Here is a 57,671-nt window from a genome sequence, read left to right on the forward strand (position 1 = left end):
ATCTGTGTCTGAGGTATCGGGCGCACATTGTGTCTGTCAGCAATATTTACTGCTGCTTGTGGGTTATGCATTTTCACTCTTTCTACCAGTAATCCCCAACGTTTCAAATCTACCCAACGCATTTGTTCGCCAGCCAGCTCTCTCGCTCTTTCTTCAATAATCATTTCGAAGTTCATCTGAGCTTCAGTAATCAGCATCGCATCTTTTTTGCCCGGCCAACCTGCTCGGTAACGTACCATATTAAATGCCTTTGTTGCATCTGCTATGTTTCCTGCTTTTAATTGTGCTTCTGCCAACATCAGATAAATATCTGCTAAACGGAACACGAAGAAATCACGGCTACCAGCTTCATAAGTCAGGTCAGGACGTTTAGTATCAAAAAACTTAGTCAAGGTCGGGAATAATGCCTCGTCATATCTGCTTGGTACTAATACCTGATATTTTTTCTTGGCACGCTCTTCCAAAGACATTTCATAACCCGGAATAAAAATAGCTGTATCTCCGGCTGCGAAAGTAAGTTTGGTTTTAGAGTTATCAAAAGAAGCATTCAGGTTTGCTCCAGGGTTATTGCTCAACCAGGTATCTCTGAAAGTCTTTTTGTAACGAGAGTCGTTGGTTCTGTCAGCAAATACGGTATTCAATAAATAAGAAGTAGGGCGTAAACGTTTGAATGGGCGGCCATAGAATACATCACGTTTCATACCCGGTTGAACGTCATACTGCATACCAAAGAACAAGTGCAGGTTATTCCCACCATTCACAGCACCTGTATTATTGGTAAGGTTGGTTAATGGGTCAGAAGTATATTGTACGGCAAAAACAACTTCACTATTCTGCTGATTGTTTTCGTCATGTACCTGAGCAAAATCATCTAACAATTTAAAGCCATAGTTATTGATAACATTATTGCAAAGGGCTGCTGCTTTGGTAAAGTCATCGGCAGCTTTTTGAGCAGAATAGGCTTTTGTCAAATAAACTTTAGCTAAAAGTGCTTCTGCAGATGCTTTGGTAGCACGGCCATAGTCAGACGAATGACCTTTTGCTTCCAGATTAGCTACTGCCTCATTCAAATCTGCAATAATAGCATTGTACATTTCGGCATCAGAGGCTCTTTTGGTGTCTTTGGTTGGTGACAAAGTTTCGGTTAGTCTCAAGTCTACCCCACCCCATTGCATAAACAGGATATAATAGTAGTGCGCTCTCAGGAATTTGGCCTCTGCGACTCTCAGTTTTTTGATAGCATCTGATACGGCTGCTTTCGGTGCCCTTTCAATAACTGCATTACAAGTATTTATACCACGATAGAGTTCATCCCAGGTATTAATCAGATAGTCAACTGTTGGTTGCATCTGCGTATCGTAGAAATGGAAGCCTTTATAACCACCATCTGCTCCTGTTGCATAAATATCGGTACCATACTCGGTCAGGGTTAAACCTTGCTGACTTCCATAGAAATATCTGAGTGAAGAATAAGCTGATTTAACTGCATCTTCAAACCCTTTGGCAGTATTCATGTAATCGTTGCCGATACCCGATACTACTTTTTCGTCCAATAAATCTTTGCAGGATTGAGTTGTCAAAAGAATTGACATTACCCCTAAGACTTTGATTGGTTTTAATATATTTTTTAGTTTCATTTTCTTAAATAATTAAATAATTTTTCAACTTAGAATCTTACGTTCAAACCAAAGGTTGTAACCGAAGTAGCAGGTACAACGTTTTCACTCACGGCAGTTGTTCCGTTACCTGAAGAAGTAATCGTTGCCTCAGGGTCAATACCATTATATTTATCACGATATACCGACCAGATTTTAGGTTGTTGGATACTTGTGTACAAACGTAGCGACTCCATACCCAATTTCTTAGCAATTTTTGGAGAGAAAGTATAGCCAAAATTGATATTTCTTAATTTAACAAAAGTACCGTCGTAGTAAATCAACGTAGTATTGTAAACCGGGAACTCCTGTGTACTTTTCGGACGAGGGAATTCGTTAGTCGGATTATTTGGTGTCCAGTAATCAACTTTGATTTGTTGGTAGCGACCTGCCAACTGGTTTCTGTTCTGATGGAAACCACTCACAATCATGTTTCCGAAACGACCAAACAAGAAAGCTGATAAATCGAAACCTTTGTACTCAAATCTGGTGGTAAAACCAGCGCTAAAATCAGGAATATCTGAACCCAATAATACGCGGTCTGCGGCTGTAATTTTACCATCACCATTCGTATCCTGTACTCTAATCTGACCTACTTCACTACCAAACGATTTTGCCAGATCAGCTTCGTTTGTTTGCCAGATACCTACTTTTTTGAAGTCGTAGTATGAGTTTAACGGTTGACCGATAAACCAACGGTTTCCTAAGTCGTCAACTTTACCATTATATAAAGAAATGATAGCTTCGGTATTTTTGGTAAAAGTAAAGTCAGTTGTCCATTTGAAACCACTCGGCGAATTTACGTTTACAGTTGTAAAACCTAATTCTATACCTTTGTTACGAGTCTGACCTACGTTTCTTGTTACAGACAAGAATCCGGTTGAACCTGGTAACTGGTCAGATAATAGAAGGTCGGTAGTATTGGTTTCATACAATTCTAATGAACCCTGGATTCTGCCTCTCAGGAAGCTAAAATCTAACCCGATATTAGCTGTTGCAGAAGATTCCCATTTCAAATCAGGATTTCCGATAGTATTTGGTCTGTAACCAAAAGCTGCTGCTGAACCCCAGGCATAAGCTGTTCTGGTTAATAAACCTTGTGTCTGGTAAGGAGCTACCCCCTGATTACCTACTACACCCCAGCCTGCTCTCAGTTTCAATAAATCTAACCAGGTAACTTGTTTCATGAAAGGCTCATTGCTGATATTCCAGCCTAAAGCAATACCTGGGAAATTACCATATTTGGTATTGGCACCGAAACGGCTTGAACCATCACGGCGTAGCGTAGCTGTCAGGAGATACTTATCATTGAAATCATAGTTCACACGAGCCATGTAAGAGTTAATGGTCCATTGAGTTAAACCACTACCTACCAACAATACCGAACTTGCATTACCTAAGTTATAGAACTGTTGCGTTTCTGCCGGCACACCTTGTACCTCAGTTCTGAAAACTTCAAAATTATCTCTCTGAATAGAGTGTAGTAAAGTAACCCCTAAGTTATGTTTACCACTAAATGTTTTGTTGTAGTTAACGATATTCTCCAATGTCCAGTTAAAGCCGTTGTTATTCTGAACAGAAGCCTGCGGGTCACCGAATTTACGGGCATTAGTAGCTGCCCCAATAAAGCGTCCCCATCTCTGAATAGTAAAGTCAGGCCCAAAATTTACACGGTATTTTAAACCTTCGATAATTTTAACCTCTGCATACAGGCTATTAAACAAACGGTATTTTTTGGTTTCATCTACTTGTGCACCCGGTACAATCTCTGCCAACGGGTTAGTTAATAACGCATCATTGGTTGGAGAGAAAATAAGGTTTCCATTATCGTCATATGGTCTTGCTAACGGGTTCTGCTGAATGGTCATACCATAAGGGTTCAGGTTTTCTCCGTTTCTGATGCTGTACATGGTATAAGAAGATAAACCCACTTTCAGACGATTATTGATATTATGGTCAATATTTACCCTTAAAGACATACGGGTATAATCTAATCCGGCTGTAATACCTTTATCCTGAAAATATCCGCCTGAAATATAAAACTGTGTTTTATCATTTCCACCTTGTACGCCTAATGAGTGGTTCTGCATCACACCATTGCGTAAAAGCAAATCCTGCCAGTCGGTGTTAGTACCGTTAGCAATACCTCTTGCTACAGCTGGGTCACCCCCTAATACAGCAATTTTTGCATCAGCAGCAGGATCGCCCACACCTGTTGGTACAGGATTGCCATTGGCATCTTTATAAAGGTTAGTAGCACGATAAGCCTCTCTTACATACTCAAGAAATTCAGGTCCACTAAACAAGTTGATTTTATCAAGTGGTGTTGAAACCCCGCCGTAAGTATCAAAACTTACGGTTGTTTTGCCTTTTACCGCTCCTCTTTTAGTAGTTACTAATACAACCCCGTTAGCACCTCTGGCACCATAGATGGCTGTAGCCGTAGCATCTTTCAAAACTTCCATAGATTGAACATCGCTTGGGTTCAGGTCTTCGTAGCCTGCTGATAACGGAATACCATCTACTACATATAGCGGGTCGTTACCTGCGTTGAACGAACGACGACCACGAATCAGAATCTTTGGTACTGACCCCGGTCTTGAACCTGATTGAGAAACGTCAACCCCGGCTACACGGCCTTGCATAGCTTGCCCTAAACTGGTAATAGGCATTTCCTGAATCTGTTTCGCACTTACCGACGAAATAGCACCAGTGGTCTGGCTTTTCTTCTGTGAACCATAACCTACTACAACTACTTCACTTAAAGCAGCTGCATCTTCTTCCAACGATACATTAATGGTAGTTCTTCCACCGGTGGCAACTTCCTGCGCTTTAAACCCGATGTAGCTGAATACTAAAACCGAATTGGCTGAGGCCTGAACCGAAAATTTACCACCTGCATCTGTGATGGCACCCTGAGTAGTTCCTTTTACTGTAACACTAACGCCCGGAAGGCCAGTGCCTCCAACGTCAGAAACTGTTCCCGAAACAGTACGGGTTTGAGCTTGTGCAAACTGCCCGCTAAGAAGTACGGCAAACACAAGCAACATTTTTTGTAGTAGTTGTTTCATACAAATTATTAAGGTTAATATAAAATTAGGCTTCCGCTAAAAAAATGTAAATTTTATATTGGAATAATTACAAAATTAGGTATATATATAGGGTTTTACCACTAAAATTTAGTCATTTTCTAATATTTTTTTGACAAGTTATTTGTATATTTAAGCAAGAAAACATAGTGCTATTGAATTTTGCCATTATATTTACATGATTTTTCTATTAGCTATCAAAAGAAATAGAGTATAGACTGAACTGGTATTAATAGCGACAAAAGAAATGAAACCCCAATTACTCAAAATATCAAACCCTGCTGATTATTCGTTTAATCTTTATGTGCAGGAATGCCCTTTCTTCCCGACCCCCTGGCATTATCACCCCGAATACGAAATTGTACTTATTTTAGAAAGTACCGGAAAGAAATTTATTGGGAGCAGCATTACAGACTATAGCCCGGGCGACTTGTGTATGATTGGTTCTTACTTACCTCATTATTACCGCAATGACGAAGAATTTTATGTAAAAGATTCAGGTCTGAAAGCCCGTTCGTTGGTAATTCATTTTTTAGAAGATTTTTTAGGAGACAAATTTTTAGAGATTCCCGAGAGTCAGGCAATCAAGGCTTTGCTCGAACGCTCGAAAAGAGGTTTGTCATTTGGTGAGAAAACAGTGCAGAAAGTAGAGCCTAAATTTAAAAATCTGCCGAATCTGAAAGGCATGAGCCGATTGCTCGAAATGATTTCTATTCTGACGATTCTGGCCGAAAGTGAAGACAAGCAGGATTTAACTACTAACCCTATCTCGCTACGTAATGAAGTCGATTCAGCCCGTATGAATAAGGTATTTGAATATGTGATGCAGAAATATCAGGAAGAAATACAGTTGAGCGATGTGGCCGAACTGGCCAATATGAGTGAGTCGGCTTTTAGTCGTTATTTTAAAAAGCGCACACGCCGTACTTTCTCACAATTTCTTGCCGAAATACGGATTGAACACGCCTGTAAATTACTGATGGCTGATAAAATGAGTGTGGCAGAGATTTCTTTCGAAAGTGGCTTTAATAACCTTTCTAATTTCAACAGGCAGTTTAAGGCTATTAAAAAGATAACACCGCTTACTTACCGCACCAAATTCCTGGAGTAGATTAATGCTTAGGGCAATCGCACTGGTTTTTGCCTTTAAACAAGCCCCACATAAAGCCTTTTTTCTTTTTGTAAGCGCCGCTTTTTTTTCTTCGGCCTTTGCCCAATTCTTTTTTAACACCAACAGAAGTCTTAGTGTCGATACTCGCTGCCTGAGAGAACTCAGGCGTAATGGCTAATAAGCCTATAATACCCAGAATGGCTACTTTTTTCATTTGGTTAGTCTATTTTCAATTGAAACGAAAAAACTTTGACAAAAATTACACCATTAATCTATTTTTCGACTGAAAAAGCCATCTGTTTATTGGTAAATGGTACTTTGGCTTTAGCCAGTGAACTTTATAAACAGCATAGTTTCTGTAAATATACTCATAAAAAAACAAAAACCTCCTGCGGCAAAGCCACAGGAGGTTTCCAAACCCCTAACCTAAACAAAATATGAGAATGTACGCTTTATAGTCTGAATTTAAGGCTGTTAATCCGTTCTACAGAGAAACATGTATTACTATAGCATTGATGGCAAAAGATTTTTGTAAATAGTTTTCATGGCTTTTAAAAAATATTTACTATACTTGATTGTTAATTGTTTTTGTTTGATGGTTCAAAATTAATGAGTAACCCTGACCTGAAAAAGGCAGAATTGATTGCCGGATAGGAAGAATATACGTGTGGCAGGTTTTGACTCATATATGGCTCGACAGTTAACGCTCCCTCTTATTAACCTGATTTCTATTGATAACCTATGAAAAAAGCTACTCATGCCCTGGGCTTTGTCCTCCTGTTTGTATTTTTCTGCTACCAAAGTTATAGTCAGGGACCTAAAGTCTTGATTATAACCGCCCATCCTGACGATGAAACGATGTTTCCGGTAACTGTTTTCAAGGTTACGCATGAAATGAAAGGCACTGCCGACGTTGCCCTGATAACAGATGGTTCGGGTGGATACAATGGCTTGGTGGCCTCGAGCTATTATGGAAAAAACATGACCGATTCGGCTACTGGAAGAACATATCTGCCTTTAATCCGGAAAAAAGAGTTGCTTTGCTCCGGCGAAGTAATGGGTATCAGAAATTTTTATTTCTTCGACCAGATTGATGATTTCTATCAGATGAATCCGGAGCCTTTTCTATCGGGCGAGCGTTGGGATATGAATTATTGTGAAAAAAAATTAGATAAAATCTTAGAGCAGGGTAAATACGATTTTATTTTTTGTTTGGTGCCCGATGCAGGTCAGCATGCACATCACAAAACAGCCAGTATTATGGCCTTGCGGGCAGCGCAAAGATTCAAAGGTGCCGATAAACCCATTGTATTAGGTGGCAGGTCGGCCAGTAAAGATTATTCATTCAGATTTACTGAATTAGAGAATTATCCCGAAACCAGAATTTCAAGCAAAGCCCCGGTCTTTTACTTCGACCGCTCTTATGGCTTTGGCGAAAACAATAAACATAGCTATATGATTGTAGCAGACTGGGTAAAAGCCTGCCATAAATCACAAAGCGGAGATATGAATGCGGCCATGCACAAAGGCGATTTGGAGACATTCTGGTATTTTGAGATAAATGGCGACCTAAACATTGAAAGAACCAGAGCTTTTTTTGAACAACTGAAAAGCAGTGGTTTTCCTACAAAATAGATAGATTGTTATAGCCGCTAAACCATTTTATCGGCTAAGTGTCTGTTTTACATTTTTAAAAAAATTTAAAAATTAAATTTCTGAACATCAAAAAAAATGTTTTGTTAATAAGAAAAGCCTTAAATTTGTCAAAATTTCCTGCGATTATTGCTCTAAAACAAAACTACAATCATAATGGAACAGCAGATTATCACAAATGAACCTATTGCTTACGAGAAGATTCCAACCAAAATTTTTAAAGATTCAAAAGAGGCATCGAAGGCGGTTGCACAAGAAATTGCTGATTTGATTCGGGAAAAACAAAAACAAGGAAAACAATGTATTCTTGGTCTGGCCACAGGCTCTTCTCCTAAATCGGTATATGCCGAGTTAGTAAGAATGCACAGAGAAGAAGGACTAAGCTTTAAAAATGTAGTTTCTTTTAACCTTGACGAATACTTTCCGATGGAACCTGACTCTCTGCAAAGTTATGTTCGTTTTATGAAAGAGCAACTTTTTGATAAGGTTGATATTCCGAAAGAAAACTATTTCATTCCTGATGGAACTGTTCCTGCCAGTAAGGTAAAAGATTTTAGTGATGAATATGAGCGAAAAATAGATGCCATGGGTGGGCTCGATTTTCAGTTGTTAGGTATCGGGGCAAATGGTCATATTGGTTTCAATGAGCCTGGTTCATTAATTAATTCAAGAACCCGTCTGATGATGCTCGACCACTCAACCCGTGTAGCAGCCGCCTCAGATTTTGGTGGTAGTCTGGTAAAAGTTCCGAAAAAAGCCATTACCCTTGGTGTTTCTAAAATTCTGAATGCCAAAAGAGTAGTACTACTGGCATGGGGTGAGAGAAAAGCACCTGTAATTGCAGAAGCCGTTGAGGGCAGAGTAACCGAATCGGTACCTGCTTCGTACTTACAGACCCATGCAAATTCGTTGTTTGTGATAGACGAAAGAGCGGCATCAGAATTAACCCGCATGAAAACCCCTTGGTTGGTTGAAGATGTTGACTGGACAAGCAAAATGGTGAAAAAGGCAGTTACTAATCTATCGCTTTCTTTAAGTATCCCTATCCTGAAACTGACTAATAAAGATTATAACGATAATGGTTTAAGTGATTTACTGGCGCAACACGGACAAGCCTACGAAATCAATATTGAAGTATTTAATCAACTACAACATACCATTACAGGCTGGCCGGGTGGTAAACCCAATGCCGATGATACCAATCGCCCTGAAAGAGCTTTACCTGCTAAAAAACGTGTGATTATTTTCAGCCCTCACCCGGATGATGATATTATCTCAATGGGTGGTACATTCCAGCGTCTGGTTGACCAGGGGCACGATGTACATATCGGTTACCAAACCTCAGGTAATATTGCCGTGGCCGACGATGAAGCTATCCGTTTTATTGATTTTGTGGTTGACTTTAACCATAAATTCGGCATTGAAAATAAAGAAACGCAAACTTTGTTTACCGAGGCAAAAGAGTTCTTGAAAAACAAGAAAGATAGCGATATTGACCCTGCTGCCGTTAGATACGTAAAAGGCTTGATACGTAGAGGTGAAGCTAAAGCTACTTGCCGCTTTGTAGGTATTCCGGAAGAAAACGTACATTTCCTGGATATGCCTTTTTACGAAACAGGCCGTATTGAGAAAAAACCTCTTGGCTCCGAAGATGTAAAAGTGGTAGCTGATTTGATAGAAGAAGTAAAACCGCATCAGGTATATGCTGCCGGAGACTTAGCTGACCCACATGGTACCCATAAGGTTTGTTTAGATGCTATTTTTGCTGCTATTGAGGGCTTGAAACACAAAAACTTCATGAAAGACTGCTGGGTATGGCTATACCGTGGTGCATGGGCTGAGTGGGATATTCATGAAATTGAAATGGCTGTGCCTATGTCGCCTGACCAGGTGTTACAAAAACGTATGGGTATCTTTAAACACCAATCGCAAAAAGATGGTGTGGTGTTCCAGGGTACCGATGCCCGTGAGTTTTGGCAGCGTGCCGAAGAGCGCAACAGAGCTACAGCAGGTCTTTATAACAAATTAGGGCTGGCAGAGTACGAAGCAATGGAAGCCTTTGTGAGATGGAAGTTTTAAAAGTTAATTTTGATTATATAGATATGAAAAAGGCGTTTGAAGAATCAAACGCCTTTTTCATATCTATATAGCAAAGTTTAAATCGTCTTCACTTCAAACTTAAACTTATCTTTGTTAGGCACACATTTGCCATCTTTGGTTGTACAAGTCTGACATTCTATTTTACCCTCAATCACCGGATTTGCCTTTTTTATTTTTACTTTCTGAATAAACTTGGCTTCGTGTTCAAAGTATTGTACTTTGCCTCCCCATATATCATCAAACTTTTCTTTTGGTTTCACGGGTACCAATTTACCTACCAAAGCATACGTATCGTTTTTAGTAAAGTTGGCTGTTGTTGGCAATGGGCCGTCTACTTTCAGTTCCGACGAGTACATATACCAGCTATCATCAATTTTTGCTGTAAAAACCAAATCAATGGTTTCGCCTACTTTAGCAGAAGTTTTTGAGGGTGTAAATGTCCACTTGGCAGGTTTAAGAATCTGTGCTGAAGCTGCCAGCGAAAAAGCAAACAAAAATATAAAAAGGATTTTTTTCATGCGTTTAAAAAATAGATGCTATAATATTACTTCTATGTTATTTTCATTGATTAACGACCAATTATTCATTTTCATATATAGTTGGGTCAAAACTATAATGTAATCGGCGCAGTACTGTTCAATTTTGGCTTTATCTTTTTCTTTGTAATAAATATCATTGATGAGTTCTCCACTCACTTCAGTTTCACCACCCGGAATATCAAACAAAGCTGCCAGCAAATCTAAAGAGGTATAATTCTTATAGTCGCCAAACTTCCACATATCTAAAGTATCAATATGGTTGATTTCCCAGGGCTTTTTGCCTGATACCTGTAAAACACGGGGCAAGGCAATTCCGTTCACTAACATGCGGCGGCAAATATAGGGAAAGTCAAATTCTTTGCCATTATGTGCACACAACATCAGGTTTGAACCTGCCTTGTGTTTTTCAAGAATGTTTTTAAACTCCTCTAAAATCTCTGCTTCCGTTTCACCCCGAATCATTTTTACACGCAGTGACATCTCATCATTATCATCAAAAAAAATGCCACCAATACCAATACAAATAATTTTGCCAAACTCGGCATAGACAGAGGAGCGTTTCAGATATAAATCTTCATCTGAAAGATTATCGTTATTCTGAAAGTAGCTTGCTTTTTTAAGCCACAACTGTTTTAATCTGGGGTCGAGTGCCTCTAAATGTGCTTCCTGTGAGACTGTCTCAATATCTATAAAGAGAATATTCCTGAGAAACTTTGCTGTATTTTCTGCCATGATAATTGTGTGTATTTAACTAACAAATATACACAATTTATATCAGAAAATAAAGCAATAATGCCAGTAAAATCCAGTAAAGAGGCAAAATAAACATCACGATTCCGCCTGCTATAGAATCAAAGAAAACTGACCCCCGGGTAACCCTTTTTGAGAGACTTGTGGCTAACAAATTAACCGGAAAATTCACTATTAGACCTATGTAATAAAAAGGATTTTTCCAGAATGATGGCTTAGGTAAAGGCGCTTCTAAAAGTCTGGTCAGTTTCTCACTTAATATCCGGTTAAACTCTTTCAGAAACAGACCTTCGCCGGCTTCTTTTGGCAATTCTTCTTGCTGCAATGCCTCACCAATATTTACTTTAACTATTTTACCAAATTTATTAAAGTTATTATAAGTAATCGTAACAGGTACTACGGTTACATCTATCTGCTCATCCCAGGCTTTCTGAGCCAGCCTGCCTGTACCCTTTTTTAAGGGTAATAGTTTGGTCTGGTGTATGCAAAGCCCCTCCGAAAATATCAATACTATTTCGCCTTGTCTGAAAAGCTCAATACATTTTCTGAAAGTTTCATCATTATCGCCCAGGTACTCTTTTCCTTCTGACAACCTGTACATAGGCATCATATATAGGCTCGATAATATTTTTTTTGCCAGGGGTTTCTTAAATACATCTCCACGAGCCAGAGACCAGATTCTGCGTTCATAATGACCACACAGCACTACCGCATCAAAAAACGAATTGGAGTGATTGGAAGCTAACAGAACTGCTCCCGATTTGGGTATGTTTTCTAAACCAGTAAATTCAATACGTTTGATAAAAAACTTTAAAAGAAAAGGAGAGAACACTCTAATAGTATCGTAAAGCAAGGCTTATATGTGTTTAAATAATACAATAAATCTGTTTAAATTTCAAAATTCATAAGAAATAAGGTCTTCTGCAAGCATTAGGTCCGATTAGTATTTGTTTAACATATATTAGTAGTTTTTTGTCCAATATTTCATAAAAATTAAATTCTCTTTGGTTTTCTTACAAGGGGCTGTAATTTCGTCGCTGTTTTACAACAAAACTTCACCAGAGGATGTTTAAATAGTGCTTTTCTGACTGAAGATTTACTGACAGCCGTCAGATGCTATTATTTAGAATTACTCGCAAGCCAAAGAAACAACATGAATAACCTACAAGAGAAAATCACGGCTATTTTTCCTACTGCCGACCAGATTCCAGATGCTTATCAGATTCAACCCGTTCACCAGAAAGAATATCTGGTAGGGGGTGAAATGCGCCAATGGACAGGTAAAACACAAGATGTATATTCGCCTGTGTATATTAAAGGAGCCGATGGAAAGTTTGAAAGTAAGTATATCGGTAGTTTTCCGATTACAGATACAGCCGAAGCAATGGAAGCCTTAGATGCAGCCGTTAAAGCCTTTGACAGTGGCCGTGGCGAATGGCCTACCATGAGCGTAACTGAGCGCATTACCTGTATGGAAAACTTCGTGAAGAAGATGCTGGCGAAGAAAACAGAAATCGTAAACCTACTCATGTTTGAGATAGGTAAATCTCTGGCTGACTCAATCAAAGAATTTGACCGTACTGTTGAATATATTTATGATACCATTGATTGTCTGAAAGACATAGACCGTGCTTCTTCAAGATTTAAGATAGAGCAGGGTATTATCGGGCAAATCCGCCGCTCACCGTTTGGGGTAGTACTTTGTATGGGGCCGTTTAATTATCCATTAAACGAAACCTATACCACGCTTATTCCGGCTATTCTGATGGGTAATACTATACTTTTCAAGCCACCTAAACACGGTACGCTTTTGCACTACCCAATGTTACAGGCATTTAAAGAGTGTTTCCCTAAAGGGGTTGTCAATACCATCTACGGGCGTGGTGCCAATGTAGTACCACCTATAATGCAAAGCGGTAAAATAAATATCCTGACCTTGATTGGCTCAAGCAAAGTAGCCAACGATTTGAAGAAAATGCACCCTAAACTCAACCGCCTGAGAGCAGTATTAGGTTTAGATGCTAAAAACGCAGGGATTGTTTTGAAAAATGCCGATGTAGAATTAGCCGTTAAAGAATGTATTTTAGGTTCGTTGTCGTTCAATGGTCAGCGTTGTACTGCCATCAAAATTATATGGGTGCACCGTTCGATTGCGAAGAAATTCCTGAACAGATTTACTGAAGAACTGGAAAAACTGAAATTCGGCATGCCTTGGGAGGCTGGTGTTAATCTAACCCCACTACCTGAACCAAACAAACCTGCATACCTGACCGAGTGTATTGAAGATGCCAAAGCCAACGGTGCAGAAGTAATAAACGAAGGGGGCGGAACTGTTGTCAATTCATTTTTCTATCCAGCCGTATTATACCCTGTGAATAATAAAATGAAGGTTTATGAAGAAGAGCAATTCGGGCCTTTGATTCCGGTAGTGCCTTTTGATGATGTAGAAGAACCTATTCAATACCTCATTGATTCTTCTCATGGCCAGCAGGTAAGTATTTTTGGCACCAATTCTCACCAGATTGCCAATTTGATTGACCCTTTGGTCAATCAGGTAAGTCGTGTAAATATTAATGCCCAATGCCAGAGAGGTCCTGATACTTTCCCTTTCACCGGAAGAAAAGACTCAGCAGAAGGTACACTTTCTGTTGAAGATGCCCTGAGAGCGTTTTCTATCAGAACGGTAGTGGCTACTAAAGAAACGGCTGATAATAAGCAGATTTTCAACGAAATTGTAGAAGACCATAGTTCTCATTTTCTTTCTACAAAATATATTTTCTAAAACAAACCCCGCAGTTGCGGGGTTTTTATTTACATACGAAATATAATGTGTTACTATCCGTTTGTTTCGTTAAGAGAAATAAGTTTAGACAGGTTTTACCCTGAAGAGAGAATATTTTTATAATTTTGACAAATTTTTTTAAAGAAAACCCCAATTAAAAACAAAAACCTATGAAGATTTTCCCGAAAATAGTATTTTGTCTTTTTCTGACGGGCGCTTTTTATTCTTGTAAAAAATCCGTTACACCAACTAAAGGCACTATGGTTGGCGACTATGAGGAGGATTTATCAGCAGTTCGCTTGACTTATGATAAAAAACCCGACATTGAAAACCGGGAGGGTAAGGCTACTAAAGACAACGTATATACTGCTGTAAAAGACGAAATTCCTCTGAATGTTAACAGACAAGTAGACAAAGCGTTGGATTCTATTTCGGTACACAACAAAAATATCCGCTATGCTGCAGGATACAGAATTCAGGTATATGTAGGTAACGAACGTAGAGAACTGGATGAGGCCAGGTCTTATATTTATCAGAACTTCCCTGATATGAATACCTATGTAACATTCAGCCAGCCTACTTATCGACTCAAAGCAGGCGATTTCACAAGCAAAATGGACGCTGAAAGATTCTACAATTCCATTCGTCAACGCTATTCTATGGCTATGATTGTGCCTGAACGAATTGATATTCGTAAAAGCATGCAGACACGATAACAAAACCAACAGATAATTTATAAATCAGTTACTATGACAGCTTACGTTTTTCCGGGGCAAGGAGCTCAATTCAGTGGAATGGGCAAAGATTTATACGAAAATTCTCCCCAGGCTAAATCACTTTTTGATAAAGCCAACGAAATATTAGGTTTTGATATTACCAAAATTATGTTTGAAGGCTCTGACGAAGACCTTAAACAAACAAACGTTACACAACCTGCTGTTTTTCTTCATTCGGTTATATTAGCCTTGAATCTCCCTGATTTCAAGCCTGATATGGTAGCCGGGCACTCATTGGGTGAGTTTTCTGCACTGGTAGCTGCTGGTGCTTTGTCTTTCGAAGATGGCTTAAAATTAGTCGCTCAAAGAGCCGATGCCATGCAACGTGCCTGTGAGTTGAACCCTTCAACGATGGCGGCTATTCTGAATTTAGACGATAAAGTTGTAGAAGATATTTGCGCCGCTATTACCGAAAAATCAGCAGATAATGTAGTAGTAGCTGCTAATTATAACTGTCCCGGACAATTGGTTATTTCTGGAAGCATAGAAGGCATCAACATTGCCTGCGAAGAACTGAAAGCCGCCGGAGCTAAAAGAGCACTGGTTTTACAGGTTGGTGGAGCATTCCATTCTCCTTTAATGGAACCTGCCCGTGAAGAACTGGCCAAAGCCATTGAAAATACTAATTTCTCAACGCCTACCTGCCCAATCTATCAGAATGTCAATGCTATGCCATCAACAGATATTGGTACAATAAAGGCTAACTTAATTGCTCAGTTAACCGCACCTGTACGCTGGACACAATCGGTTCGCAACATGGTAGAAGATGGTGCTATCAGGTTTGTAGAATGTGGCCCGGGTAAGGTTTTACAGGGATTAGTAAAGAAAATTGCACCGGAAGTAGAGACTGCGGGGGCAGCATTGTGAATTGCATCATAGCTTCGGCCAAGGTTCACGGTCATGGGCATTCGAGGTGAGAAATGATCTATAAACACCAAAAAGACGTAGGCAATCCATGTCTTTTGGTCTATATTAAAAGGCACCTACCCCTTCTTCTCATCCAAAACTTCCTGTATCGCCGCTCTGGCCTCATCAGCTACTTCTTTGGTAGTTTTGCCTTTAGGCTCTATTCCTTTCAGCGCAGTCCATGATAATTTTGAAAAAGAAGTCAGCGGAAACATTCCACTGGTTGGGTTAAAGCTGCGTGTGCCCTGTATAGCAATTGGTACTACCAAGGCATTAGGTGCTCTTTTTAATAGAGCCGAAATACCCCCCTCGGCAAACGGTTTCATTTCATCTGTTTTTGAGCGTGTGCCTTCCGGGAAGATAACTGCTGAAAAATTATTCTCATGAATATATTTACTTAATCTTAGAATTTCTGATACTGCTTGTTTACCATCTTTACGGTCAATGAGGGCAGCCCCGCTTATGCGTAGATTATAAGAGATAGCCGGAATGCCATGTGCCAATTCTTGTTTAGATACAAAAATGGGTTGGTGTTTTCTGAGGTACCAGATAATACCGGGAATATCAAAAGTGCTTTGATGATTAGCTATAAAGATAATAGGTCTGTCTGTTGGGTATTCTTCTACCTGCTTAAATTGAACGCTTGTACCTGTTAGGTAATAGCTTGTATTAAGAGCGAGATTAAAGATATCGACTGATTTTTTATGGGCTTTTTTACCGAAAACATTGAAGGCAATTACCTGAACCACATGAAAAACAACTAATAATAGTCCAAAATAGAGTAAATAAATAACACTAAGTATATAATCCAGGATTTTTTTCATGAATTTTTTTTGAACAAAAGTAGGCAGAAAAAGGTCTTTAATACAAATTAAGTCAATATTTTACTTTTTTTAGCCAAATAAGATTTAACTTGTATCGATTTTCTAAATAAACGAGCTTTAAAAGACATTATCATGGAATTATCCAATTTAAGATTAGAGGTGATGAAATTTGTCGGACAAAAAATTGATTATTTTTTTGACGAATTTCTGAAACCCATCGAGACTAATTGGCAACCTTCAGACTTTCTTCCTGACGCAACAAACGAAAACTTTTTTCAAGAAGTAAAGCTAATACAAGAGAATGCCAGAGAACTGCCATATGACTATATAGCTGTATTAATTGGTGATACTATCACAGAAGAAGCCTTACCTACCTACGAATCCTGGTTAGTAGATGTAGTGGGGATTGACCAGGTTGATGAACCAAACGGTTGGGCCAAATGGGTACGAGGATGGACCGCCGAAGAAAACCGTCATGGAGACTTATTGAATAAGTTCTTATATCTGTCGGGTCGGGTAAATATGCGGGCGATGGAAACATCAACCCAATACCTGATTGCTGATGGTTTTGATATTGGTACAGGCCGGGACCCTTACCGGAATTTTGTATATACGTCTTTTCAGGAGTTAGCTACCAATATTTCGCACCGTCGTACGGCAACTTTAGCAAAAAAGTACAATAATAATTTATTGTCTAAGATGTGCGGGGTAATTGCTTCTGATGAGATGCGCCATGCTAAAGCCTACAAAACTTTTATCAGTAATATCTTTGAAGTTGACCCCTCAGAAATGATGCTGGCCTTTGAAGATATGATGAAAAAGAAAATCGTGATGCCTGCACACTTTCTGCGGGAATCAGGAGTAAAAATAGGCCAGACTTTCTCACACTTTTCTGATGCTGCACAACGATTAGGTGTTTATACCACTATCGACTATATTGAAATTATGGAGTCGTTATTAGACGAATGGAAGATATCAGGTATAACCAATCTGAATGATGCAGGCGAACGTGCCAGAGATTACCTGATGGCTTTGCCAAACCGATTAAGAAGGGTAGCTGAACGTACAAAAGTACCTACGTTAGAATATGAGTTCAGTTGGATAGCCTCGTAAAAACAATTGAGTGATTGTTGTCTTGAACTGTGATTGAACTGATTGATTTGATTTTAATGATTATGTCCAAAAATCATCAAAGTACTTATCATCAGTGAAATCCTTAAATCAGTTCAATCACAGTTCAAGACATATATACTCACTCACTTATTACAAAACTTATTCCACAACTCTGTGCCTTTGGCTTGTTGCAGGTTTTTGAGTTGTAGTAAATCTTCGCACATTTTTTTGGTGTCTTTTTTCATGGCATAGGCACTGGCTCTGCCATAATACGCATCAATATTCAGCGGATTTTTATCCAGACTCCACGTATAATTCCTGATAGCTTCGTTGTAGTTTTTCAGCGTAAGGTTATATTTTCCCTCTGCCAGAAATTCATTCGATTCCTGTATTTTTTCTTCATCTGATTGTTCTGTGGTAGAAGAGGTTCTTTCAGCCTGTTTCTCTGTCCACCCTAAATCAAAGCCCATCATTACCTCCACATTTACAGGTTGCCCTTCCCACATGGCAGGTCTCCATTTTCCTTCCGATTTCTTGATAGCAGCAATCAGTTTATTATTATAGCGGTCGCTGGTAGTTCTCAGAATCTCAATGCCTTTTACTTCTCCGTTTTTTGTAATAATAAACCGTGTATAGAAATCACCTGTCCTATATTCAGGAAAATCAAAATTCTCTGAAATATACTGGCTGGCATTCATTTCTGCATCCATAAAGAAAGGTTCCAGGTAATTGGGTTTATAGACATAGATAGTATCGCCGCCTTTGGTACGGTATTTCTCCGGCATGAAACCTATGTGATACAAATGCGCAGGAGTAAGAATAATTTTCAGCGCATTTGCCGACGAGTCAGCTGTAATTTGTTGTAAAACCAGTTTAATATCGCTTGCCTGTTCTATCTTATAAAAAGTATCTGTCCCTACAATAAGCGTATCATGTTTAACCCTATAAGGTCTGTCTCCGGTTCTACCATCATAAACCACCCGTGATGTGCCGTCTTTCTGAAAAATATAGCGCAATTGAATATCTCTGACAGCCTTATCTAAAATCGGGCTTCCGTCTTTTAAACGAATATCTTCTTTTATCCAGTCTCCTATCACGTTTTGTTTGAAACCTTGCGCAACAGCTACAGAAGAAAAACCAATTAAAATTAACGTTTTAAGCATACAGAATAAATATTTGTAAACGAAATTAATAAAAACAGCAAAAACTCATCAAAAGTCAAGCAGGTTTTTTCTTTAAATTATAAATCCTTTATTGTGTAACCAGTTTATCATAAATAGGTTTTAGTTGTGAGTCTCCAAAACCATAAACACCCTCTTGTTGGCTGAATTTACTAAAAACCTTGTAGAAATCAGTTTCTCCTTTTTGCAGAATAGCTGTCAATACACGTTCCGGTCTGCTTAGTTCTCCGTGTGCTGCAAAACGCTCAATATGCGCCTGACAGGCTACTTTTAAATACGGAAAGCAAGCCGATTTTCTTTCAGCTAATTGCGACAAAGTAAGTAAATCCTGATTCTTGTAGGCTTGCCATAATTCTCTTGCCAACTGAAAATCTTCTTCTTCAAAGCGAACCTTATTGGAGAAACTGATTTTTAAATCTTCTCCATCGGCTCGTCCGAATTCTTTCCAGATGTCTGCCTCTGCCAGAAAGGTCGGATAAACCATAAATACTTCTTTATCAATCGCTAAACTATCAATCAACGACAATACAAACCATGTATTAGCCTGACAAAACAAATCATATCCAAACCAGAGATGGAAGGTTGAGTTATTGGGTGCATTGAGGATTTTATTAAACTCAACTACTGAATACGATTCATATTCTTCTAAACTAACCTCTAAACTTTGGGCTCTGTTTTGCCAGAATTCGGTCAGCGTATCTCCTGATAGATTGCCATCAATCAGGGCTTCTCTGCATACTACTACTTCTCCTGCTATGCCCGCTTCGTGGAATGAATAGGCTAATGAATCGCCGTTTAAAATGTTATAAGTCATGGTAAAAGAATTTAGTGAATGAGCGATTGAATGAATGAGCGGCCGCTGCTGCGGTGATTAATATTAGTTGCTTTCTTGTCTTTTCACTTCCCCTAACAACATACACCCCGATACCCGTAGCCCGCCTTTCAATAAAGTAGCTTTGGAGGCTTTGTTATTAATATTACAACGAGCCGCCGGTATTCTTCCTGCTAAATAACATACCTTTTTTAATTCCTGTATCAGATATGCCCCTAAACCCTTGTTTCTGTGGCCCTCGGCTACTTCCATATACAAATCTGCAAAAGGTTTGTTATAATGCAATAAAAAATCTCCCGAACCTATCACCTCTCCGCCTTTCTCCAACACAAAGCCACTGCCATCTTCTACCTTTTTGCCAAATGTGCTTTCATACTCTTCTTTCGACCGAAAAACAACATCTGGTACTGATAATCGGGTAACTCTATCATCTTCAAATAAAATAGCTTCTGCCCTGATATTCGTACCAAATTCATACAGCATCGTTGTGAGCAATAAAGCATTGCTTTGCGGCTCAATGTATTTTGCTTCAGATACGTGTGCCAGTACAGCAAAAATACGGGTAGCCAGATGCTGATACAGAGGTAACAGGTAAAACTCAAAAATAGTATCTCTGTCTGCAATCTCCTGCCCTTTTACAGCGCCATAACCAATGATTATCTCGTCGGCATAGAGAAGATAGGAATCTGACCAGCCACGTTGGTGACAGGCATTGTATCTGATTTGTCGGTTCATTTCCTGCAGATACAAATCCCGGTAGGGCAGAATATCCTGTAAGCTAACTTTGGCGGCTTTGAAGTTCATGTGTGAATATTGATAAAACACAATAATTGAATCAAGCCTGTTTTTATTGTGCCTATATCCTTACTTTTTTGTAGAGGTAGTAATGATTTGTACCAATTCGGTTCCAAAATCGGTGAGCCAGACAGTATCCGAATCGGTCATGCTCGGTTTATTGTGTTCCAATAATCCCTTTGCCCGCAAATCTCTTAGTGTATTTTTTATATTGTTTTGGCATTTGAATTTCCCTGCCTTACTGATAGCCAGGAGTAATCCGATATGTGAAGAACTCAATTCTGCAAAAATAGCCTTTGCCCAACTTTTATCTATTTCAATGTTTTCTATGATAGCCTGTTTTAATGGGTCGTGTATGTTAAACTCCACCTCACCTATGCGTGCCTGTCGGGTCTTGGAAGCCAAGGCAAATAATAAATCGGCAAAACGTTTTACTACTTCAATATACAAAACCAGTATCAATAATATAATAGCCACAATGGCAAGGGTCTGCATTTTTTCATAGGTAGCATACCCACAAAGTGCCAACAGAATGACTATCAAAAAAGGTTTCTTGAGTTTTTGCATGGCAGAAATAGTCTGATGTAGCAATTTATTGAAAAAATGTGGGAGTTAATTCAATTATTTCTTAATAAGTACCAAATAATAATTTTTTTGTTCAAAAGAAAATATGTAATTATTATTGTTGAATAAAATTTATAATATAAAATATGGACAAAATAATTGAAAGCTTCATAGAAGATTTTAAAACTGAATTCAATTATGAAAAAATTGATAAATCTAAATTATTTGAACATTATGTTAATTATGTATTAATCTCAAAAATTTATCCTGATAGATCTTCATTAGATAAAATAAATGTTGGGGGGACAAGAAATCCCGGAATTGATGGATTAGCAATAATGACTAATAATCATTTAGTTACTTCCCAAGAAGAAGTTGATTATTTTATACAAGATGCAGATTTACTAGATGTTGAATTTAATTTTATACAATCTAAAACTTCTGAGTCATTCGATATGGGGGACATAATGACATTTATTGCCTCTGTAAAAGAATTTTATAAAGATGGTGAATTGCTATTCGAAGATGATTTATTGAATTTAAGAGACTTAAAAAATTATATATATAAAAATAGTATTAAGATGGAGAAAAGTCCATCGTTAAAACTTTATTATGCAACAACTGGTAAATGGTTAGGAGATATTAACTTAACCACTATAATTAATTCAGGTATTCAAGATTTAAAATCTTTGGATTTATTTAGCGATGTAAAATTTATACCTGTCGATGGAGATAAATTAAAATCCCTTTATAGAGAAATAAAAAATAAAATTACTAAAGAGATTATATTTGAAAAGCATACTATTCTTCCAAAAATGGATAAAGTAACAGAATCGTATCTAGGAATATTACCAGTTACTGAATTAGTAAAAGTTACGAGTGATGATGACGGAGAGTTAATAAAAACTATTTTTTACGATAATGTTAGAGATTTTCAAGGTTTTAATAAAGTTAATACTGGAATAAAAACTACAATTGAAAGAAAAAATGCAAACGATAAATTTGTATTATTAAATAATGGAATCACAATAGTAGCTAAAACTCTAAATAAAGTTGGTAGTGCTTTTAAAATATCAGAATTCCAAATTGTAAATGGATGTCAAACATCTCATGTTCTTCATCACATGAAAACCAGTTTAGAACCGAGTATTTTTGTTCCTTTAAAGTTAATAGTAACTACAGATGATGACACTATAAACGACATCATTAGAGCAACAAATAGCCAAACTGAAGTAAAAAATGAAGCTTTTGAAATATTGAAGCCATTTCACAAAAAGCTCGAAGAATTTTATTTAACTTTTGAGAAAGATGTAAACAAAAGGCTTTACTATGAAAGACGTTCGAGACAATATTTTGGAGCTAAAGCAAAAAGTGAAAAAATAATTGGACTATCAACTCAAATTGCATCATACATAGCAATGTTTTTAAATGAGCCTCAAAGTACCCAACGGTATTTTGGAGAACTTCTTAATTCATATAGTAATCGCTTATTTCTTGATAACCATTCTCTTTTCCCTTATTATACTAGTGGTTTAGCAATAAACGTTATAGAAGAACTTTTTAGAGAGAATAAATTAAATTATACTTCAAAAAAGTTTAAATATCATCTATTATTAATGTTTAGGATACAAGTTGCTGGGGCAAAAGTTCCAATTAATATATCTGGGAACAAAGACAATGAAAAATACTGTACTAAGATAATGGAAGCTCTATGGGATAGAGAAAATGCTTTAAAAATCTTTAAATCATTAGAGTTAAAACTTGAATCTGTTTTAGCAGAAACTAAGGTATTAAATAGACAAGCATACTTAACACGTGCTTTTACAGAAGAATTATTACCTACAATATCAAATGCTAAAAAAGAAGGCAAACTTATATATTATAATTTTCAAAAAGGATTTGGATTTATCAAAGTGAATAACTCAGAAGATGAAACTTTTGTGCATTATACAGAACTAAGCAAAGTTAAAATAAATGAGATAGTTCCTGGTCTTGAATTATTATTTGATATTTTTCAATCTCCAAAAGGGGCACAGGCAAAAAATATTGAGAAAAAAGACATTGTAAAAAAATCAATTTGAGATAGTTTCTAATAATCTAAATCCTCCTCAAAACCAAAAATTCCCCTCAAAACCAAGTTTCAAGGGGAATCATCTAAGGGAGGAATATGGGGCTCGAACCCACGACCTTCGGAACCACAATCCGACGCTCTAACCGACTGAGCTAAGACCTCCATCCTGTTTAAGGACTGCAAATGTAACGGCTTTTTATAAAAAATCAAAAAAAATTTGCTCATTTTTGCCCTTACTACTAAATTAGGGATTATGAGCGAGCGAAGAACATCTTTTTTTGATACAAAAATTGAATTCCTGAAGGGGGTTGGTCCAACCAAAGCCGAACTTCTCAATAAGGAACTGAATATCTTCACTTACGGCGATTTAATTGAATATTACCCTTTCCGTCACGAAGACCGTACAGAGTTTCATCGCATCAGTGAACTGAATGAAGCCATGCCCGGTGCCCAAATCAAAGGGCGTTTACGCTCCTGGGAGCGTATGGGTGAAGGCCATAAAGAAAGATTAATTGCTCAGTTTACCGATGGCACGGGCATTATGGAACTGAGTTGGTTTCAGGGTATTACCTTTCTGGAAAAAACCTTGCGTCTGCAAGGTGATTATATCGTATATGGCAAACCTACTTCATTTAATGGCAGATGGCAGATAAGCCACCCCGAAATGGATGTACTTACCGCTGAAAACGAACGGGGCGGATATTTTCAACCCGTGTATTCGCTGACTGATAAAATCCGTAAACGATACGTAGATAGCAAGCAGATAAGTCGTTGGATGAAAACGCTGCTCGAATCTGCTGTACAGCATATTCATGAAACGCTACCAAAACCTCTGGTTCAGAAATTCAGATTGATTTCCAAGCAGGAAGCTATTTACCATATTCATATCCCACTTAATTTTGAAGCACTCAAGCAAGCTAAAAGACGACTGAAATTTGAAGAGTTATTCTACAACCAGTTTCGACTGATTAAGCAGAAATTAATTACCCGGGAAACTTATGCCGGACAGGTTTTTACCAAAACCCAGTTACTGACCGAGTTCTATCAACACCATATACCCTTTGATTTGACAGGGGCGCAGAAAAAGGTAATCCGTGAGATTTTTGAAGATTTGCGTTCGGGAAAACAAATGAACCGCTTATTGCAGGGTGATGTGGGTAGTGGTAAAACCATCGTAGCCTTTATTACTATGTTGTTGGCTATTGATAATAACGCACAGGCGTGTCTCATGGCTCCTACCGAGATTCTATCTGACCAGCACTATACAAACCTTAAACGCTTTGCTGATTTAATAGGTATTAAGATTGCGGAACTGACCGGGTCGGTAGGTAAAAAAGCAAGACGGGCTATCTCTCAGGGATTAGAAGATGGAAGTATTCACATTCTGGTGGGTACACATGCCTTGCTCGAAGACTATGTACAGTTTAAGAATTTAGGTCTATGTATCATTGATGAGCAGCACCGTTTTGGGGTAGCACAAAGGGCCAAATTATGGGAGAAAAACCAGAATTTCAGACCTCATATACTGGTTATGACAGCTACCCCTATCCCCCGTACATTAGCCATGACGCTGTATGGAGATTTAGATGTATCGGTTATTGATGAACTACCCGCAGGACGTAAGCCTATCAAGACTATTCACCGATACGATTCTGACCGCTTGCGGGTATTTGAGTTTCTCAGAAGTGAAATCATGAAAGGCAGGCAGGTCTATGTAGTATATCCGCTGATTGAAGAATCTGAAACCCTTTCTTTCAAAAACCTGATGGATGGGTATGAGAGCATAGCCCGTGCTTTTCCCGAATACGCTTTGAGCATTGTACATGGTAAAATGGGCTGGAAAGAGAAAGATTACGAAATGCAGCGTTTCAAAAATAAAGAAACACAGATATTGGTGGCTACTACAGTGATTGAAGTAGGGGTTGATGTACCCAATGCCTCTGTAATGGTGATAGAAAGTGCCAATCGTTTCGGGCTATCGCAATTGCACCAATTGAGAGGACGGGTTGGGCGAGGTGCCGAGCAATCGTACTGTATTCTGATGACGGAATATAAAATAGGCAAAGAAACCCGCACACGCATAGAAACCATGGTAAGAACCAACAATGGCTTTGAGATTTCGGAGGTTGATTTATCGCTCAGAGGGCCGGGCGATATGGCAGGTACCCAACAAAGCGGCATGTTAGACCTGAAAGTAGCTGACCTGGCCAAAGATGGTGAAATATTGAAATATGCCCGTGAAGCTGCTATGGAGATTTTAGAAAATGACCCCGATATACAAAGTCCGGAAAATGCGCCTATCAGACACCACATTCAGAATCTACGGAATAACGAAACCAACTGGAGCAGAATTAGCTAAATAAACCCATAATTTAATCTACTTCATGAAATATTTTATAGCTGGTTTTTGTTTCTAATTAGAGTATGTTTAAACATTGTTATTCTGACCGAAAAGGACAGGTTTTTTAGCTGGACAAGGCGCATTTTGCAGATGTAGCCAGCAGCTACATCGAAAAAATGCAACGCGGTACAACTAAAAAAGGTGCCTTTGTAGGTCGAATCATAATTTTTAAACATACTCTTAAAACATACCTGAATGCTACAAAAATTTACTATTAAAGTTTTTATTGGCTACTTGTGTATTTTGCTATTAGCACAGCTTTTTTCAGGCTGTATGTCTTTCAGAATGAACAATCGGGAAATGAAAGAATATTTTGCAGGGCATACCATTCCGAAAGAACATCGTATTCATGTATTAGACAAAGACATTAATTATACCGAAATTGGTAACGATTCTCTACCCGTTGCTTTTTTTGTGCATGGTTCGCCGGGTTCGTGGAGTGCCTTTGCAGGTTTTATGAAAGATTCGGTTTTACTACAAAAAGTAAAAATGGTTTCGGTAGATAGAATTGGTTTTGGGTATTCAGACTTTGGGCATGGCGAAAAATCTTTAGCTAAACAGGTGGCTTATCTGAAACCCATTGTGGTTAAATACAAAGCACAAGGAAAAAAAATAATCCTGATAGGGCACTCATTAGGTGGCCCCATTATAGCCAAAATGGCCATAGATTACCCTGAGTTGGTGGATAATCTGATTTTTGTAGCAGGCTCTATCGACCCAACTTTAGAGCCTACCCGTTGGTATCGGTATATAATGGATTTTGTGGGTGTCAGGTATATGATTCCTAAAAGTTTCAGGGCCTCAAACGATGAAATATTGTATCTGAAAGAAGAATTAGAAGAAATGTTGCCTCAATGGCAATCTATCAGGCAGCCCTGCATTGTGATACAAGGCAATAAAGATGTGCTGGTACACCCCAAAAATGCAGCATTTGCCAAAAGAATGTTAGTCAATGCCGAAAGTGTAGAAATATGGCTGAAAGACGACATGAACCATTTTGTTCCGTGGTCGAATCCTGAGTTAATTAATCAGGCCATTTTAAAAAGTATTGCACGATAGTAAAAGCATTGTCAGCAAAACAATAAAGATTTGAATTTTGATAAAAAGCGTTTTCCATGTCCCTTTCCGAGTTATTTAAAATCGTTAAAAAGAATTTTCAGCAAGAACCCCCTTTAGCCGGAGCCTCTGCTCCGGTGAATACTTATACTGCCGAAGTAGCCAAAAAAATGCACGAAATGCTCACAAAGCACGTACCCGCTCATGCAGTAGAGTATTGTTTTACCTTGTGGAAAGAGCAACCCTTTTCTTTTAAAATTACCCGTACACGTAGCACCTGTTTTGGCAATTATACTTTTCGTGACGGACAACATAAAATTACTGTTAATAACGACCTGAGCCACTATGCTTTTGTAATAACCTATATTCATGAAATTGCTCATCAAAGGACTTGGTTAGGTAAATTGCGCCGAAAAATTGAGCCACATGGCAAGGAGTGGAAAAAAAATTTCCAGTTGTTGATGACACCAATCATGAATCCGAACGTTTTTCCTGAAACGATACTTGTTCCGCTCACACATTACATGAGTAATCCGGCGGCATCATCGGTAAGTTATGCGCCATTGGCAAGGGCTTTGCAAGGTTTTGATTTGACCCAACAAAACGGCATTTTGCTGGCAGAAGTTGCCGATAATCAGTGGTTTACCTTTCGTAATGCTGTATTTCAGCGTTTAGAAAAACGTCGCACCCGTGTATTGTGCATGGAGCGTAACAGTAAAAGAAGATATACTATTCTGGCAACCGCAAGGGTCGATTTAGTAGATATATAACAAATGAATGAATCTTTACTTCTCAAATAAAACACTATCTGATCTTATACACACCTCTCTGCAATACGGGAGATGGCTTTTTATTGGGTTAATACTTCCTCAGTTTGTTTGGGCGCAATCGTCGGTATTAAGCAAAGGTACGTGGTACAAAATTGCCACTACGCAAACAGGTATTCATCAAATCAATGCAACTTTTCTGAAAAAAGCAGGAATCGACCTTAGTAAAATTAATCCGCAACATATCCGGCTCTATGGCAATGGGGGTGCTTTGTTACCACAAGCCAATAACCAATCCCGTACGAATGATTTAATAGAAAATGCCATTGAGGTAACGGGGGAAAACGATGGAAAGTTTGATGATAACGATTATATAATTTTCTATGCCGAAAGCCCGCATACGGTGTTTTATGACGAAAACAAACAAAGATTCAGCCATCAGACCAACTATTATTCAGATTCTACTTTCTATTTCCTGACTGTGACAGATACCAAAGGGCTACGTGTTAAAAATGGTACTACTGTGCAGGCATCTCAAAGCGTCAGCACTTTTGATGATTTCAGGTTTCATGAACTTGACCGCAAAAACCTGATAAGTTCGGGAGCAAAAGAATTGAGCGGGTCTGGCAGAGAATGGTATGGAGAAGCTTTTGGCATTAATACTGAACAATCTTTCGACCAGACCATTGAAGGTTTAGTACCCGGATCGGCCGTAAAAATTACTACTTCGGCTGTGGCAACCGCTTATATTTCAACGCAATTGAGCCTGAAACTTAATAATAATAGTGTTGGTAACCTGACATTTGCGCCAATAAGGGCAGGACAATATGATGCTAAAGGGATTTATGACATAAAAGGGATTGAAAATACCTCTACTTTTACCTCAGACATTCCAACCGGAAATGCCCTTAAACTAACTTATACCTACAACAAAGGCAACCAGTCATCGGCTACTGCTTACCTGAATTATTTTGAGATTCAGTCTGAACGTGCTTTGCAATTTTATGAAAAGCAAACGCTGGTAAGGTCGTTAGAAAGCCTCAACAATGCCAGCACACAATTTAAAGTATCACAAGCCCATGCACAATCGAGAATATGGGATGTGAGTCATGCGCAAATACCCGACAATATAGCCTATACCCTGACTGGTACAGAAGCTAACTTTGGCGTAGCTACTCAGGGTATTTTGAAAACATTTGTTTTGTTTTCTGACAAAAATCTTTTAGAACCCCACACTATTCAGTTAATAGCCAATCAGAACCTCCATGAAATAGAAGTGCCTGATTTACTGATTATTACTTTACCCGAATGGAAAGCACACGCAGACAGGTTGGCTGAATTCAGAAGAACAAACGATAAACTATCTGTGGCCGTTGTTACTATTCAGGAAGTGTATAATGAATTTGCCTCCGGCAAGCCGGATATAAGTGCTATCCGTGATTTTGCCCGTTTTTTATGGTTAAAAAACCCCAATAGGTTTAAGTATCTGCTTTTGTTTGGCGATGCCACTTACGATTACAAAAACAATAACCAGTTTTCTTACGTAAACCCGAATTTGTCTATCCCAACTTACGAAAGCCGTGAATCACTGAATCCGATTTTCAGTTTTTCATCTGATGATTACTTCGGATTTCTTGAAAACCATGAGGGTGAATGGGCAGAAAACCATCAGGGGAATCATACAATGGATATTGGAGTAGGCAGGCTCCCGGCTAAATCGGTAGAAGATGCTAAAAACGTAGTAGATAAGCTGATATACTATGCCCGGAACAACAAAACCATTGGTCGTTGGCGGGGGAAAATCAGTTTTGTAGCAGACGATGGCGACGGGAATATTCATCAGGAAGATGCCGACAGAATTGCCGGTTTATTAGATGCACAAGATAAAAACTTGTTTATCAACAAAATTTACGTAGATAATTTCAAGCAAACTTCTACTTCATCAGGCACGATTGCACCCGATGCCAATAAAACCCTGAATAAAGCTGTAAATGAAGGAAGCCTGATAGTGAATTATAGCGGACATGGCGGCCCTGATGGCTGGACAGAAGAGAAAATTCTGACGATAGACCAGATTGAATCATGGAGAAATTTAAGCAATATGCCGTTGTTTCTTACTGCTACTTGCTCTTTCGGTCGTTTTGATGACCCATCGGTAGTATCAGGTGCAGAAATAGCGATGCTGAGCCCGAGAGGTGGAGCCATAGGGTTATTGACTACTACACGTCCTGTTTATTCTTCTACAAACTCATTGCTAAACAACGCATTTTACTCAGCTTTCGTCTTAGAGAAACAGACAGGCAACTGGCGGTTAGGCGATATTTTCAGAAATACCAAAAACAATTCATTAAGTGGTGTCAATAATCGTAACTTTTCATTGTTAGGCGACCCTTCAATGAAACTGGCGTATCCGACAGATAAAGTAACGATTACAAAAATCAATAACCAGAGTCCTGAAAATCAGACTTTAAAAGCATTAGCCAAAGTAAACATAGAAGGAGTTATACAAGAGTCAGGGTCTGATAAATTAAAAGCTGATTTTAATGGATATGTCATTATTTCTGTTTTTGATAAGCCTTCAACCGTAAGTACATTGGGACAAAAGCAAAATACTGAGAAATTTATTTATCAGATTTATCAGAATAAAATTTTTGAAGGGAAAGTAGCTGTAAAAAATGGTGTATTTTCGGTTAATTTCATTGTTCCGAAAGACATTAATTACCAATTAGGACAAGGAAAAATCAATTGTTATGCGGTTCTGGCTGATAGCAGCAGTGATGCCATCGGCAGTTTTGACAGGATTCTGATAGGAGGTAGTGAGGCCTCTGCAAGTACAGATAACAAAGGCCCTGAAATTGAACTATTTATAGATAAAAACAATGTACTGGAAGCTAAAATCTCTGACGAAAGCGGCATTAATTTATCGCAGGCCGGAATCGGGCACGAAATGATTCTCACGCTCAATGACACTTTGCAAATTACTGCTAATCAGTATTTTATGAGTGAAGGGGACTATACAAAAGGCATTCTGAAATATGCTTTCGGTAAGCTACCGGCAGGGGTCTTTACCATTAAATTAAAAATCTGGGACATCTATAATAATTCCTCGGAAGCGTCGTTAGAGTTCATAGTAGAGAACGAAAAGTTCAGGATATTGCAAGCATACAATTACCCTAATCCTTTTCAGGGAGCCACCAGTTTTCTTATTGAACATAATGCTGAGGGTGAAGACATTGAGTTTGAAATCAGGGTTTTTGACAAATCAGGCAGAACAATTTTCGAGAAGTCGGAGTTATGTTATTCATGCCTTAGCACACAGAATATTGGCATGAATATTGACCCTCAAGACCTAACGGTAGGCATATACTTTTACCGGATTTCTGCTAAATTTTTAGACCATAGAATAAAAACTTATGCCTCCGGAAAATTAGTATTTTGGAAGTAACTAAGAAAATCTGTTATATTTGGTGCCTTAAATCAATAGAATCCAATACATATATAATACAAAGTGCCCCATTTTTGGGTAGAATGAAAAAAACGCTCTCATGAAAAGCAAATTATTGGCCGTTTTGGCAAGTTTAGTTTTAATAAATTCTTTTTCGGCTCAAGCACAAGTCTCTGCCTCTACTGAAAAAAGAGTAGTTTCTTCTGCTGTTCCGTTTCTTACTTTTTCCCCGGATTCAAGAGGAGCAGCTTTAGGAGACGCAGGGGTAGCTTCTACACCCGACGCCAACTCCATGTATTGGAATACTGCCAAATTACCTTTCCTTGACCGTAGTCTTGGCTCAACCGTTTCTTATACGCCTTGGTTAAGAGATTTGGTTGACGATATGGGGCTTCTTCATGCAGCTATCTTCAAGAAAGTTGCCAGAGACCAGGTTATTGGTTTATCCATGACTTATTTCAATCAGGGTAATATTGAGTTTACTAACACTTTTGGCGAAAATGTGGGTACTTTCCAGTCAAGAGATTTTAATATTGCTGCCGGATATACCCGTAAACTTAGCAGAGATGTAGCGATGGGTCTCAATCTGAAATATATTCACTCAAACCTCATAGGCTCACAGGTAATCAACAACGTGGCCAGTAAACCGGCCAACACAGTAGCAGGCGATATTTCTTTCTATTATACACAAGACTCTCCAACCATCAGAAACCGTGAAAAAGGCCCTGCGTTTTCGGCAGGTGCCGTGATCCAGAATCTGGGTGGTAAAGTAAATTATGGCAGAGACCGTTATTTTTTACCAACCAATCTTAAATTAGGCGGTAATCTCAACTATAAAGTAGATAACTTTAATCAGTTTAACTTTTTGGTTGACATTAACAAATTACTGGTACCTACGCCTCCATTAAGAGACAATAACGGAAAAATTATTAAAGGTAGAAACCCGTCGGACTTAGGTTCGATTCAGGCAATTTTCTCTTCTTTTAGTGATGCACCTGATGGCTTCAAAGAAGAGCTGAGAGAATTTACAGGTTCTTTAGGGGTAGAATACTGGTATAATAATGTTTTTGCCGTACGTACCGGATATTTTATGCAAAGCAGTTTCAAAGGTGGCGATAAATACGTAACAGCAGGTTTAGGGTTAAGACTAAAAAACAGTTATGGAATTGATTTTGCTTACCTGATTCCGGTTTCACAAGGAAATGCCTTAGCTAATACATGGCGTATTTCTTTGATTTTTGATATGCAATCGAAAAAAGTAAGCGATCCGTCAGAAGAAGCAGCGCAATAATACAGTATATTGATTCGGTAAATAATAGGTAAAAACCTCACAGTTTTAAAAAACTTGTGAGGTTTTTGCGTTTTAGCTTCGTAACTTTACTGTCTCAACCTTATAACTATAAAAAAACTTTGAAACCTGTTCTTAAAAAATCTTTTTACGTTATCCTATTCCTATGCCTTTTTGTTTTTCTCTCTCTTACCACTCAAGCCCAAAAGAAAAACGATAAAATTGAATACCGAATCCATCCGGCTACTTCGTCCATCAAAGTTGATGGGATTCCTGACGAAAGAGCCTGGGCAGAGGCACAATTAGCGACCGATTTTTATCAGGTTTTGCCTATGGATACCAGCAAAGCTTTTGTGAAAACAGAAGTAAAAATGACCTACGATGATAAAAATCTCTATGTACTTTTTATCAATTACGATTATGCCCCCGGCCCTTACATGGTTGAATCGCTGAAACGGGATTTTGCCTTTGGAAAAAACGACAATGACTTATTATTTATAGATACTTTCGACGACCAGACCAATGGGTTTACTTTTGGTGCCAATGCACATGGCGCCCAATGGGATGGATTATTGTATAATGGTAGTGCCGCCAACCTGAGTTGGGAGAACAAATGGACATCGGAAGTGAAGTATGACGATGATAAATGGATATGGGAAGCCGCCATTCCGTTTAAGACCTTACGTTATAAAAAAGGAATTACACGCTGGGGTGTAAACTTTAGCCGCCTTGACTTAAAAACTACTGAAAAATCGGCCTGGGCTCCTGTACCACGGCAGTTTCCTACGGCTTCTCTGGCTTATTGCGCCTCATTAGTGTGGGACCAACCCCCACCGGCAGCAGGTTCTAATATCTCTATTATTCCTTATGTACTGGGGGGCATTAGTGCTAACCAGGAAGCTAAAACACCAACCAAACTGAGAGGAGACATTGGTTTTGATGCCAAAATCGGTCTTACTTCTTCGCTTAATCTTGATTTAACTGTTAATCCTGATTTCTCGCAGGTAGAAGTTGACCAGCAACAGACCAACCTTGACCGATTTGAATTATTGTTTCCTGAAAGAAGACAGTTTTTCTTAGAAAACGGCGATTTGTTTGCCAACTTCGGTTATCAGAATATCCGCCCTTTTTTCTCCAGACGCATAGGCTTAAATGCTCCTATCAACTTTGGGGCAAGGCTTAGTGGTAAACTGAATAAGGACTGGCGTATTGGGTTTATGGATATGCAAACCGGAAAAAACGACATAGGAATACCCGCTCAGAACTTTGGTGTGATAGCCTTGCAACGCCGGATGTTTGCCCGTTCTAACATAGCCGTTATATTTGTCAACAAAGAGACACTCAACTATAGTAAAGTATCTGATGAGGTTATCAAACAGACTAATCTTACCCCATTTAATCGTAATATTGGTATTGAATATAACCTGGCCTCAAAAAACAATGACTGGACTGGCAAGTTCTTATATTTAAACTCTTTCGGGCCTGACACCAAAAACAACGATGCTGTTTTGGCCGGAAATATTCTCTATACCTCTAAAAAATGGGTAACAGGCCTACAGGTAGAGCAGGTAGGTAATACCTATTCGGCAGAAGTAGGTTATGTTCCCCGAATCAATTACAGTAAACTTAATCCACAGGCAGCTTATTTATTCTTTCCAAAGGCCGGAGGGAGTGTCTTGAGTCATGGGCCACAGATAATATTTACTCATTATTTTACCAAAGACTTTTCGGAGGAGACCGAAAATGAGAAGTTTATAGGTTATAAAGTCAATTTCCGCAAAACGAATACTTTATTGGTATGGGCGGCACATAATTATGTAAAGCTGCTTAATGATTTTGACCCTACGAACTATGCAGGTGCGAAATTACTAAAAGGTAGTGAGCATCAATGGAATTCTTTTGGTTTTGATTATGCTTCTAAGCCACAGGCTTTATTGACTTATCTAATCTCTACCCGTTATGGAGGGTATTATGCCAATGGTATACGCTTACGCCTGAATGGAGATATAGGGTATCGTTTCCAGCCTTATGTAGCTATTACGCTGAGTGCCAACTACAACCATCTGGCATTTAAAGAAGACCCTGTTTTACCTAAAGAATTAATAAATAAACAATACAATCTCTGGTTAATAGGTCCTAAAATAGATGTTACCTTTACAAATAAATTGTTTCTGACTAATTTTGTACAATTCAACAACCAGAATAATAACTTTAACATCAATACCCGTTTGCAGTGGCGATATAGCCCGGCATCAGACTTATTTCTGGTTTATACCGACAACTATTTTTCTGATACCTTCAGGGTCAGAAACCGTAGTCTGGTTGTGAAGTTTACCTATTGGTGGAATGTTTAGTTAAAATTTTTTCTTATTCAACCTCTATCACACATGAAAACCTTAGTATTGTTTTTATTTCCTATCTTAACCTTCGCTCAAACCATGCCTTTTCAAATTGAGGGCCATCGTGGTGCACGTGGTCTGCTCCCTGAAAACACCATTCCCTCATTCAAAAAAGCTATTGATTTAGGTGCCCATGTGATTGAGCTGGATGTAGTGATTTCTAAAGATAAAAAAGTGGTTGTATCGCACGATACTTATTTTAACCCTGAGATTACAACAGCCCCTAATGGTGAACCCGTAACGAAAGAAACGCAGGGGAATCTGTACACGATGGATTATAAAGAGATAAAAAAATACGATGTGGGTTTGCGTGGCAACAAGGGTTTCCCGGAGCAGGAAAAAATGAAAACGCATAAACCTTTGTTTAAAGACATGATACGTGAGATTGAAAAATATACCAAACAAAAAGGCTTACCTCCGGTTAAGTATAACGTAGAGATAAAAAGTAATGAAAAAGAAATTGGCAAAACACAGCCGGATTATCCGGAGTTTTCAGACCTCGTTTATAATATTATCGTAAAAGAATTGCCTTTGGAACGTGTAAATATGCAAAGTTTCGATTACAATATTCTGAAATACTGGAATGCCCAGATGCAGGCCGGGAAATACAAAAAAATAGAATTAGCAGTGCTGATAGATCCACGGGCTAATAACGACATTCAGGTAAATTTAGATAAACTGGGCTTTAAGCCTGACATCTGGAGCCCTTATTATACGCAGGTAAATACTGAAAGGGTTAAACAATTACACGACTTAGGCATCAGAGTTATACCCTGGACCGTGAATAAGAGAGAGGAAATGGAGAAAGTAAAAGCTGTGGGTTGTGATGGTGTCATAACCGATTATCCTGACCGTGCAAAGGGCTTATAAAAGCAGCTGATAAATGCTTCAATATCAACACTTTGATTGCTATTAACGAAAACAGGCTTTTTGAGATGGTGTGCAAACAAAGAAATTTATATAATTTAGGCAGTTTTTTAAGCAGACTTTACGAAGCGTGAGCATTTTAAACGACATATTAGGTTTTTTTATCAAGAGACGTATTGAGCGGATTGAGGAGTTTTTACAATATCCTATCGAGACGCAACATCGTATGTTCCATGAACTGATTGAAAATGCCCGCTATACAGAATGGGGATTAAAATACGGCTATGGAAGCATAGAAACCATTAAAGATTTTCAGGAAAGGGTTCCTATTTCTACCTATGAAGAGCTTTTTCCTTACATCGAACGGGTGTTGAAAGGTGAGCAGAATGTGCTTTGGTCTTCAGATATTAAGTGGTTTTCAAAATCATCAGGTACTACCAACTCCCGCAGTAAATTTCTTCCGGTGTCTGAAGAATCGTTGGAAGACTGCCATTACAGAGGCGGCAAAGATATGATGACTTTGTATCTTAATAATCGCCCTGATGCCAAGCTCTACGAAGGGAAAGGTTTATCTATAGGTGGTACCTTGCATAAAAACCCTTATAACCCAAATACACAAGCCGGAGATATTTCGGCAGTGATTACTAAAAACCTGCCAGCCTGGGCAGATTTTATTCGTACACCACCCGTTGATGTAGCCCTGATGGAAAACTGGGAAGAGAAAATGCAACAGATGATTGAAATCTGCTCGCAGGAAAATGTAACCAGTATTTTAGGAGTACCTACCTGGACAGTAGTATTACTCGAAAACATTCTGGAACGAACAGGTAAGAAAAATATGTTGGAGGTGTGGGAGAACTTTGAGGTATTTGTGCATGGGGCTGTTGCCTTTCATCCTTATCGGGAATTATTCCGGACTAAGTTCTTTCCGTCAGATAAAGTAGCTTATTTGGAAACCTATAATGCGTCAGAAGGTTTCTTTGCCATTCAGGACGAATTAGGACGGGTAGGCGAAATGTTATTGATGTTAGATTATGGGGTTTTCTACGAGTTTATTCCAATGGAGGAATGGGAAAAAGACCACCCTAAAACCCTATTACTTGATGAAGTTGAATTAGATAAAAACTATGCCCTGGTGATTTCGACCAATGCAGGTTTGTGGAGGTATAAAATTGGTGATACTGTAAAATTTACTTCCAAATATCCGTTCAGAATTAAAGTAAGTGGCCGTACCAAGCATTTTATTAATGCTTTTGGCGAAGAAGTAGTGATTGAAAACGCTGATATAGCCATTACAGAAGCCTGTAAAGCTACAGGAGCTACAATGGTAGATTATACCGCAGGTCCGGTCTATATGGGCGAAGAAAACAAAGGCGGTCATGAGTGGGTAATCGAGTTTTCAAATCAACCAGAAGACGAAGACGTATTCGTAAAAGTCCTGGACGATACGCTACGTAAGGTAAATTCAGACTACGATGCCAAACGTTATAAAAACATGGCATTATCAGAGCCAAAAGTACATTTTGTTGAAAATGGCACTTTTTATCAGTGGATGTCGAAACGTGGAAAATTAGGCGGGCAAAACAAAGTTCCTCGCCTGAGTAATTCACGCGAATACTTAGATGATATTTTAGAGATGGTAAAAAGCTGATTTTTGAGCATTCTGATAATCATTTTTAAAGCCACTCATTTTTATAATCAGTGGCTTTTCTATTAACTAAAGTCTTATAACCTTAACAGAAGGAATGAAAATCTTACATACGGCTGATTGGCATTTAGGGAAAAGACTGGATAATTATCTGCGTCTCAACGAACAAAAAGAGGTATTAACCGAAATATGCGAGATTGCCGAACGTGAGGCTGTGGACGCTGTAATAGTAGCAGGAGATTTATTCGATAATTTCAATCCATCGTCAGAAGCGATGGAATTATTATATTCTACACTGCATCGGCTTTCTAACAATGGTAGTCGTGCCGTAGTAGCCATTGCAGGCAATCATGATTCACCCGAACGTATTGAAGTACCCGATGCGCTGGCTCGTGCCTGCGGTATTGTGTTTGTAGGTTTTCCGAATTTTATAGTAAAACCTATTAAAACCAGAGCAGGACTGGAAATTACAAGTGTTGACGTAGGTTTCATAGAAATAAAAATACCGGGTTGCGATTTCCCATTACGGGTTTTAGTTACGCCTTATGCCAACGAACAACGTTTAAAGACTTTTTTAGGAATTATAGAAACAGACAATGCCTTACGGGTTCATTTGCAGAATCACTGGCAGGGTTTAGCCGATTTATACCTTGATAACAAGGGCTTTAATCTGCTGGCCTCACATCTGTTTTTTATGAAAAAAGGTGGCGAAATGCCCGAAGAACCTGAAGACGAACGACCTATCTTACATATCGGGGGTGCCTCGGTCATTTATTCAGAAAATATTCCCTCACAAATCCATTATGCGGCTCTTGGGCATCTGCATCGGTATCAGGTAATAGATACAGTTCCTTGTCCGGTTATTTATTCGAGTAGCCCTTTAGCTTATAGTTTTTCAGAAGCCAATCAGACCAAATACGTAATGCTGATAGAAGCAGCCCAAGGCCGTTTGGTTGATTATAAACCCATTGCGCTGACTAAAGGTAAAACATTGCTGAAAAAGAAATTTGAGAATATTGATGAGGCCCTTATCTGGCTTGCTGAAAACCCGGATACATTAATTCAGCTAACCATTGTGTCGGATAAATATCTGGAAGCCAGTGAAAAAAAGCGTTTACTGGACGCACATGACGGGTTGATACAGATTATTCCTGAAATCAAGAATCTGAATGGCATGGACGGCGATGGTAATACTATTGACCTTTCGATGGGGGTTGAAAAGCTTTTTGAAGAGTATTTTAAGAACCGCAAAGGGCAGGAAGTATCTGACGAACTGATGTTATTACTGAAAGAGGTGCTGGCCGAAGGAAATGAACAGTAAATGCTTAAACTTATCTACAAATGATTCCTCAATATCTCACTATAAAAGGGCTGTATTCTTACAAAACTCAGCAGGAAATTGATTTTAACAACCTGACGAGTGCTTCGCTGTTTGGTATCTTCGGCTCGGTAGGAAGTGGCAAATCTTCTGTATTAGAGGCGATTATGTTTGCCCTCTATGGTGATACCGAACGCCTGAATAAATCGGGCGATGAGCGGTATTACAATATGACCAATCTTAGCTCTGATGAATTACTGATTGACTTTACGTGTCTGGCCGGAAAAGAAGATAATAAATACAGATTTGTTGTCAGAGGCAAAAGAAACCGGAGAAACTTTAAGGAAGTAAACATAGAACGGAAGGCTTACCAATGGATGGAAGATAACTGGAGTCCTATTACGACTGACCAGGTAGCCGAGCGTGTAATCGGGTTAAGTTATGAGAATTTCCGTCGGACAGTTATCATCCCACAAGGTAATTTTCAGGAATTTATCGAATTGAAAGGCAAAGAACGGTCGGAGATGATGAAGGTATTATTTGGCCTTGAAAAATTTGATTTGTTTGAAAAAAACAAGCGATTAATAGAGCGCAATAATTCAGAATTACACATAGTAGATGGGCAACTATTGAGTTTAGGAGAAGAAACCCCTGAGGCTATTGAACAAAAAGAGCATGATTTAAAACTGAAAAGGGAATTCAGCAAGAGCATAAATATAGATTTACAGCAACAGCGCAAAGACGAAAAGCAACAGGAAGAACTGCTGAAACTTTTTGCTAATTTAAGCCAAACTACCAACAAATTAGAGAAGCTGAAAGAACAGGAAAAATGGTTTAATCAAAGAGAAGATAAACTGAAACTGTATGAAAAATGTGTCATTCATTTCAAATCCTTGTTTGAGCAAAAGGCTACCAAAGAAACGGATTATAAAAGAGATAAAGCTGAAACAGACAGAAATCAGGCATTATTAGCTCAGAATCAGGTACGCTTGCAAACTATTCTGCATGAATTAAACAACATAAAGCCTGAATATGATAAACGGGAAGAGTACCTGGCTAAAGCTAAAGAATTAGGGATAGTAAAAAACCTGAAAAGTTTAGCTAAAGAGAAAACCATTTTGCAGGATAGAATTGCCAATGGCACAGAGATGCTGAAAACCAAAGAGCAATTCATTCAGGATTTAAGTAATAAAAAAGCCACACAGGAACAAGCGCTTGAAAAGCGGAAGTCGGAACTGAAAGAACAAAAAACTGAAATAAAATTGGATGAAGAATTACTGCATCTGAAAGTACAGAAATCGCTTCAACAATTTGCAGATGCTTTAAAAGATAAGGAGCCTTGTCCGCTATGTGGTTCGGTGCATCATCCTGATGTACTCAATTCAGATGAAGATTTTGATAGTAAAATCAGGCAATTGACTGCAAAAAAAGAAAGTCTCAAAACAGAATTAGAGTCAGCTGAAAATAATATAAAGAAGTTAGGTTTAGAGCTTCAAAAAGAACTTACTGAAAAAACCGACAAATTTGAAAAAGGACTAAACTTACTTACCGAACAATTAGCAGGTTTTGAAGGGCAAAAAACCTCTCTTCTTCAACAATTAACCCTTTTTAACTGGGCAGATTTTGAGGCAAAAGATATGGAAGAGATAGAAACGCAACGCCAGCAGATTGAATACCACACAAAAAAAACGATTGAAACCTTTAACCGCTTAGATGCCGAGCACCGGACGATAGACGGGAGTATTAAAGGCATAGAGGGTAGCCAGAAGACTTTATCAGGCAATCTTGAAAATCATACGAAGGCTTTGGCACTGATTCAACAAGCTATAGCTGAACAGCTAAAAACAGATAATTTTGAATCAGAAGAAGAAGTATTGTCTATATTGAAACAAAACCTTATGATTGACCGGGAACGTAAAGAAATACAGACGTTTCAGACAGATTTACAAGCTACGCAACAAGCCCTGGAACAACTGACTAAAGATACCGAAGGGAAACAATACGAAGCCGAAAAACATCAGTTAATCACAGAAGCTATCAGAATCAACGAAGCAAAGTTTAATGAACTAAAAAAAGAAGAGGGAAGTCTGGAAAAAGAGATTCAGAGCGGGAAAGAAACCCTGAAAAACAAACAAAGATTATTGGTTGAAAAGAAAAGATTAGAAATCAGAAAAGATAATCTGGATACGCTATACAAACTCTTTAAAGCCAATGGGTTTGTAGATTTTGTTTCAAGTATTTATCTCAAAAATCTATCGCACGCAGCCAATGAGCGTTTCCACCGCATGACTCGCCATCAATTGCATTTAGAAGTAAATGCCGATAATGATTTTGAGGTACGAGACTTACTGAATGGCGGCAAAACCCGCTTGCTCAAAACTTTGTCGGGTGGGCAGAAATTCCAGGCGGCTTTATCATTAGCATTGGCATTGGCCGATAATATTCATAACCGGGTACAATCGAGACATAATTTCTTCTTTTTAGATGAAGGTTTCGGCTCATTAGACCGGGAATCTCTTTTGATTGTTTTTGAAACCTTAAAATCGCTTCGTAAAGAAAACCGGATTGTAGGTATCATTTCGCACGTAGACGAATTGCAGCAGGAAATACAGACATTCTTAAAAGTTGAAAATACCGAAGAGGGTAGCAAGGTATCTACCAGTTGGTAATGAGTTTTAGGCACGATTTTAGCAAAGAGGTTAAATGTATCAATAACCCATTCTTAAAAGTCTGTAAGCAGGCTTTTAAACTGCTAAAAATCAATGAAATATTTATTATTACCCTTTATACTGCTATTGAGTTACACGACTTTTTCGCAACAGGATTGTGTATGCTCAAAAAACTTCGATTTTGCCTATCAGAAATTAAAAGATAACTATGCAGGTTGGGCAGATAAGGTCAGACCCGATAATCAGGCTGCTTTCGACCAGCTCTCTGCTGAAATCAAAGAAAAAGCTAAAACTATCACCAACGACCGTGAATGTTATTTTCATCTGAAAAAGTGGTTCGATTTTTTTCAGGACGGCCACGTGTTTATTACGCCTATTACCCCTTATACCATTGACGACAGTCCAGATATAGTGGCTACCCGAGCTGCTAAAGTACCTGTATTGGCTTTTAATGAAACCAGCTTTATGCAATACCTGAAAGAAAACGAGAGTGGTCTGACTAATGCAGAAGGTATCTGGGAAAGCGATGATAAAGCTTATAGGATAGGAATAGTGAAAGATAAAAAAGACCCGAAGAAATATACCGGTTTTTTACTGGCCGACAGAGATGCGGCCTGGAAAACAGGTAAGGTAAAATTTGAAATGAATCAGATTTCTCCTCTGCGGTATGTAACTACTTATTACTATGCTGATTTTTCGACAGAAACCAGTTTTACAAGAGAAGTAAAGAATTTTCTGATTATGGAAAACCTCTACAAGTTTGCAAAGGTATTTCCGATTCCTAAAGAAGAAGTAAGTGACGAAGATATAAAACAACGAATTGTTGATTTTAGAATTGAGCAATTAGATAGCGAGACTGCTTTGTTTGTACTACCTCCGTTCACACTGGTAAATGGCCCTGAATATATTAAGGAGATGATTAGCAGCAATAAGCAAATCTTAGATAATTCGCCAAACCTGATTATTGACTTACGCAATAACCCCGGTGGCGACGATGCAGCTTATGAATCATTATTCCCTTATATCAATACCAGTAGCATTGTACGAAAAGGGGGAGTATTCAGGTCAACTTTTGAAAATACCGTTTCTGTCAGACATGAATTAGAAGCTATTCAGAGCTATCCGGCGTATAAAGAGCGTCTTTCACCTAAATTACAACAGGTATTACAACTCATGCAAGCCAATAGTGGAAAGTTTATTAATGGCCCCGATAAAGAATTTCGGTTGACGAGTATAGCACCCAATCCTAAAAAAGTGGCTTTTCTTGTCAATAAAAATACTGCCAGCACAGCAGAGCAGTTTATTTTAGAAGCCAAACAAAGTAAGAAAACGATTGTTTTCGGCGAAAATACGAAAGGTTTAGCTGATTATATTGAAGTAAGAGACTGGGGCATGCCTTGTTATGGCTGGCGGGTGGCTTTTGCCTTAGCCAAAAGTGCACGTTTGCCGCAGAACCCTATTAATAATGTAGGTATCGCTCCCGATGTTAAAATCAGTGAAAAAGAAGCAGATTGGGTTGAATTTGTCAGGAACTATTTGAAAAAGTAAGTAAAATGCCCACTCCTTAAAGTGGGCATTTCCTTTTTAATTCGCTAATCCTTCTCTGATATTTTTCAGAATCTCGGTTCCTCCCTGAGCCAGTACACTTTCGGCTACCTTTATTCCTAATCCTTCCGGGTCATCTACAGTGCTTTCTTCTATTACTTTAATCTGTTTTTTTCCGTCTAAACTAATCAATCCGGCTGTCATTTTCAGATGAAGTCCACCATGCTCATTCTCTTCAAGTGTAACATTTCCAAATGATGGAATTGAACAGCCGCCTTGCAGTTTTTTCAGATAGGCTCTTTCTGCTAATAAACATTTTTCAGTCTGGGCATCGTTGATTAAAAGCTTTATCATCATTCTTTTCTCCTCTTCCAACGCTTTTGCTGCTTCTATAGCCACACAGCCCTGCCCTACCGGAGGCACAAATTCAGCTACTGAAAGATGTTCTACAATTAAATCGTCATACTGCATGCGGTGTACTCCTGCAAAGGCTAATAATAAGGCATCACATTGGTTTTCTTCCAGTTTACGTAGGCGTGTCTGTAAATTACCCCGCATATCTACTATTTTAATATGCGGATAGTAATATTTAAGCATCGCTACTCTACGGGTTGACGACGTACCCACCACGAAACTTTCGCCACTTTGTAATGATAAATTTTTATTGAAACTTACCATGACATCATTTACCTGTTCACGCTCGGTAAAGGCAATAATTTCTAAATCTGAAGCTAATTCAGATTGTAAGTCTTTGGCCGAATGAACGGCTATATCTATTTCTCCTGTGCGAAGCTGGTCTTCTAATTCTTCTGTAAAAACTCCTTTACTGCCAATTTTTGATAAAGAACGGTCAAGTATCTTATCGCCTTTGGTTTCTATAATTACAATTTCTGTATCTACTCCTTTAGCTTTTAGTTTTTCTTCTATATAATATGCCTGCCATAAAGCTAATTTGCTCCCACGAGTCCCGATTTTTATTTTCATACACATTCGTCCGTTTATCCTTTCATCATTAATCTTGCTATGATTAGCGATATATCTAAAAACACTATTTTGGCTCTGACGTTTCGCTCAATATGGTAATGCGATTCGCTGAGTACTTCTGTAATCTGCTCTAAATTGTTAAGGTTAATAGCTGCCGAGAATTTCTGTACAAAAATCAGTTCGTCGTTCTCTAACCTGATAAGCGATTGCCCTCCATTGCGGTACAAAAATATTTCTCTGAATATACTCAAACCATATTCTAATATCCCTTTTTGGTGTTCTTTGCTTTTAGCATCAAACTCATCGGCCATCGGTACCAATTTCTGTAGATTCAAGGCATAGCACATCCGCATCCAGTTAGCAAACCAGGCATGGTCACTATCTTCTGACTTATCAACAATCTCTAAAGCCCTGTGCATATTGCCCTCTGACAAAAACGCAACCTGTCTGGCTCTTTCCTGCGAAAAGTCCTGATACCTTGACAGGTATTGAATGATTTCAGGTTCTGAAAAATTCCTGACAGCTACTCTCTGGGTGCGGGAAATAATAGTAGTCAGCAAACGTTCCATGCTACTCACTACCAACAAAAACAAAGTCTGTTCAGGTGGTTCTTCTAAAATTTTCAGCAAAGCGTTGGCAGTAGTATTGTGCAGACATTCTGCCTGCCAGATAATCACAATTTTATAACCGCCTTCGTATGATTTCAACGAAAGTTTCTGAATAAGTTGTCGGGCTTCTTCAGCAGGTATATTACCTTGTTTCACACCGATTTTTTCGAGCCAGTCAGATAAATTACCAAAAGGTGTCTCCTTTACAAAATCACGCCATTGGGGCATAAAGTTTTCAGAGAGTACACTTTTACCACCTGCTGTCGGGAATAGATAGCTAACATCAGGATGTGCCAGTTTACTCATTTTTATACAACTCGGACATCTGCCACACGCATCATCTGCCTGTTTATCTTCGCAGTTGACATAGGTGGCATAAGCCAATGCTAATGCCAGATTAGCTGTTCCTTCTTTCCCATGAAATAACTGGGCATGCGCCACATGATTATTGGTTATGGTACCAATAAGCGACTGTTTAATATCCGGAAGACCTGTAATTTCACGAAAAAGCATAGGGCAAAGTTAATACTTTATCACCAAATAGAAGACTCTGTATCGTGAATGTGTTGAAGAATTTGCAGGTCCGCATTTGTTAACTGCTTATCACGCCTTTTCATGGTTTCTTTAATGACATGAATGGCTTTATCGAAACGGTAAAGCGCATAGCCGGAATCTGCCCCACCCCATTTGAATGAACGGACGTGTTTATCCTGAAATCCGGCACCAAAAATATTGCTGCTTACGCCTGCTACTGTGCCTGTATTAAACATGGTACTGATACCTGCTTTGGTATAGTCGCCCATGAAAAGCCCACAGAACAGCTCGCCACTTTTTTCTAACTGATTGGTAACGTAACTATAAAGCTTGACATCTGAATAATCGTTTTTCAGGTTAGAATTATTGGTATTTGCTCCAAGGTTACACCATTCGCCTATGACCGAATTGCCCAAAAAACCATCATGCGCTTTATTGCTATAAGCTGATAATATAGAATTGCCTACCTCTCCCCCTGCTCTGCAAAATGGCCCGAGTGTAGTATTTGCCCGCATTTTACTTCCCCAGGCTACAATACTGCCTTCATCGGCTGAAAAAGGCCCGATGATAATGGCGCCTTCGTGAATAGTAGCATTTTTACCGATATACACAGGGCCGTTTTCAGCATTGATAATAACTGCTTTAATACTGGCACCTTCTTCAACAAAAACATTTTCGGGCGCATATACACGTGTAAAGGGGTCCTGAATAGTCTGTGAAGCTCTGTCTTTGGTAATGAGTGTAAAATCGGCTTTTATCTGCTCTCCGTTTTTCAGGTAAATATCCGGCAGGTTTTGTATGATTGTTGGTTGAGCAACTGCTTTTTTATCATTAAATTGTCTATAATCAATCGGAAAATTTAATGTTTTTGTGGTTTTAATAGCAATGGTTATGTCTCCTGCTATCAACCGTTCCCCTTCGTTTAATTGTTGAATCTCTGTCAGAATTTTTGAATCAGGGCAAACACTTCCGTTAATGTAAATATTATTATCTGTAGAGATATGGGTGAATTTCTCTTGTAGGTATTGTTCGGTCAGGTAAGAAATTTTAACACCTAATACTTTTTCCCATTTTTGGCCGATCGTCAGAATCCCACATCTGATTCCGGCCACAGGTTTGGTAAACGTAAAGGGTTTCAATTGATTTCTTAATTGAAAATCATCAAAAGCAATGTAGTTCATCTTATTTTCTTTAGTTTTTCCTGCGGTAAAGATAAATAAAGTTTTCCCTTCATCTAAATTTTGTTGCCCAGTGCAACGAAATCTTATACCTTTGAATATACTTGACTACCCTTCAATTTAGCTTATATACGTATGAAAAAGATAGTAGTTTTCGGCTCAACAGGTTTATTAGGCAAACCCGTAACTCAGGCACTGATAGAAGCAGGTTTTGCTGTTACGGTGATGGTAAGAAATGAAAATTTGGCCAAAAAACTTTTCCCGAAAGCTACCATTATCAAAGGTGATTTAAAGAATGAATCAGACGTTGAAAAGGCAATTGCCGGACAAGAGGGTATTTTTCTAAGCCTGTCTGTATTACAAACCGAAAAAGAAAATGAGTGGCATACAGAACAGCAAGGCTTAGATACTATTATAAAAATTGCCAGAACCCAGCAGATTAAACGCATAGGATACCTTTCTTCTTTGGTACATCTTTATCAAGGCATGAATGGCTTTGACTGGTGGGTATTCAGAATCAAACAGGAGGCTGTCAGGAAAATCAAAGAATCGGGTATAGCTTATACTATTTTCTATCCTTCCACTTTTATGGAAAGTATTGCTTATCAGGCAAGACAGGGAGATATGATAGCCTTAGGTGGGAAATCAGCATATCCTCTCTACTATATTGCAGCCGAAGATTATGCCCAACAAGTAGCCAATTCTTTTAAGATTCTCCATGATGAAAACAAAGATTACATAGTACAAGGCCCCGAAGCCTTTACGCAGGATGAAGCGGCTAAGGTTTTCATTAAATATTACACTAAAGAGAAACTCCGTACCCTATGGGCACCTATGTTTTTAATGAAAATTATGGGTTTATTTACACAAAAGTTTAACTACGGTTACCACATTGTAACGGCTCTGAATAAATACCCTGAAAAGTTTGAAGCATCTCAGACATGGGAGGAATTGGGCAAACCTACTATTACACTTAAAGCATTTGCTGAGAAAATCGGAGAAAGGTAAACCAAACAAGTAGAATAAGATAATTCAGAAAAGAGAAAATCCCCTAATAAGAAGGGGATTTCTACCTTTAATTACAATTTATTTTACTTTAACTAAAACACTAAGAAACTGTTTGAGTTAATCTTATTGAATTAAAAAAGTCGATTTTTGTTCAATACTTCGCTTTAAAATCCCGTGCGGCGTCCGCTCATTTAGCTCTGCTAAACTCCGGTTTTTAAATCTTGTCTTGAATCAAAAATCGCCGCGCGGCGGACCGCTCTTTTTTATTTTCAAAATTTAACTCAAATAGTTTCTTATTTTTTTGCAATTCTATACAATCTTCCCTGGTCTGTAACGGCATATAAAGCCCCGTCATTGCCTTGTGTTACATCACGGAAGCGTTGATACTCTTCGGTAAGTAAACGCTCTTCGCCCAATACTTTGTCGTTTTCAATCACCAGACGAGCAATGTGCATACCGCTCAGACAGCCAATAAAAAGATTGTTTTTCCATTCAGGAATCATATTGCCGCTATAGAATGTCATACCACTTGGTGATACTGACGGATCCCAATAGTAAACTGGTTGCTCCATTCCTTCTTTTTGCTGAATTACCTCGCCTATAGCTTTTCCACTATACTCAATTCCATAAGTAATGGTAGGCCAACCATAGTTTTTACCGGCACGTACATGGTTTACTTCATCGCCTCCTCTCGGGCCAAATTCGTTTGAGTAAAGCTCACCAGTAACCGGATGAAAAGCCAGCCCTTGTACATTGCGGTGTCCGTAAGAGTATAATTCTGGTTTTGCCCCATCTTTCCCTGCAAAAGGGTCTCCTGCCACAGGTTTGCCATCAGTAGTAATATGAATCACTTTTCCTAAACTTGAATTAAGTGCCTGTGCTTGCGGACGGGTAACGAGGTCAGAACGCTCGCCTGTACTGATAAACAGATTGCCACTTTTATCAAAAAGAATACGGCCACCATAATGCAATGTACCCTTATGGGCAGGTGTCGCACGATAAATCACTGTGGCACCTTCAATTTTTGATTCGTCAGCAGAAAGTCTCCCTTTGGCTACCGATGTGTGCGTTCCTCCCTCTACGTTTTCTGAGAAAACCACATAAACCATACGGTTCTTTGCAAACGCAGGGTCAATGGTGATGCCCAAAAGCCCACCCTGTCCGTCAGAATTTACTGCAGGTAAACCCGCAATAGGCTTACTTAATTCTCCGGTTGCTTTGGCAATGCGTAGTGTACCACCTTTTTCTGTGATAATTAATCTTCCATCTGGCAGACTTTTCACACCCCACGGCGATTTCAATCCTTCGGTAAGCACTTTAAATCCATAAGGCGTTTTGGTTTTTATACCATTGGCTCTGGTTTGTCCTTCAAAAGCCGATTTATACGATGAGTTAGGTGCTTTGGTTTCAACAGAAGCAGAATTATTCTGCGCCATTGAAATATAGCTTACCATACTAAATGCTAACAAATACAATACTGATTTTTTCATATTAATTTTAAAAGTTAAAAATGATTATCTGGAAACTGAAGAACGGAACAAGGAAAATGAAGCGAAAAAAGGTATTTGCTTGTGCATAGTATGTTTATTACTTGTTCCATTTTTCTTGTTCCTTTCTTCTCTAATTCCCCATTCTATTCAAAAACACCTGCTTGTACATCCGGCCCACAGGTATTTCCTGTTGCTGAATTTTCAGAGAATCGTTGTTATAGGTGGTAATTTTATCAAGCGCTACGATAAAAGATTTATGTACCCTTATAAATTTTGATTCGGGCAATTTAGCTTCCATATAACCTAATCGCTCATATACTACATATAGCCCTTCGCTGGTAAACACTTTTATATAATCTTTCAATCCCTCTATATAAAGGATATTATTCAGGAATACCTTCACCTGTTCTTTATCCACTTTCAGAAATAGATAAGCATTATTAAAAGCATTTGGTTCCGGGCTGATGGCTTTGGTTATTTCCTGAAAATGCAGGAATTTAGAAATAGCCTTTAAAAATCTTTCCTGACTGATGGGTTTTACGAGGTAATCAAATATCTCTAAATCAAACGCCTCTACTGCGTACTCACGAAAGGCTGTTGTAAGAATCACTTCAGGTTTTTTGTGCAAGGCTTTCAGTAATTCAAAGCCCGACATTCTGGGCATTTGTATATCTAAAAACAGTAAATCGGCTTCATTGCTTTGTAAGTAAATGAATCCATCAATGGCATTATCGAATACCCCTACTATCTCGAAATCAGGAAGGACTTCAAGGTAAGCCTTGATTAATTCTCTTGCGGGCAGTTCATCATCAATAATTAAACAGCGATAGGTCATTACTCAAATATTAGTTTTAATACCACCAAAAAACTATTCGCTTCGCTATAGGTTTTAAAATCGTGCTTGCCAGGATATAGCAATTCCAATCGTCTTTTTACATTATTTAAGCCTAAACCACTATTGTGTGCTTTAGTGTTTTTTGTGTCAGCTTCTATACTGTTTTCAACTTTAGCAATCAGTTCCTGTTGATTTACAGAAATATCAATTCTCAGCCATGAGGGCTTGATGGAGTTGTTTACCCCATGCTTGAAGCAATTTTCTATAATTGGCAACAGGAGCAAAGGAGGAATCAGAATATGATTGATAGAATTGTAAATATTAAATGACACATCTACCTTATCGCCAATTCTTATTTTCTGCAAGTCAACATAGTTTCTGATATATTTTAACTCGTCTTCCAGAGCTACTTTTTCTTTCTTTGAGTCGTAAAGGGTATATTCTATCAGGTTCGATAGTTTGATTATCTGCTGTGCTGTTTCGGGGCTTTTTTTAAAGGCCTCGGCATAAATACTATTGAGTGTATTAAAGATAAAATGCGGTTGCACCTGAGATTTTAGCAATTCTAATTCAGCAGCGGTTTTTTCCTGTTTAAGGTCTTGAATAGCTTCTTGCTGCTTATACCATCCCCGCATAAAATAGAACATACTATAAAGAAATACCAGAAAATACAGGTTGACAAACTCATACAAAAGCTTAGGAAAATAAACAAACGGTCCCGGATAAGGGTGTGCTTCTATGTAAGGATAAATAATATAGTAGTTGATAGCCCGTTTGAAAAAAATAAAACCGATGGTAACAGAAATGAGTCCTATCCAGAAGATGGTCTTCTGGTCAGCTAAAAAGTATCTTTCAAATAAGATGTGAATAGAGACATAAGAAGCCACAAAGGCGGACGGAACATAAAAGCAGGCTTTTACGAATGAACCATGATAGTTTTCGGTCATGGCACCTCCTCCTAACCACTCGTACAAAAAGTAGAGTAGCCAGAATATCAGATTAAACCGGATAGAGGTCTTTTTGTCAATCATTATGCCCTTTGAAGTATTTCAGGCATAAATATATCGGCTATTTTTTGTTTCAGACTGATACTCTATCTTAATTTAGACAAAGACGGTTTTTTATCGACAAACGCCGTTAGTGGTGATGATTTAAGAGTTAATTTAAAGTAAGGTCAAGCTTAAAATACACTACCAAATTTATATTCGCTTCCACCAGATGCTTCAATAGCTTTTTCCATAAACAAATCAGCAGTTTCATTGTGACGGAAACTCATTTTTTGATTGGCATTGCTCTCATTAACTATTTTATTTAACTCTAACCAATAGACAAGTGCATCAAAAAAACAGTAAATATTTTTTGCGATAGGCATAATATCATCAAACTCAGGAATTGCACCATCTCCATAAAGATATTCAGCAATTGGCTCATAACTTATTTTAAAGATAATTTTCGTATTATCATCAATCCCAATATAACCCAAATCAGTATCTCCAAATATTCTAAAATGTGATATTTCAACAGTATCAATGAATCTATCTATCGGATTTGTTCTAAAATTAGAATAATCACAATTATCTAATATAAAATCTATTGGGTCTTCAGTATCTATTATATTATCATAGTCCTTAAAACTAAGATAGTTATTTAGAATAAGTTGACAATAAAAGTCATCATTAATCTTTTGTCGTACTATTTCTTCATTTGGAACAAGTTCTTGCGTTTTATGAATAAATGTTTTCGCATCCATTATTTAGTTACATTGTTTATGCTCAAATATACATTAAAACTATAAGCTATTTATTACTCCCTCTAACAGATACTTAATTTTACTCCACAAAGGAAACTTTTTCCATCAATTTACCTGTTGTCTCTTTCCCCACTAATATATTCACTGAGATTTATATCATGAGTCAGTTTATTTACGGAATTGATTTTGGCACTACCAACTCTGCCCTGGTTATTCTTGATACTACAACCAATACTATTGTTAAATTATTTACTACTCCCTCGTTGCTGTTTTTTCCTGAGCCTAAAAATCCACGGGAAGAAATTACTTTTTCGATAGGCAATGAAGCCATAGAACGCTATGTAGAAAACCGCAGAAGAGGACGTTTCATGAAGTCTATCAAAAAGGTATTGCCTAATAAAAGCTTCATTGATACACGCATAGGTGCTAAAAGTTACAAAGCAGAAGACTTGGTGTCTCTGATTCTGATTCATCTGAAAAAACAAGCTGACGATTTCTTAGGCGAAAATATTACTACTGCGGTTATAGGTCGCCCTGTTGTATTTGACGAAAATCCTGAAAAAGATGCGCTGGCACAGGAGCGCCTGTCGAAAGCAGCACGCATTGCCGGATTTACGGACTTCTATTTCCAGATGGAACCTATCGGGGCAGCTTTTACTTACGAACGCCAGATAAAAAAAGAAGAACTGGTTCTGGTAGCTGATTTTGGTGGTGGTACTTCTGATTTCTCCCTCATGCGCCTCAACCCGAAAGCCGTTCATCAGGCTGACAGAGGTGCTGATATGATTGCGCAAGGTGGCGTATATATTGGCGGCGATAGTTTGGATTCTGATATTATGTGGCACAAAGGTACTATGCACTTTGGCAGAGGCGTAAAAGAAGAAATAACTCCGGGCAAACTAATAGACCTGCCTATGTCTTATTTCCAGAATATCTGCTCATGGGAAAAAATGAACTTTCTGGATACCCTGCGTATGCGAACCAGTATCAGCAAATCTTATGGTTTTTCGGGTAAGAACTATAAAGTAAAAAACCTGCTTACCTTGATTGAAGATAATTTAGGGTATGTGCTTTTCAAGCAGATAGAAAAGAGCAAAATGGATTTAACGCATCATGATGAAACTACTTTTGAGTTTAATCAGAACGAAATTGATTTTAAGGAATCTATCACGATAGCCGATTTTGAGAAAGAAATCATCAACAAGAATTTAGATAAAATTGAAGAATATCTGTTGGGTTTCTTAGAGAAATATCAGATTAGCCAGCAGGATATTGACGTGGTTTTCATGACAGGCGGTACTTCTATGGTAAGGCCACTAAAAAACATTTTTATTAAACAATTTGGCGAAGACAAGATTAAATCAGGCGATAATTTCAATAGTGTAGCTATGGGGTTAGCTTATAGTTATAAGGTTGTTTCGGCAGGTGTGCAATTTTAGAAACTGTATCAAATCCATATTTTATGCTGGAGACCATTCAATAAATTAATTAACAGGTTTTCGGGTAAATGCTTTTATTTCATGCAATAAAGCACTTATTTTCAATCAGTTACTAATACATACTGATATGAAAAAATCATTTCTATTTCTTCTGCTTGCCACCAATGTGGCTTTTTCGCAGGGTAATTATTACTTACACAATAATTCAAGCAGTGTTACTATTTTGCCAGGTCAGATAAGTGCCAAACACCCGTTAGGGGAGTTTAATACCTCGGTAGGGCAAGATGCTTTAAGGTTCAATACCCGAGACGAGAATACCGCCGTCGGATACAGATCTCTTTACAATAATGCTATTTCGGCAGTTGACGCCTTTGATGGCATACGTAATACAGGAATAGGTGTTTATGCTCTTTATTCTAATACCAATGGCCATGACAACATCGGTATAGGCTTTGAAAGTATGTATAAAAATACTGTAGGCGACTGGAATATAGCCATAGGCACAAATGCTCTTCATGAGAATGCAGGGGGATATACTAATGTCGCCATCGGTTTTGAGTCTGTGAGTAAAGCCACAAGCGTTAATTATAATACAGCCGTAGGGGCTTATGCCATGCGCTATTCAACGGGGGGATTTAATACGGCCTTTGGCGGCAATGCGCTGGCAGGCAGTGGGCTATCTACATCTAATGGAGATTTGAATGTTGCTCTTGGTTACGGAGCTTCACAAGGTAATACTTCCGGTGCACAGAATATAGCTATTGGTTATCAGGCATTATCGACTAATACTACAGGGAGTGGTAATGTAGCTATTGGCTATCAGGCAGGCTCTTTTGAAACAGGGAGTAATAGATTGTATATTGATAATTCGAGTACTACCGCGCCACTTATAGGCGGGAATTTTTCAACAGGTAAAGTGGGCATTAACCGAACTATGCCTAATATTGATGCGAGAACTGAAGCCTTACAGGTACAAGGTGCAGGATATTTTTCAGGAGCTATCTGTGCGACAGCTTACAATTGTGCATCAGATTTACGCTATAAAAAGAATATTACTCCCCTACAAAGCTCCCTTATTAATATACTACGACTTAGAGGGGTTAACTACGACTGGCGCATACAAGAGTTTCCTGATAAGGAGTTTACCAATCAACGACAAACTGGCTTTATCGCACAGGAATTAGAATTGGTTTATCCTGAAATGGTAACGACTGATGAAAAAGGATTTAAATCGGTTGATTATGCACGCCTGACACCTGTGCTGGTAGAAGCCATGAAAGAACTGAATGAAAAGATACTGGCTTTAGAAAAAGGCAATGAGGCATTAAAATCAGAGAATACTCAACTGAAAAAACAGAACGATTCGTTTGAAGCCCGTTTGCAGAGTCTGGAGAAAGAGCGGTTGAAGTAAAATTTACCATCCAGTACAACTTACAGGCATAAAATTGCACTATACAAAGTATTACCTGTGATTATTAAGTAAAATAAACTGGTTAGTATAATTTTTCCGTTATTTTGGCAGAATATGATTCAGAATCATATCATTTATTGTCAGAATATTATGGAAACCTTAGGATACATAGCAGGCATATTAACAACAGTTGCTTTTGTGCCGCAAGTACTACAAATCTACAAAACAAAATCGGCTAAAGATGTATCTTTGGCCATGTTCCTGATTTTTACTTTAGGAGTTATCATGTGGCTGGTTTATGGCATTAAAGTGAATGCCTTTCCGGTAATTGCAGCCAATGGCGTAACTTTAGTATTAGCCTTGGTTATCTTATTCTTCAAGTTTAAGTACAACAATCATTCTCTAAAATAACAGATTCTTTTGATTCTGTTTTATAATCAAAATTTTTATTTCAATTTTGAACAGGCATTTTCATGTCTGGTTTTTGGTGTTTTACCCCCTTCTGAACAAGATAGACCGAAAGAGCAAAGAAAAAACTGAAAAAATAATTGTAATTTTGACACTTAATAATTTACTTCGCATTATATTTTAAAATTATTCATATTCAACCGAGCAGAAATCATGACAAAACTGAAAGTTACGATAGGTGAGAAAGAATATTTTCCATTCATTAAAGAACCTATTGCTTATGAGGGAAAAGAATCTAATAATTATTTGGCGTTTAAATACTACGATGCCAACAGAGTAGTAGCAGGCAAAACAATGGCAGAACATCTGCGTTTTGCAACGGCTTACTGGCATACTTTCTGCGGAACCGGTGGCGACCCATTCGGCCCGGGTACTAAAGTTTTCCCTTGGGATTTAAACAGCAGCCCTATTCAGGCAGCCAAAGATAAAGTAGATGCTGCTTTTGAATTCATGACCAAGTTAGGTACACCTTTCTATTGCTTTCATGATATTGATATAGCCCCTGAAGGCAATTCGCAAAGTGAGTTTGAAAAAAACGTTCAGACCATTGTTGCCATTGCTAAACAAAAACAAGCTGAAAGTGGGGTAAAATTATTATGGGGTACAGCAAACCTATTTTCTCACCCACGTTACATGAATGGTGCTTCTACCAACCCTGATTTTGCCGTAGTTGCGCATGCAGGTTTACAGGTAAAAAATGCCATTGATGCCACTATCGAATTAGGTGGCGAGGGTTATGTATTCTGGGGAGGCCGTGAAGGTTATATGTCATTGTTGAATACCAATACCAAACGTGAGATTGACCATCTGGCTCAATTCCTGACAATTTCTCGTGATTATGCACGTAGTCAGGGCTTCAAAGGTAAATTCTATATTGAGCCAAAACCATGCGAGCCATCGAAACATCAATATGATTATGATGCCCAAACAGTAATCGGTTTCTTGCGTAACTATGGTTTAGATAAAGATTTCCAGATTAATGCAGAGGTAAACCACGCAACCTTAGCAGGTCATACATTTGCACACGAACTACAAATGGCAGCTGACGCAGGCATGTTGGGCAGTATCGATGCCAACCGTGGCGACTATCAGAATGGCTGGGATACCGACCAGTTCCCGATTGATTTATTTGAGCTGACAGAAGCCATGTTGGTAATTTTAGAAGCAGGTGGATTTACAACCGGTGGTATCAACTTCGATGCTAAAACCCGTAGAAACTCTACTGACTTAGAAGATATTTTCATTGCGCATATTGCCGGTATGGATGCTTTTGCCAGAGCTTTATTGATTGCCAATAATATTCTTGAAAAATCAGAATACAAAAACCTACGTACCAAACGCTATGCTTCGTTTGATGGTGGTGATGGTGCTGCGTTTGAAGCAGGTAAACTCTCATTAACTGACCTGAGAGGTATTGCGCTGAGAGACGGTGAGCCAAAGCAAATAAGCGGTAAACAAGAATTGTTTGAAATGATTATCAATCAGTATATCTAAAATTGATCATTTTATATAAACGAAGCCCTGTAATTTCTATTTTACAGGGCTTTTTATATTATTTTTCAATTAATTAAACGCATATAATTGTCATTCCAAATATTTCCCGTAATTTTGCTTGGCAAATAAGAAAACGAAAATTATTTGCTATGTTAGATTCTTCAAAGTTGCTTTACGAAGCACTCACTTACGACGACGTTCTCCTCGTTCCGGCTTATTCAGAAGTTCTTCCCCGCGATACGCAAACGAAAACTTATCTGACCAAAAATATACAATTAAATATTCCTCTCCTTTCAGCAGCAATGGATACTGTAACAGAGTATGAAATGGCTATTGCAATGGCGCAGGAAGGTGGTATTGGTATTATCCATAAAAACATGACCATCGAACAACAAGCCGAGCAGGTACGCAAGGTGAAACGTTCGGAAAGCGGCATGATAATCGACCCTATTACACTCCTTGAAGGGGCCACTATTGGCGATGCACTACGCCTGATGGCAGAGTTTAAGGTGGGGGGTATTCCGGTTATTGATGAAAATCACAAACTAAAAGGTATTGTTACCAATAGAGACCTACGTTTCCAGACGGAAATGTCGAAACCTATTGCTGAAATCATGACTAAAGAAAACCTGATTGTAGGGCATGCAGGTGCGGGTCTGGCAGAGGCAGAAGAGATTCTGAAAAATTACAAAATCGAAAAATTACCGATTGTCGATAGAGAAAATAAACTTATCGGATTAATTACCTACAGAGATATTCTAAAAAAGAAAGACCGCCCCAATGCAGCCAAAGACCGCTTGGGTCGTTTGATTGCCGGAGCAGCCGTAGGTGTAACACCAGATATTGAAAAACGTGTAGAAAGCCTGATAAAGGCAGGAGTTGACGTAGTAAGTATTGATACGGCACATGGCCATTCAAAAGGGGTTATTGATACCCTGAAACGCATCAAAATAGCTTTCCCAAAATTAGATGTGATTGTAGGAAACATTGCTACTGCCGAAGCCGCAGAAGCCTTGGCTATTGCTGGCGCAGATGCCATTAAAGTAGGAGTTGGGCCAGGTAGTATCTGTACCACCCGTATCATTGCCGGTATAGGTATGCCACAATTATCTGCCGTAGCTGATTCGGCTATGGCCGCAGCCAAATATGGTGTTCCGGTAATTGCAGATGGTGGTATCCGTTTCTCAGGTGATATTACTAAAGCCATTGCGGCAGGTGCCAATACAGTAATGATGGGTTCATTATTAGCCGGAACAGAAGAAGCTCCAGGCGAAATGGTGATTTACGAAGGACGTAAATTCAAAACGTATCGTGGTATGGGTTCGGTAGAAGCAATGGAAGATGGCTCAAAAGACCGTTATTTTCAGGATGCTGAAGATGATATTAAGAAACTAGTACCGGAAGGTATCGTAGGACGTGTACCATTCAAGGGTCGTGTGGCAGAAATTCTTTATCAGATGGTAGGTGGGCTTAAGGCGGGTATGGGTTATTGTGGCGCAGGTGATATAGCCGCTTTACAACAAGCCAAATTTGTAAAAATCACAGCGGCTGGTATCAAAGAAAGCCACCCGCACGATATTCAGATTATGCGTGAGGCACCGAATTATTCGAGATAATATTCGAGAAGATTATAGTAAAAACGGCTCTTTAGGAGCCGTTTCTTGCTTTATTGCTTAATCATTGTCAAGATGCCATGCTAAAGTTACTTTGGCTGTAGACTTGATGGATTTATTATTTTGTTTTGCAGGCTTCCATTTTGGCATATTTTGAAAAACAAGTCTTACTTGCTCTTCTAATGTAGGGCACCAACCTGTTTTTTGTGTTATTACAATGCCATCCACTTTCCCATTTTCAAGAATATCAAATTGAATAAGCATTTTACTGTAATTACATACAGATACATGAACCTTGGCTTCACCTTTATACTGTAAATGCTTTGATACATATTTATAAAACTCCTCTACTCCTCCAATAAATTCTGGACACTCTTCTTTTTTTCCACTAATGTCACATATAAAGTCTTGCTTAATATTTTTTTTCCATAGAAAACGTATTAAGCTCTTTTGCGCAACCAGAAAAAAACAATAAAATAAATAATAGTAGTAAACACTTCATAAGACAGTCACATTAATACTTCAATATACACAAAAACCTCAATTTATAGGTTTTCTGCATACTTATTTTATATTTGCATTAACAAAACCATGATCTATGAAGCTCATTCATTTATTAACTAGCCTATTCTTTTGCACAACCATCAGTCTTGCGCAAAGCCCTCAGCTAAATATTGCCAAACCGAAACCTTTCAAGCAGAAAACTTTCTGCAAT

The 57,671-nt window shown here is 38.4% G+C and carries 46 protein-coding genes and 1 tRNA gene (2 of these 47 running past the window's edge); 27 read left to right on the forward strand and 20 right to left on the reverse strand.

Going from position 1 to position 57,671, the window contains the following annotated elements; all coding sequences use genetic code 11:
* Positions 1 to 1,637, reverse strand: the 5' portion of a protein-coding gene (locus EWM59_RS09015) for a RagB/SusD family nutrient uptake outer membrane protein (protein WP_130020636.1). It extends 46 nt beyond the left edge of the window; the window shows 1,637 of its 1,683 coding nt (coding positions 1-1,637); it begins with the start codon at positions 1,635 to 1,637; the stop codon falls past the left edge of the window.
* 29 nt (positions 1,638 to 1,666) lie between these two features.
* A complete protein-coding gene (locus tag EWM59_RS09020) occupies positions 1,667 to 4,705 on the reverse strand; it encodes a SusC/RagA family TonB-linked outer membrane protein (protein ID WP_374755939.1) in 3,039 nt (1,012 codons plus the stop codon).
* Between the two features lie 286 nt (positions 4,706 to 4,991).
* Between EWM59_RS09020 and EWM59_RS09025 the strand changes: the two genes are divergently transcribed.
* A complete protein-coding gene (locus EWM59_RS09025; RefSeq protein ID WP_130020638.1) occupies positions 4,992 to 5,855 on the forward strand; it encodes an AraC family transcriptional regulator in 864 nt (287 codons plus the stop codon).
* A gap of 1 nt (position 5,856) precedes the next feature.
* Here EWM59_RS09025 and EWM59_RS09030 read toward each other — a convergent pair whose 3' ends face one another.
* Positions 5,857 to 6,069: a hypothetical protein gene (locus tag EWM59_RS09030; RefSeq protein ID WP_130020639.1), complete on the reverse strand. Its 213-nt coding sequence runs from the start codon at positions 6,067 to 6,069 to the stop codon at positions 5,857 to 5,859.
* A gap of 35 nt (positions 6,070 to 6,104) precedes the next feature.
* On the opposite strand from EWM59_RS09030, the gene EWM59_RS09035 reads away from it, so the two are divergent.
* The 3 genes from EWM59_RS09035 (at position 6,105) to nagB (ending at position 9,587) form a co-directional block, all read left to right on the forward strand.
* Positions 6,105 to 6,296, forward strand: a complete 192-nt coding sequence (locus EWM59_RS09035; RefSeq protein ID WP_130020640.1) for a hypothetical protein — start codon at positions 6,105 to 6,107, stop codon at positions 6,294 to 6,296.
* Positions 6,297 to 6,596: 300 nt separating this feature from the next.
* A complete protein-coding gene (locus tag EWM59_RS09040; protein WP_130020641.1) occupies positions 6,597 to 7,490 on the forward strand; it encodes a PIG-L family deacetylase in 894 nt (297 codons plus the stop codon).
* A gap of 174 nt (positions 7,491 to 7,664) precedes the next feature.
* A complete protein-coding gene (gene nagB, locus EWM59_RS09045; RefSeq protein ID WP_130020642.1) occupies positions 7,665 to 9,587 on the forward strand; it encodes a glucosamine-6-phosphate deaminase in 1,923 nt (640 codons plus the stop codon).
* Positions 9,588 to 9,664: 77 nt separating this feature from the next.
* On the opposite strand, the gene EWM59_RS09050 is transcribed toward nagB, so the two are convergent.
* Genes EWM59_RS09050 through EWM59_RS09060 form a run of 3 tightly spaced genes read right to left on the reverse strand, consistent with a single transcriptional unit; the run spans position 9,665 to position 11,750 of the window.
* The gene (locus EWM59_RS09050; protein ID WP_130020643.1) at positions 9,665 to 10,126 is read right to left on the reverse strand and encodes a protein-disulfide reductase DsbD domain-containing protein; all 462 of its coding nucleotides are present in this window, start codon (positions 10,124 to 10,126) and stop codon (positions 9,665 to 9,667) included.
* A gap of 18 nt (positions 10,127 to 10,144) precedes the next feature.
* Positions 10,145 to 10,879: a ribonuclease H-like domain-containing protein gene (locus EWM59_RS09055; protein ID WP_130020644.1), complete on the reverse strand. Its 735-nt coding sequence runs from the start codon at positions 10,877 to 10,879 to the stop codon at positions 10,145 to 10,147.
* A gap of 37 nt (positions 10,880 to 10,916) precedes the next feature.
* Positions 10,917 to 11,750, reverse strand: a complete 834-nt coding sequence (locus EWM59_RS09060) for a 1-acyl-sn-glycerol-3-phosphate acyltransferase (protein ID WP_130020645.1) — start codon at positions 11,748 to 11,750, stop codon at positions 10,917 to 10,919.
* A gap of 300 nt (positions 11,751 to 12,050) precedes the next feature.
* Here EWM59_RS09060 and EWM59_RS09065 point away from each other — a divergent pair, with 300 nt between their 5' ends.
* From EWM59_RS09065 to fabD, 3 genes are all read left to right on the forward strand, one after another.
* Positions 12,051 to 13,679, forward strand: a complete 1,629-nt coding sequence (locus tag EWM59_RS09065) for an NADP-dependent glyceraldehyde-3-phosphate dehydrogenase (RefSeq protein WP_130020646.1) — start codon at positions 12,051 to 12,053, stop codon at positions 13,677 to 13,679.
* Between the two features lie 170 nt (positions 13,680 to 13,849).
* Positions 13,850 to 14,395: an SPOR domain-containing protein gene (locus tag EWM59_RS09070; RefSeq protein ID WP_130020647.1), complete on the forward strand. Its 546-nt coding sequence runs from the start codon at positions 13,850 to 13,852 to the stop codon at positions 14,393 to 14,395.
* Positions 14,396 to 14,428: 33 nt separating this feature from the next.
* Complete coding sequence (gene fabD, locus EWM59_RS09075) at positions 14,429 to 15,322, forward strand: ACP S-malonyltransferase (protein ID WP_130020648.1); 894 nt, start codon at positions 14,429 to 14,431, stop codon at positions 15,320 to 15,322.
* 116 nt (positions 15,323 to 15,438) lie between these two features.
* Here fabD and EWM59_RS09080 read toward each other — a convergent pair whose 3' ends face one another.
* Positions 15,439 to 16,185 (reverse strand): lysophospholipid acyltransferase family protein, encoded by a 747-nt coding sequence (locus EWM59_RS09080; protein WP_130020649.1) that lies wholly within the window; start codon positions 16,183 to 16,185, stop codon positions 15,439 to 15,441.
* 132 nt (positions 16,186 to 16,317) lie between these two features.
* Here EWM59_RS09080 and EWM59_RS09085 point away from each other — a divergent pair, with 132 nt between their 5' ends.
* Positions 16,318 to 17,298 carry an acyl-ACP desaturase gene (locus EWM59_RS09085; protein WP_207219959.1) on the forward strand — a complete coding sequence of 327 codons (981 nt, stop codon included), beginning with the start codon at positions 16,318 to 16,320 and terminating at the stop codon, positions 17,296 to 17,298.
* A gap of 143 nt (positions 17,299 to 17,441) precedes the next feature.
* Here the strand turns inward: EWM59_RS09085 and EWM59_RS09090 are convergent, their stop codons facing one another.
* The 4 genes from EWM59_RS09090 to EWM59_RS09105 form a co-directional block, all read right to left on the reverse strand.
* Complete coding sequence (locus EWM59_RS09090) at positions 17,442 to 18,461, reverse strand: hypothetical protein (protein ID WP_130020650.1); 1,020 nt, start codon at positions 18,459 to 18,461, stop codon at positions 17,442 to 17,444.
* Between the two features lie 88 nt (positions 18,462 to 18,549).
* Entirely contained in the window at positions 18,550 to 19,293 is a 744-nt protein-coding gene (locus EWM59_RS09095) for a DUF1835 domain-containing protein (protein ID WP_130020651.1), read from the reverse strand.
* Positions 19,294 to 19,356: 63 nt separating this feature from the next.
* Positions 19,357 to 20,115 (reverse strand): GNAT family N-acetyltransferase, encoded by a 759-nt coding sequence (locus tag EWM59_RS09100; RefSeq protein WP_130020652.1) that lies wholly within the window; start codon positions 20,113 to 20,115, stop codon positions 19,357 to 19,359.
* A 60-nt stretch (positions 20,116 to 20,175) separates the two neighbouring features.
* A complete protein-coding gene (locus EWM59_RS09105) occupies positions 20,176 to 20,673 on the reverse strand; it encodes a hypothetical protein (RefSeq protein WP_130020653.1) in 498 nt (165 codons plus the stop codon).
* A 143-nt stretch (positions 20,674 to 20,816) separates the two neighbouring features.
* On the opposite strand from EWM59_RS09105, the gene EWM59_RS09110 reads away from it, so the two are divergent.
* Positions 20,817 to 22,751: an AIPR family protein gene (locus EWM59_RS09110; RefSeq protein WP_130020654.1), complete on the forward strand. Its 1,935-nt coding sequence runs from the start codon at positions 20,817 to 20,819 to the stop codon at positions 22,749 to 22,751.
* Between the two features lie 77 nt (positions 22,752 to 22,828).
* Here the strand turns inward: EWM59_RS09110 and EWM59_RS09115 are convergent.
* A tRNA-His gene (locus tag EWM59_RS09115) sits at positions 22,829 to 22,904 on the reverse strand.
* 90 nt (positions 22,905 to 22,994) lie between these two features.
* On the opposite strand from EWM59_RS09115, the gene recG reads away from it, so the two are divergent.
* The 11 genes from recG (at position 22,995) to EWM59_RS09170 (ending at position 42,147) form a co-directional block, all read left to right on the forward strand.
* Entirely contained in the window at positions 22,995 to 25,100 is a 2,106-nt protein-coding gene (gene recG / locus EWM59_RS09120) for an ATP-dependent DNA helicase RecG (RefSeq protein ID WP_130020697.1), read from the forward strand.
* A gap of 237 nt (positions 25,101 to 25,337) precedes the next feature.
* On the forward strand, positions 25,338 to 26,201 hold the full coding sequence (locus EWM59_RS09125; protein WP_130020655.1) for an alpha/beta fold hydrolase: 864 nt from the start codon (positions 25,338 to 25,340) through the stop codon (positions 26,199 to 26,201).
* Positions 26,202 to 26,257: 56 nt separating this feature from the next.
* Entirely contained in the window at positions 26,258 to 26,968 is a 711-nt protein-coding gene (locus EWM59_RS09130; protein ID WP_130020656.1) for a SprT-like domain-containing protein, read from the forward strand.
* 7 nt (positions 26,969 to 26,975) lie between these two features.
* Positions 26,976 to 30,410, forward strand: a complete 3,435-nt coding sequence (porU, locus tag EWM59_RS09135) for a type IX secretion system sortase PorU (protein ID WP_130020657.1) — start codon at positions 26,976 to 26,978, stop codon at positions 30,408 to 30,410.
* A 100-nt stretch (positions 30,411 to 30,510) separates the two neighbouring features.
* Positions 30,511 to 31,701: a type IX secretion system outer membrane channel protein PorV gene (gene porV, locus EWM59_RS09140; RefSeq protein ID WP_130020658.1), complete on the forward strand. Its 1,191-nt coding sequence runs from the start codon at positions 30,511 to 30,513 to the stop codon at positions 31,699 to 31,701.
* 119 nt (positions 31,702 to 31,820) lie between these two features.
* Positions 31,821 to 34,052 carry a carbohydrate binding family 9 domain-containing protein gene (locus tag EWM59_RS09145; RefSeq protein WP_207219960.1) on the forward strand — a complete coding sequence of 744 codons (2,232 nt, stop codon included), beginning with the start codon at positions 31,821 to 31,823 and terminating at the stop codon, positions 34,050 to 34,052.
* 33 nt (positions 34,053 to 34,085) lie between these two features.
* On the forward strand, positions 34,086 to 34,967 hold the full coding sequence (locus tag EWM59_RS09150) for a glycerophosphodiester phosphodiesterase family protein (protein WP_130020659.1): 882 nt from the start codon (positions 34,086 to 34,088) through the stop codon (positions 34,965 to 34,967).
* 127 nt (positions 34,968 to 35,094) lie between these two features.
* Positions 35,095 to 36,615: a GH3 auxin-responsive promoter family protein gene (locus EWM59_RS09155; protein ID WP_130020660.1), complete on the forward strand. Its 1,521-nt coding sequence runs from the start codon at positions 35,095 to 35,097 to the stop codon at positions 36,613 to 36,615.
* Positions 36,616 to 36,709: 94 nt separating this feature from the next.
* On the forward strand, positions 36,710 to 37,933 hold the full coding sequence (locus EWM59_RS09160) for a metallophosphoesterase family protein (RefSeq protein ID WP_130020661.1): 1,224 nt from the start codon (positions 36,710 to 36,712) through the stop codon (positions 37,931 to 37,933).
* 20 nt (positions 37,934 to 37,953) lie between these two features.
* Complete coding sequence (locus EWM59_RS09165) at positions 37,954 to 40,599, forward strand: SbcC/MukB-like Walker B domain-containing protein (protein ID WP_130020662.1); 2,646 nt, start codon at positions 37,954 to 37,956, stop codon at positions 40,597 to 40,599.
* Between the two features lie 93 nt (positions 40,600 to 40,692).
* Positions 40,693 to 42,147 carry a S41 family peptidase gene (locus EWM59_RS09170; protein WP_130020663.1) on the forward strand — a complete coding sequence of 485 codons (1,455 nt, stop codon included), beginning with the start codon at positions 40,693 to 40,695 and terminating at the stop codon, positions 42,145 to 42,147.
* A gap of 36 nt (positions 42,148 to 42,183) precedes the next feature.
* On the opposite strand, the gene hemC is transcribed toward EWM59_RS09170, so the two are convergent.
* Genes hemC through EWM59_RS09185 form a run of 3 tightly spaced genes read right to left on the reverse strand, consistent with a single transcriptional unit; the run spans position 42,184 to position 45,451 of the window.
* On the reverse strand, positions 42,184 to 43,128 hold the full coding sequence (gene hemC / locus EWM59_RS09175) for a hydroxymethylbilane synthase (RefSeq protein WP_130020664.1): 945 nt from the start codon (positions 43,126 to 43,128) through the stop codon (positions 42,184 to 42,186).
* Positions 43,129 to 43,142: 14 nt separating this feature from the next.
* The gene (holB, locus tag EWM59_RS09180; RefSeq protein WP_130020665.1) at positions 43,143 to 44,249 is read right to left on the reverse strand and encodes a DNA polymerase III subunit delta'; all 1,107 of its coding nucleotides are present in this window, start codon (positions 44,247 to 44,249) and stop codon (positions 43,143 to 43,145) included.
* Positions 44,250 to 44,269: 20 nt separating this feature from the next.
* A complete protein-coding gene (locus EWM59_RS09185) occupies positions 44,270 to 45,451 on the reverse strand; it encodes a putative sugar nucleotidyl transferase (protein WP_130020666.1) in 1,182 nt (393 codons plus the stop codon).
* A gap of 132 nt (positions 45,452 to 45,583) precedes the next feature.
* Between EWM59_RS09185 and EWM59_RS09190 the strand changes: the two genes are divergently transcribed.
* Positions 45,584 to 46,456, forward strand: coding sequence for an SDR family oxidoreductase (locus EWM59_RS09190; protein WP_130020667.1), 873 nt, complete (start codon positions 45,584 to 45,586; stop codon positions 46,454 to 46,456).
* Positions 46,457 to 46,749: 293 nt separating this feature from the next.
* Here the strand turns inward: EWM59_RS09190 and EWM59_RS09195 are convergent, their stop codons facing one another.
* From EWM59_RS09195 to EWM59_RS09210, 4 genes are all read right to left on the reverse strand, one after another.
* Positions 46,750 to 47,910, reverse strand: a complete 1,161-nt coding sequence (locus EWM59_RS09195; RefSeq protein WP_229239320.1) for a PQQ-dependent sugar dehydrogenase — start codon at positions 47,908 to 47,910, stop codon at positions 46,750 to 46,752.
* Between the two features lie 166 nt (positions 47,911 to 48,076).
* The gene (locus EWM59_RS09200) at positions 48,077 to 48,781 is read right to left on the reverse strand and encodes a LytR/AlgR family response regulator transcription factor (protein WP_130020669.1); all 705 of its coding nucleotides are present in this window, start codon (positions 48,779 to 48,781) and stop codon (positions 48,077 to 48,079) included.
* Complete coding sequence (locus tag EWM59_RS09205) at positions 48,781 to 49,812, reverse strand: sensor histidine kinase (protein WP_130020670.1); 1,032 nt, start codon at positions 49,810 to 49,812, stop codon at positions 48,781 to 48,783. Before EWM59_RS09205 ends, EWM59_RS09200 begins: the two co-directional genes overlap by 1 nt.
* A 149-nt stretch (positions 49,813 to 49,961) precedes the next feature.
* Positions 49,962 to 50,531, reverse strand: a complete 570-nt coding sequence (locus EWM59_RS09210) for a hypothetical protein (protein WP_130020671.1) — start codon at positions 50,529 to 50,531, stop codon at positions 49,962 to 49,964.
* 158 nt (positions 50,532 to 50,689) lie between these two features.
* On the opposite strand from EWM59_RS09210, the gene EWM59_RS09215 reads away from it, so the two are divergent.
* From EWM59_RS09215 to guaB, 5 genes are all read left to right on the forward strand, one after another.
* Entirely contained in the window at positions 50,690 to 51,970 is a 1,281-nt protein-coding gene (locus tag EWM59_RS09215) for an Hsp70 family protein (RefSeq protein WP_130020672.1), read from the forward strand.
* A 127-nt stretch (positions 51,971 to 52,097) separates the two neighbouring features.
* Positions 52,098 to 53,381, forward strand: coding sequence for a tail fiber domain-containing protein (locus tag EWM59_RS09220; RefSeq protein ID WP_130020673.1), 1,284 nt, complete (start codon positions 52,098 to 52,100; stop codon positions 53,379 to 53,381).
* Positions 53,382 to 53,531: 150 nt separating this feature from the next.
* Positions 53,532 to 53,792, forward strand: coding sequence for an SWEET family sugar transporter (locus EWM59_RS09225; protein WP_130020674.1), 261 nt, complete (start codon positions 53,532 to 53,534; stop codon positions 53,790 to 53,792).
* 210 nt (positions 53,793 to 54,002) lie between these two features.
* On the forward strand, positions 54,003 to 55,343 hold the full coding sequence (gene xylA / locus EWM59_RS09230) for a xylose isomerase (RefSeq protein ID WP_130020675.1): 1,341 nt from the start codon (positions 54,003 to 54,005) through the stop codon (positions 55,341 to 55,343).
* 149 nt (positions 55,344 to 55,492) lie between these two features.
* On the forward strand, positions 55,493 to 56,959 hold the full coding sequence (gene guaB / locus EWM59_RS09235; protein ID WP_130020676.1) for an IMP dehydrogenase: 1,467 nt from the start codon (positions 55,493 to 55,495) through the stop codon (positions 56,957 to 56,959).
* Between the two features lie 57 nt (positions 56,960 to 57,016).
* Here guaB and EWM59_RS09240 read toward each other — a convergent pair whose 3' ends face one another.
* A complete protein-coding gene (locus EWM59_RS09240) occupies positions 57,017 to 57,220 on the reverse strand; it encodes an energy transducer TonB (RefSeq protein WP_130020677.1) in 204 nt (67 codons plus the stop codon).
* A 334-nt stretch (positions 57,221 to 57,554) separates the two neighbouring features.
* Between EWM59_RS09240 and EWM59_RS09245 the strand changes: the two genes are divergently transcribed.
* Positions 57,555 to 57,671, forward strand: partial view of a family 43 glycosylhydrolase gene (locus EWM59_RS09245; RefSeq protein ID WP_130020678.1) — the beginning only. The gene runs 1,674 nt beyond the window's last position; the window shows 117 of its 1,791 coding nt (coding positions 1-117); it begins with the start codon at positions 57,555 to 57,557; its stop codon lies off the right edge, out of view.

This window comes from Emticicia agri, from assembly GCF_004168285.1.
Classification (GTDB): domain Bacteria; phylum Bacteroidota; class Bacteroidia; order Cytophagales; family Spirosomataceae; genus Emticicia; species Emticicia agri.

Excerpts from the sequence above, each read along its gene's own strand:
- EWM59_RS09020 (WP_374755939.1), bottom strand. The coding sequence starts at position 4,705 with ATGTTGCTTGTGTTTGCCGTACTTCTTAGCGGGCAGTTTGCACAAGCT.
- EWM59_RS09025 (WP_130020638.1), top strand. The coding sequence starts at position 4,992 with ATGAAACCCCAATTACTCAAAATATCAAACCCTGCTGATTATTCGTTT.
- EWM59_RS09030 (WP_130020639.1), bottom strand. The coding sequence starts at position 6,069 with ATGAAAAAAGTAGCCATTCTGGGTATTATAGGCTTATTAGCCATTACG.
- EWM59_RS09040 (WP_130020641.1), top strand. The coding sequence starts at position 6,597 with ATGAAAAAAGCTACTCATGCCCTGGGCTTTGTCCTCCTGTTTGTATTT.
- nagB (WP_130020642.1), top strand. The coding sequence starts at position 7,665 with ATGGAACAGCAGATTATCACAAATGAACCTATTGCTTACGAGAAGATT.
- EWM59_RS09050 (WP_130020643.1), bottom strand. The coding sequence starts at position 10,126 with ATGAAAAAAATCCTTTTTATATTTTTGTTTGCTTTTTCGCTGGCAGCT.
- EWM59_RS09055 (WP_130020644.1), bottom strand. The coding sequence starts at position 10,879 with ATGGCAGAAAATACAGCAAAGTTTCTCAGGAATATTCTCTTTATAGAT.
- EWM59_RS09065 (WP_130020646.1), top strand. The coding sequence starts at position 12,051 with ATGAATAACCTACAAGAGAAAATCACGGCTATTTTTCCTACTGCCGAC.
- EWM59_RS09070 (WP_130020647.1), top strand. The coding sequence starts at position 13,850 with ATGAAGATTTTCCCGAAAATAGTATTTTGTCTTTTTCTGACGGGCGCT.
- fabD (WP_130020648.1), top strand. The coding sequence starts at position 14,429 with ATGACAGCTTACGTTTTTCCGGGGCAAGGAGCTCAATTCAGTGGAATG.
- EWM59_RS09080 (WP_130020649.1), bottom strand. The coding sequence starts at position 16,185 with ATGAAAAAAATCCTGGATTATATACTTAGTGTTATTTATTTACTCTAT.
- EWM59_RS09085 (WP_207219959.1), top strand. The coding sequence starts at position 16,318 with ATGGAATTATCCAATTTAAGATTAGAGGTGATGAAATTTGTCGGACAA.
- EWM59_RS09090 (WP_130020650.1), bottom strand. The coding sequence starts at position 18,461 with ATGCTTAAAACGTTAATTTTAATTGGTTTTTCTTCTGTAGCTGTTGCG.
- EWM59_RS09095 (WP_130020651.1), bottom strand. The coding sequence starts at position 19,293 with ATGACTTATAACATTTTAAACGGCGATTCATTAGCCTATTCATTCCAC.
- EWM59_RS09100 (WP_130020652.1), bottom strand. The coding sequence starts at position 20,115 with ATGAACTTCAAAGCCGCCAAAGTTAGCTTACAGGATATTCTGCCCTAC.
- EWM59_RS09105 (WP_130020653.1), bottom strand. The coding sequence starts at position 20,673 with ATGCAAAAACTCAAGAAACCTTTTTTGATAGTCATTCTGTTGGCACTT.
- EWM59_RS09110 (WP_130020654.1), top strand. The coding sequence starts at position 20,817 with ATGGACAAAATAATTGAAAGCTTCATAGAAGATTTTAAAACTGAATTC.
- recG (WP_130020697.1), top strand. The coding sequence starts at position 22,995 with ATGAGCGAGCGAAGAACATCTTTTTTTGATACAAAAATTGAATTCCTG.
- EWM59_RS09125 (WP_130020655.1), top strand. The coding sequence starts at position 25,338 with ATGCTACAAAAATTTACTATTAAAGTTTTTATTGGCTACTTGTGTATT.
- EWM59_RS09130 (WP_130020656.1), top strand. The coding sequence starts at position 26,258 with ATGTCCCTTTCCGAGTTATTTAAAATCGTTAAAAAGAATTTTCAGCAA.
- porU (WP_130020657.1), top strand. The coding sequence starts at position 26,976 with ATGAATCTTTACTTCTCAAATAAAACACTATCTGATCTTATACACACC.
- porV (WP_130020658.1), top strand. The coding sequence starts at position 30,511 with ATGAAAAGCAAATTATTGGCCGTTTTGGCAAGTTTAGTTTTAATAAAT.
- EWM59_RS09150 (WP_130020659.1), top strand. The coding sequence starts at position 34,086 with ATGAAAACCTTAGTATTGTTTTTATTTCCTATCTTAACCTTCGCTCAA.
- EWM59_RS09160 (WP_130020661.1), top strand. The coding sequence starts at position 36,710 with ATGAAAATCTTACATACGGCTGATTGGCATTTAGGGAAAAGACTGGAT.
- EWM59_RS09165 (WP_130020662.1), top strand. The coding sequence starts at position 37,954 with ATGATTCCTCAATATCTCACTATAAAAGGGCTGTATTCTTACAAAACT.
- EWM59_RS09170 (WP_130020663.1), top strand. The coding sequence starts at position 40,693 with ATGAAATATTTATTATTACCCTTTATACTGCTATTGAGTTACACGACT.
- hemC (WP_130020664.1), bottom strand. The coding sequence starts at position 43,128 with ATGAAAATAAAAATCGGGACTCGTGGGAGCAAATTAGCTTTATGGCAG.
- holB (WP_130020665.1), bottom strand. The coding sequence starts at position 44,249 with ATGCTTTTTCGTGAAATTACAGGTCTTCCGGATATTAAACAGTCGCTT.
- EWM59_RS09185 (WP_130020666.1), bottom strand. The coding sequence starts at position 45,451 with ATGAACTACATTGCTTTTGATGATTTTCAATTAAGAAATCAATTGAAA.
- EWM59_RS09190 (WP_130020667.1), top strand. The coding sequence starts at position 45,584 with ATGAAAAAGATAGTAGTTTTCGGCTCAACAGGTTTATTAGGCAAACCC.
- EWM59_RS09195 (WP_229239320.1), bottom strand. The coding sequence starts at position 47,910 with ATGGTAAGCTATATTTCAATGGCGCAGAATAATTCTGCTTCTGTTGAA.
- EWM59_RS09200 (WP_130020669.1), bottom strand. The coding sequence starts at position 48,781 with ATGACCTATCGCTGTTTAATTATTGATGATGAACTGCCCGCAAGAGAA.
- EWM59_RS09205 (WP_130020670.1), bottom strand. The coding sequence starts at position 49,812 with ATGATTGACAAAAAGACCTCTATCCGGTTTAATCTGATATTCTGGCTA.
- EWM59_RS09210 (WP_130020671.1), bottom strand. The coding sequence starts at position 50,531 with ATGGATGCGAAAACATTTATTCATAAAACGCAAGAACTTGTTCCAAAT.
- EWM59_RS09215 (WP_130020672.1), top strand. The coding sequence starts at position 50,690 with ATGAGTCAGTTTATTTACGGAATTGATTTTGGCACTACCAACTCTGCC.
- EWM59_RS09220 (WP_130020673.1), top strand. The coding sequence starts at position 52,098 with ATGAAAAAATCATTTCTATTTCTTCTGCTTGCCACCAATGTGGCTTTT.
- EWM59_RS09225 (WP_130020674.1), top strand. The coding sequence starts at position 53,532 with ATGGAAACCTTAGGATACATAGCAGGCATATTAACAACAGTTGCTTTT.
- xylA (WP_130020675.1), top strand. The coding sequence starts at position 54,003 with ATGACAAAACTGAAAGTTACGATAGGTGAGAAAGAATATTTTCCATTC.
- guaB (WP_130020676.1), top strand. The coding sequence starts at position 55,493 with ATGTTAGATTCTTCAAAGTTGCTTTACGAAGCACTCACTTACGACGAC.
- EWM59_RS09240 (WP_130020677.1), bottom strand. The coding sequence starts at position 57,220 with ATGCTTATTCAATTTGATATTCTTGAAAATGGGAAAGTGGATGGCATT.